Source organism: Streptomyces sp. NPDC056628 (assembly GCF_042792555.1).
Classification (GTDB): Bacteria; Actinomycetota; Actinomycetes; order Streptomycetales; family Streptomycetaceae; genus Streptomyces.
Map to the genome: position 1 here is coordinate 1 of NZ_JBHTWG010000014.1, position 53473 is coordinate 53473.

The 53473-nt window shown below is 73.4% G+C and carries 55 protein-coding genes and 1 riboswitch (1 of these 56 cut by a window edge); of the genes, 28 read left to right on the forward strand and 27 right to left on the reverse strand.

Annotation, left to right across the window (positions count from 1 at the left end):
* Positions 1-90: 90 nt before the first annotated feature.
* The gene (locus ACFRAC_RS18775; RefSeq protein WP_382924984.1) at positions 91-1089 is read right to left on the reverse strand and encodes a hypothetical protein; all 999 of its coding nucleotides are present in this window, start codon (positions 1087-1089) and stop codon (positions 91-93) included.
* A gap of 179 nt (positions 1090-1268) precedes the next feature.
* On the opposite strand from ACFRAC_RS18775, the gene ACFRAC_RS18780 reads away from it, so the two are divergent.
* Together ACFRAC_RS18780 and ACFRAC_RS18785 are read left to right on the forward strand one after the other, a co-directional pair.
* Positions 1269-3830, forward strand: coding sequence for a helicase-associated domain-containing protein (locus ACFRAC_RS18780; protein ID WP_382924986.1), 2562 nt, complete (start codon positions 1269-1271; stop codon positions 3828-3830).
* Positions 3831-3897: 67 nt separating this feature from the next.
* Positions 3898-5559 carry a DNA repair helicase XPB gene (locus ACFRAC_RS18785; RefSeq protein ID WP_382924988.1) on the forward strand — a complete coding sequence of 554 codons (1662 nt, stop codon included), beginning with the start codon at positions 3898-3900 and terminating at the stop codon, positions 5557-5559.
* 73 nt (positions 5560-5632) lie between these two features.
* Here the strand turns inward: ACFRAC_RS18785 and ACFRAC_RS18790 are convergent, their stop codons facing one another.
* The gene (locus ACFRAC_RS18790; protein ID WP_382924990.1) at positions 5633-5812 is read right to left on the reverse strand and encodes a hypothetical protein; all 180 of its coding nucleotides are present in this window, start codon (positions 5810-5812) and stop codon (positions 5633-5635) included.
* A gap of 265 nt (positions 5813-6077) precedes the next feature.
* Here ACFRAC_RS18790 and ACFRAC_RS18795 point away from each other — a divergent pair, with 265 nt between their 5' ends.
* A complete protein-coding gene (locus ACFRAC_RS18795; RefSeq protein WP_382924992.1) occupies positions 6078-8126 on the forward strand; it encodes a HelD family protein in 2049 nt (682 codons plus the stop codon).
* A gap of 61 nt (positions 8127-8187) precedes the next feature.
* On the opposite strand, the gene ACFRAC_RS18800 is transcribed toward ACFRAC_RS18795, so the two are convergent.
* Complete coding sequence (locus ACFRAC_RS18800) at positions 8188-8889, reverse strand: copper homeostasis protein CutC (RefSeq protein ID WP_382924993.1); 702 nt, start codon at positions 8887-8889, stop codon at positions 8188-8190.
* 112 nt (positions 8890-9001) lie between these two features.
* Positions 9002-9676, reverse strand: coding sequence for a maleylpyruvate isomerase family mycothiol-dependent enzyme (locus ACFRAC_RS18805; RefSeq protein ID WP_382924994.1), 675 nt, complete (start codon positions 9674-9676; stop codon positions 9002-9004).
* 48 nt (positions 9677-9724) lie between these two features.
* Here ACFRAC_RS18805 and ACFRAC_RS18810 point away from each other — a divergent pair, with 48 nt between their 5' ends.
* Entirely contained in the window at positions 9725-10372 is a 648-nt protein-coding gene (locus tag ACFRAC_RS18810; protein ID WP_382924995.1) for a hypothetical protein, read from the forward strand.
* A 27-nt stretch (positions 10373-10399) separates the two neighbouring features.
* Entirely contained in the window at positions 10400-11524 is a 1125-nt protein-coding gene (locus ACFRAC_RS18815; protein ID WP_382924997.1) for a GNAT family N-acetyltransferase, read from the forward strand.
* On the opposite strand, the gene ACFRAC_RS18820 is transcribed toward ACFRAC_RS18815, so the two are convergent.
* The gene (locus tag ACFRAC_RS18820; RefSeq protein WP_108707483.1) at positions 11518-11787 is read right to left on the reverse strand and encodes a DUF4031 domain-containing protein; all 270 of its coding nucleotides are present in this window, start codon (positions 11785-11787) and stop codon (positions 11518-11520) included. The genes ACFRAC_RS18815 and ACFRAC_RS18820 overlap by 7 nt on opposite strands.
* Entirely contained in the window at positions 11784-12167 is a 384-nt protein-coding gene (locus ACFRAC_RS18825) for a hypothetical protein (protein ID WP_382924998.1), read from the reverse strand. Before ACFRAC_RS18825 ends, ACFRAC_RS18820 begins: the two co-directional genes overlap by 4 nt.
* A 55-nt stretch (positions 12168-12222) precedes the next feature.
* Between ACFRAC_RS18825 and ACFRAC_RS18830 the strand changes: the two genes are divergently transcribed.
* On the forward strand, positions 12223-13125 hold the full coding sequence (locus ACFRAC_RS18830; RefSeq protein WP_062669031.1) for a MurR/RpiR family transcriptional regulator: 903 nt from the start codon (positions 12223-12225) through the stop codon (positions 13123-13125).
* A gap of 102 nt (positions 13126-13227) precedes the next feature.
* Entirely contained in the window at positions 13228-14163 is a 936-nt protein-coding gene (murQ, locus tag ACFRAC_RS18835) for an N-acetylmuramic acid 6-phosphate etherase (RefSeq protein WP_382925000.1), read from the forward strand.
* Here murQ and ACFRAC_RS18840 read toward each other — a convergent pair.
* Positions 14111-14353 carry a hypothetical protein gene (locus ACFRAC_RS18840; RefSeq protein ID WP_382925002.1) on the reverse strand — a complete coding sequence of 81 codons (243 nt, stop codon included), beginning with the start codon at positions 14351-14353 and terminating at the stop codon, positions 14111-14113. The genes murQ and ACFRAC_RS18840 overlap by 53 nt on opposite strands.
* Positions 14354-14468: 115 nt before the next feature.
* On the opposite strand from ACFRAC_RS18840, the gene ACFRAC_RS18845 reads away from it, so the two are divergent.
* Genes ACFRAC_RS18845 through ACFRAC_RS18860 form a run of 4 tightly spaced genes read left to right on the forward strand, consistent with a single transcriptional unit; the run spans position 14469 to position 16668 of the window.
* On the forward strand, positions 14469-15308 hold the full coding sequence (locus ACFRAC_RS18845) for a Scr1 family TA system antitoxin-like transcriptional regulator (RefSeq protein WP_382925004.1): 840 nt from the start codon (positions 14469-14471) through the stop codon (positions 15306-15308).
* Positions 15292-15495, forward strand: coding sequence for a DUF397 domain-containing protein (locus ACFRAC_RS18850; RefSeq protein WP_382925006.1), 204 nt, complete (start codon positions 15292-15294; stop codon positions 15493-15495). Before ACFRAC_RS18845 ends, ACFRAC_RS18850 begins: the two co-directional genes overlap by 17 nt.
* Before the next feature lie 25 nt (positions 15496-15520).
* Positions 15521-16054: a DinB family protein gene (locus ACFRAC_RS18855; RefSeq protein ID WP_382925008.1), complete on the forward strand. Its 534-nt coding sequence runs from the start codon at positions 15521-15523 to the stop codon at positions 16052-16054.
* 44 nt (positions 16055-16098) lie between these two features.
* A complete protein-coding gene (locus ACFRAC_RS18860; RefSeq protein WP_382925010.1) occupies positions 16099-16668 on the forward strand; it encodes a hypothetical protein in 570 nt (189 codons plus the stop codon).
* A gap of 34 nt (positions 16669-16702) precedes the next feature.
* On the opposite strand, the gene ACFRAC_RS18865 is transcribed toward ACFRAC_RS18860, so the two are convergent.
* From ACFRAC_RS18865 to thrC, 5 genes are all read right to left on the reverse strand, one after another.
* Positions 16703-17830: an NADH:flavin oxidoreductase gene (locus ACFRAC_RS18865; RefSeq protein ID WP_382925012.1), complete on the reverse strand. Its 1128-nt coding sequence runs from the start codon at positions 17828-17830 to the stop codon at positions 16703-16705.
* A 219-nt stretch (positions 17831-18049) separates the two neighbouring features.
* On the reverse strand, positions 18050-19672 hold the full coding sequence (gene groL / locus ACFRAC_RS18870) for a chaperonin GroEL (protein ID WP_361350286.1): 1623 nt from the start codon (positions 19670-19672) through the stop codon (positions 18050-18052).
* 308 nt (positions 19673-19980) lie between these two features.
* Positions 19981-20187, reverse strand: coding sequence for a cold-shock protein (locus ACFRAC_RS18875; protein ID WP_007493268.1), 207 nt, complete (start codon positions 20185-20187; stop codon positions 19981-19983).
* Positions 20188-20630: 443 nt separating this feature from the next.
* Positions 20631-20906 carry a MoaD/ThiS family protein gene (locus tag ACFRAC_RS18880; protein WP_382925014.1) on the reverse strand — a complete coding sequence of 92 codons (276 nt, stop codon included), beginning with the start codon at positions 20904-20906 and terminating at the stop codon, positions 20631-20633.
* Positions 20903-22186, reverse strand: coding sequence for a threonine synthase (thrC, locus tag ACFRAC_RS18885; RefSeq protein WP_382925016.1), 1284 nt, complete (start codon positions 22184-22186; stop codon positions 20903-20905). The genes ACFRAC_RS18880 and thrC overlap by 4 nt, the downstream gene beginning before the upstream one ends.
* Positions 22187-22204: 18 nt before the next feature.
* Positions 22205-22374, reverse strand: a riboswitch (SAM riboswitch).
* A gap of 160 nt (positions 22375-22534) precedes the next feature.
* Between thrC and ACFRAC_RS18890 the strand changes: the two genes are divergently transcribed.
* The gene (locus ACFRAC_RS18890; protein ID WP_382925017.1) at positions 22535-23479 is read left to right on the forward strand and encodes a glucosyl-3-phosphoglycerate synthase; all 945 of its coding nucleotides are present in this window, start codon (positions 22535-22537) and stop codon (positions 23477-23479) included.
* A 95-nt stretch (positions 23480-23574) separates the two neighbouring features.
* A complete protein-coding gene (locus tag ACFRAC_RS18895) occupies positions 23575-24987 on the forward strand; it encodes a trehalose-6-phosphate synthase (RefSeq protein WP_382925019.1) in 1413 nt (470 codons plus the stop codon).
* 391 nt (positions 24988-25378) lie between these two features.
* Here ACFRAC_RS18895 and otsB read toward each other — a convergent pair whose 3' ends face one another.
* Genes otsB through ACFRAC_RS18910 form a run of 3 tightly spaced genes read right to left on the reverse strand, consistent with a single transcriptional unit; the run spans position 25379 to position 27818 of the window.
* Positions 25379-26269, reverse strand: a complete 891-nt coding sequence (otsB, locus tag ACFRAC_RS18900) for a trehalose-phosphatase (protein WP_382925021.1) — start codon at positions 26267-26269, stop codon at positions 25379-25381.
* 40 nt (positions 26270-26309) lie between these two features.
* Positions 26310-26561, reverse strand: coding sequence for a DUF3263 domain-containing protein (locus ACFRAC_RS18905; protein ID WP_361350276.1), 252 nt, complete (start codon positions 26559-26561; stop codon positions 26310-26312).
* A gap of 36 nt (positions 26562-26597) precedes the next feature.
* The gene (locus ACFRAC_RS18910; RefSeq protein WP_382925221.1) at positions 26598-27818 is read right to left on the reverse strand and encodes an extracellular solute-binding protein; all 1221 of its coding nucleotides are present in this window, start codon (positions 27816-27818) and stop codon (positions 26598-26600) included.
* Between the two features lie 173 nt (positions 27819-27991).
* On the opposite strand from ACFRAC_RS18910, the gene ACFRAC_RS18915 reads away from it, so the two are divergent.
* From ACFRAC_RS18915 to ACFRAC_RS18925, 3 genes are all read left to right on the forward strand, one after another.
* Complete coding sequence (locus ACFRAC_RS18915; protein WP_382925024.1) at positions 27992-28936, forward strand: ROK family protein; 945 nt, start codon at positions 27992-27994, stop codon at positions 28934-28936.
* On the forward strand, positions 28936-30138 hold the full coding sequence (gene nagA, locus ACFRAC_RS18920; RefSeq protein ID WP_382925026.1) for an N-acetylglucosamine-6-phosphate deacetylase: 1203 nt from the start codon (positions 28936-28938) through the stop codon (positions 30136-30138). The genes ACFRAC_RS18915 and nagA overlap by 1 nt, the downstream gene beginning before the upstream one ends.
* Positions 30139-30281: 143 nt before the next feature.
* A complete protein-coding gene (locus tag ACFRAC_RS18925; RefSeq protein WP_382925028.1) occupies positions 30282-31211 on the forward strand; it encodes a 1-phosphofructokinase family hexose kinase in 930 nt (309 codons plus the stop codon).
* A gap of 25 nt (positions 31212-31236) precedes the next feature.
* Here the strand turns inward: ACFRAC_RS18925 and ACFRAC_RS18930 are convergent, their stop codons facing one another.
* Together ACFRAC_RS18930 and cdgB are read right to left on the reverse strand one after the other, a co-directional pair.
* Complete coding sequence (locus ACFRAC_RS18930; protein ID WP_382925030.1) at positions 31237-32187, reverse strand: CBM35 domain-containing protein; 951 nt, start codon at positions 32185-32187, stop codon at positions 31237-31239.
* A 117-nt stretch (positions 32188-32304) separates the two neighbouring features.
* A complete protein-coding gene (gene cdgB / locus ACFRAC_RS18935) occupies positions 32305-33960 on the reverse strand; it encodes a diguanylate cyclase CdgB (RefSeq protein ID WP_382925032.1) in 1656 nt (551 codons plus the stop codon).
* Between the two features lie 392 nt (positions 33961-34352).
* Here cdgB and ACFRAC_RS18940 point away from each other — a divergent pair, with 392 nt between their 5' ends.
* Entirely contained in the window at positions 34353-34886 is a 534-nt protein-coding gene (locus ACFRAC_RS18940) for a flavin reductase family protein (RefSeq protein ID WP_382925223.1), read from the forward strand.
* Between the two features lie 75 nt (positions 34887-34961).
* The gene (locus ACFRAC_RS18945; protein ID WP_382925033.1) at positions 34962-35456 is read left to right on the forward strand and encodes a GNAT family N-acetyltransferase; all 495 of its coding nucleotides are present in this window, start codon (positions 34962-34964) and stop codon (positions 35454-35456) included.
* On the opposite strand, the gene arfB is transcribed toward ACFRAC_RS18945, so the two are convergent.
* Positions 35453-35890, reverse strand: coding sequence for an alternative ribosome rescue aminoacyl-tRNA hydrolase ArfB (gene arfB / locus ACFRAC_RS18950; protein WP_382925035.1), 438 nt, complete (start codon positions 35888-35890; stop codon positions 35453-35455). The genes ACFRAC_RS18945 and arfB overlap by 4 nt on opposite strands.
* 171 nt (positions 35891-36061) lie before the next feature.
* On the opposite strand from arfB, the gene ACFRAC_RS18955 reads away from it, so the two are divergent.
* The gene (locus ACFRAC_RS18955; protein ID WP_382925037.1) at positions 36062-36637 is read left to right on the forward strand and encodes a TerD family protein; all 576 of its coding nucleotides are present in this window, start codon (positions 36062-36064) and stop codon (positions 36635-36637) included.
* A gap of 87 nt (positions 36638-36724) precedes the next feature.
* Positions 36725-37684, forward strand: a complete 960-nt coding sequence (locus ACFRAC_RS18960; protein ID WP_382925039.1) for a GNAT family N-acetyltransferase — start codon at positions 36725-36727, stop codon at positions 37682-37684.
* A 146-nt stretch (positions 37685-37830) separates the two neighbouring features.
* Here the strand turns inward: ACFRAC_RS18960 and ACFRAC_RS18965 are convergent, their stop codons facing one another.
* Positions 37831-39240, reverse strand: coding sequence for a M1 family metallopeptidase (locus ACFRAC_RS18965; protein ID WP_382925041.1), 1410 nt, complete (start codon positions 39238-39240; stop codon positions 37831-37833).
* A 42-nt stretch (positions 39241-39282) separates the two neighbouring features.
* Here ACFRAC_RS18965 and ACFRAC_RS18970 point away from each other — a divergent pair, with 42 nt between their 5' ends.
* Complete coding sequence (locus tag ACFRAC_RS18970) at positions 39283-39783, forward strand: hypothetical protein (protein ID WP_382925225.1); 501 nt, start codon at positions 39283-39285, stop codon at positions 39781-39783.
* 19 nt (positions 39784-39802) lie between these two features.
* On the opposite strand, the gene ACFRAC_RS18975 is transcribed toward ACFRAC_RS18970, so the two are convergent.
* The gene (locus tag ACFRAC_RS18975; protein WP_382925043.1) at positions 39803-40504 is read right to left on the reverse strand and encodes a pentapeptide repeat-containing protein; all 702 of its coding nucleotides are present in this window, start codon (positions 40502-40504) and stop codon (positions 39803-39805) included.
* A gap of 212 nt (positions 40505-40716) precedes the next feature.
* Here ACFRAC_RS18975 and ACFRAC_RS18980 point away from each other — a divergent pair, with 212 nt between their 5' ends.
* Both ACFRAC_RS18980 and ACFRAC_RS18985 read left to right on the forward strand, forming a co-directional pair.
* A complete protein-coding gene (locus tag ACFRAC_RS18980; RefSeq protein ID WP_382925045.1) occupies positions 40717-41697 on the forward strand; it encodes a zinc-binding dehydrogenase in 981 nt (326 codons plus the stop codon).
* A gap of 68 nt (positions 41698-41765) precedes the next feature.
* The gene (locus ACFRAC_RS18985) at positions 41766-43247 is read left to right on the forward strand and encodes an MFS transporter (protein ID WP_382925047.1); all 1482 of its coding nucleotides are present in this window, start codon (positions 41766-41768) and stop codon (positions 43245-43247) included.
* A gap of 54 nt (positions 43248-43301) precedes the next feature.
* On the opposite strand, the gene ACFRAC_RS18990 is transcribed toward ACFRAC_RS18985, so the two are convergent.
* Complete coding sequence (locus ACFRAC_RS18990; protein ID WP_382925049.1) at positions 43302-44708, reverse strand: NAD(P)/FAD-dependent oxidoreductase; 1407 nt, start codon at positions 44706-44708, stop codon at positions 43302-43304.
* 54 nt (positions 44709-44762) lie between these two features.
* Here ACFRAC_RS18990 and ACFRAC_RS18995 point away from each other — a divergent pair, with 54 nt between their 5' ends.
* Both ACFRAC_RS18995 and ACFRAC_RS19000 read left to right on the forward strand, forming a co-directional pair.
* Positions 44763-45647: an aminoglycoside phosphotransferase family protein gene (locus tag ACFRAC_RS18995; protein ID WP_382925051.1), complete on the forward strand. Its 885-nt coding sequence runs from the start codon at positions 44763-44765 to the stop codon at positions 45645-45647.
* Between the two features lie 9 nt (positions 45648-45656).
* A complete protein-coding gene (locus tag ACFRAC_RS19000; protein WP_382925053.1) occupies positions 45657-46142 on the forward strand; it encodes a GNAT family N-acetyltransferase in 486 nt (161 codons plus the stop codon).
* Position 46143: 1 nt separating this feature from the next.
* On the opposite strand, the gene ACFRAC_RS19005 is transcribed toward ACFRAC_RS19000, so the two are convergent.
* The 6 genes from ACFRAC_RS19005 to ACFRAC_RS19030 all read right to left on the reverse strand — a co-directional run bounded on the left by ACFRAC_RS19005 (position 46144) and on the right by ACFRAC_RS19030 (position 51599).
* Entirely contained in the window at positions 46144-47430 is a 1287-nt protein-coding gene (locus ACFRAC_RS19005) for a wax ester/triacylglycerol synthase domain-containing protein (RefSeq protein WP_382925055.1), read from the reverse strand.
* Positions 47431-47481: 51 nt separating this feature from the next.
* Positions 47482-48690 (reverse strand): beta-ketoacyl-[acyl-carrier-protein] synthase family protein, encoded by a 1209-nt coding sequence (locus ACFRAC_RS19010; RefSeq protein WP_382925056.1) that lies wholly within the window; start codon positions 48688-48690, stop codon positions 47482-47484.
* Positions 48687-48968: an acyl carrier protein gene (locus ACFRAC_RS19015; protein WP_382925058.1), complete on the reverse strand. Its 282-nt coding sequence runs from the start codon at positions 48966-48968 to the stop codon at positions 48687-48689. The genes ACFRAC_RS19010 and ACFRAC_RS19015 overlap by 4 nt, the downstream gene beginning before the upstream one ends.
* A gap of 26 nt (positions 48969-48994) precedes the next feature.
* Entirely contained in the window at positions 48995-50272 is a 1278-nt protein-coding gene (locus ACFRAC_RS19020; protein ID WP_382925059.1) for a wax ester/triacylglycerol synthase domain-containing protein, read from the reverse strand.
* A 154-nt stretch (positions 50273-50426) separates the two neighbouring features.
* On the reverse strand, positions 50427-50708 hold the full coding sequence (locus ACFRAC_RS19025) for a hypothetical protein (protein ID WP_062669066.1): 282 nt from the start codon (positions 50706-50708) through the stop codon (positions 50427-50429).
* A 54-nt stretch (positions 50709-50762) separates the two neighbouring features.
* Positions 50763-51599, reverse strand: a complete 837-nt coding sequence (locus ACFRAC_RS19030; RefSeq protein WP_382925061.1) for a hypothetical protein — start codon at positions 51597-51599, stop codon at positions 50763-50765.
* Positions 51600-51962: 363 nt separating this feature from the next.
* On the opposite strand from ACFRAC_RS19030, the gene ACFRAC_RS19035 reads away from it, so the two are divergent.
* From ACFRAC_RS19035 to ACFRAC_RS19045, 3 genes are all read left to right on the forward strand, one after another.
* Entirely contained in the window at positions 51963-52460 is a 498-nt protein-coding gene (locus ACFRAC_RS19035) for a hypothetical protein (RefSeq protein ID WP_361350232.1), read from the forward strand.
* 247 nt (positions 52461-52707) lie between these two features.
* Positions 52708-53001 (forward strand): hypothetical protein, encoded by a 294-nt coding sequence (locus tag ACFRAC_RS19040; RefSeq protein ID WP_361350230.1) that lies wholly within the window; start codon positions 52708-52710, stop codon positions 52999-53001.
* 255 nt (positions 53002-53256) lie between these two features.
* Positions 53257-53473 carry the 5' portion of a hypothetical protein gene (locus tag ACFRAC_RS19045; RefSeq protein ID WP_382925063.1) on the forward strand. It continues 80 nt past the right edge of the window, so only the first 217 of its 297 coding nucleotides appear in the window; the start codon lies at positions 53257-53259; the stop codon falls past the right edge of the window.

Sequence of the window (53473 nt, forward strand, 5' to 3'; positions counted from 1 at the left end):
CCGCGTACTGGGCGTACGCGGACGATCCCGACAACGCGGCGAGGCGCCGTGCCAGGCGTCGCGGACCAGACGGGACTTTCGAAACACGCCCTAGGTGCGTCGCTGGGAGCGCCAGACGATGAACAGGGCCGACGCCACGGCCGCACCGCGCACCACCCAGGGCCAGGTCTCGACGACCGCCGCGTTGGTCTCGCCCGGCAGGAGCGCCTCGCCCCAGCGGCCGCTGGCGCGGCCCCAGAGCCAGACGACCCCGGCGGTGAGCGAGAGGCCGGGCAGGATCACGACCGCCCACTTCGTCTCGGTGTCGCTCAGGCGCCGGGAGCCCCAGGCGATGAGCCAGCCCACGAGCAGGACGAGGACGTTGCCGAGGACCGCTCCGGCGACGAGCAGGGCGGCGGAGGCCAGCAGCAGCGGGTTGTTCCAGCGGCTCTCGGGGAGGGCCGGGCGGCGCAGCAGGCGGCGGCGCCGGGGCGCGCCGTCCACCACGCTGTCCTCGGCCCGCTCCACGGCGGCCGGTTCGGGGTCCTCCGTCCCGGGCGCCGCCTTCGCGGGCGGGCGGCGGAGCATCTCGGGGATCTCGACGCCGCCGACGAACCCCGGGATGTCCTCGCCCGGCCCGAGCGGGGTGCTGTCCACCTGCCACCAGTCGGGCCGCAGCGCGCTGCCGCCCAGGTCGGCCGCGGTCGCCAGGTGGGGCGGCGGGGGCACGTCGGAACGCGGGACGGCGGGCTCGGCGGGACGCGGGCGCGGCACCATCCGGCGCAGGCCCTTCGGACGCCGGGTGGACGCGGTGTCGTCGCCGGACGGCTGGGCGGGCACGGCGGTGACGGGGCCCTGCGGGGGTGCGGAGGCCCTGCCGGGGGCGCCCCCGGCGGCCGTGACGACGTCGTCGGGGCTGCCGAGGCGGTCGATGATGCGCCGGACGGCGGCGGGGCTGTCGACGGGTGCCTTGGCGCGGCGCCGGTCGATCTCGCCGCGCAGCTCGTTCACCAGGCGCATCCGGGTGGCCGACGGCAACTGCCGCTGCTGGGCCACGTCCCCGACGCGGCTCAGATACTCGTAGACGACCTGGTCGCTCTCGATCCCCACGAAGTCCCCTCCGGGGTGGACGCGTTGTGATACCCCGTGGGACGACGTTAGCGCAGGGTGCGCGTGGCGCACGGGACGCGGGGGCGGTGCCGCCGGTGCCGCCGGCCCCGGTCGCCGCGCGCGATCCGGGGGTTCGCCGCCTCCCCTGCCCCGGCCGCGCACCCGCTAGATTGGGTCGGATGAGCGAACCGGCTACACCGCCCCGTTCCCTCGCGGAGGCGCTCCGCGCGCGGGACGACGCCTCGCTGGCCGTGCTCCTGCGCAGCCGGCCCGACCTCATCACGCCCGTTCCCACCGATCTGACGCAGCTCGCGACCCGGGCCGGCACCCGGGCGTCGGTGGTGCGCGCCCTGGAGCGGCTGGACCGGTTCGCGCTGCAGACGGCGGAGGCGCTGGCCGTGGCGCCGGACCCGGCGGCGTACGCGGAACTGCTCGCGCTGATGGCCGGCGACGACGGCGACCCGGCGGTCGCGGGCGCGCTGCCGCAGGCGCTGGGGACGCTGCGCGACCAGGCGCTGGTGTGGGGCGGCGACGACCGGCTGCGGCTCGTCCGCACGGCCCGCGAGCTGCTGGCCCCCTCGCCGCAGCATCCGTCGCCGACCGGGCTGGGACCGACCGTGCGGGAGGCCGCGGCCGGGATGTCGCCGGGCCGGATCCAGGAGATCGTGACGGCGGCGGGGCTTCCGTCCACGCACGACGCGGTGTCCGCGCTGGACGCGCTCACCGCGCTGTTCAGCGACCGGCGGCGCATGGCGGCGCTGCTCGACCAGGCTCCGGCGGACGCCCTGGAGGTGCTGTCCCGGCTGGTGTGGGGGCCGCCGTACGGGCAGGTCACCGCGGATCCGGCGCCCCGGCTGCGCTGGCTGATGGACCGCGGTCTGCTGCTGCCGACCGCGCCCGGCACGGTCGTGCTCCCCCGCGAGGCGGCGCTGCATCTGCGCGGCGGGCGCGCGCACCGCGCCACCGAGCCGCTGCCGCCGTCGGTGGAGCCGGCCGCCACGCACCCCTCGCAGGTCGTGGACGCGACGGCGGCCGGGCAGGCGTACACCGCGCTCGCCACCGTCGAGGAACTGCTGAAGGACTGGCACGAGGGCGGGCCCCCGGTGCTGCGGGCGGGCGGCCTGAGCGTGCGCGACCTGAAGCGGACCGCCGTCGCCCTGGACGTGCCGGAGCCGGTCGCCGCGTTCTGGGTGGAGCTCGCCTACGCCGCCGGACTCGTGGCCTCCGACGGCGAGGCCGACGAGCGGTACGCGGCGACCCCCGCCTACGACGAGTGGCTGGAGCAGCCGGCCGCCGACCGCTGGGCCACGCTCGCCCGCGCCTGGCTGACGGCGACCCGGACGGCGGGCGTGGTCGGCGGACGGGACGCGAAGGACCGTACGTTGTCGGCGCTGGGCCCGGGGCTGGACCGCTCCGCGGCGCCGGAGGTACGGCACCGGGTGCTGACGCTGCTCGCCGCGCTCCCGGAGGGGTCGGCCCCGTCAGCCGACTCGGTGCTGTCCCGGCTGCGCTGGGAGCGGCCCCTGCGCGGACCGCGGCGCGACGACGACCTGCGCGGCCGGCTGGCCCGGTGGACCCTGGACGAGGCCGAGCGGCTGGGCGTGACGGGGCGCGGCGCCCTGTCCTCGCACGGCCGGACCCTGCTGGGCGCGCCCCCGGCTCCGCCCGCCGGGGCCCCGCACGGCGCCCCGGCCGGCGAGCCCACCGGACCCGGCGACAAGCTGCCCGTGCACCACGGGCACCGGCGCCTCGCCGCGCCCCCCGATCCGCTCCCGCCGGCCGAGCAGGCCGCCGCCGCGACCGCCGCCGCCCGGCTCCTCGCGCCCCTGCTGCCGGAGCCCCTGGACCACGTCCTGCTCCAGGCCGACCTGACGGCCGTGGCGCCCGGCCCGCTGCGGCGGCCGCTCGCGGACATGCTGGACGTGCTCGCGGACGTCGAGTCCAAGGGCGGCGCGACCGTGTACCGGTTCACGCCGGGGTCGGTGCGCCGGGCCCTGGACGCCGGGCGCAGCGCCTCGGACCTGCACGCCTTCCTGGCCGAGCACTCCCGCACCCCGGTACCGCAGCCGCTGGCGTATCTGATCGACGACGTGGCCCGGCGGCACGGGCAGCTGCGGGTGGGCGCGGCGTCGGCGTACGTCCGCTGCGACGACGACGCCATGCTGAACGAGATCCTCGCCGACAAGCGCTCCGCCGGGCTGCGGCTGCGCCGTCTCGCGCCGACCGTGCTCGCCGCGCAGAGCGACCCGGCGACGCTGCTGGAGGGGCTGCGCGCGATGGGGTTCGCGCCGGCCGCCGAATCGGCCGAGGGCGACGTCCTGATCACCCGGGCCGACGCCCACCGCACCCCGCCGCGCACGGCCCCCGAGCCGGTGCCGGACGGCCCGCCCGCGCCGGACGCCACGCTGCTGGCCGCCGCGATCCGCGCCATCCGCGCGGGCGACCTGGCCTCGACGGCGCCGCGCAGGCCGAGCGGTACCGGCCCCGCCGTGAGCGGGGGCGAGCTGCCCCGCACGACCTCCGCCGAGACGCTGGCCACCATGCAGGCGGCCGTGCTGACCGGCGAGACGCTGTGGATCGGGTACGTCAACGCCGAGGGCGCCGCCAGCCAGCGGGTGATCGCGCCGGTCCGGGTCGAGGGCGGGTTCGTGACGGCGTACGACCACACCGCGGACGAGGTGCGGACGTATCCGCTGCACCGGATCACCGGGGTCGCCGAGCTGGCCGACGACCAGATCTGAGAGCGGCCGGGAAGCGATCAGGCACACTGGACGTTTGGCCTAGTGGTGAGCGGAAGGACGGACCCACGTGAACGGACCACTGATCGTCCAGTCGGACAAGACCCTGCTCCTCGAAGTGGATCACGAGCAGGCCGACGCGTGCCGTCGGGCGATCGCGGCCTTCGCGGAGCTGGAGCGGGCGCCCGAGCACATCCACACCTACCGGGTGACGCCGCTCGGCCTGTGGAACGCGCGCGCGGCCGGGCACGACGCCGAGCAGGTCGTGGACGCGCTGGTGACGTACAGCCGCTATCCCGTGCCGCACGCCCTGCTGGTCGACATCGCCGAGACGATGGACCGCTACGGCCGGCTGACGCTGTCCAAGCACCCCACGCACGGCCTCGTCCTGACCACCACGGACCGGCCCGTCCTGGAGGAGGTGCTGCGCTCCAAGCGCGTCGCGCCGCTGGTGGGCGACCGCATCGACCCGGACACGGTCGCCGTGCACCCCTCCGAGCGCGGGCAGATCAAGCAGACGCTGCTGAAGCTGGGCTGGCCCGCCGAGGACCTCGCCGGGTACGTGGACGGCGAGGCCCACCCGATCGAGCTGCACGAGGACGGCTGGGCGCTGCGGCCGTACCAGCGGCAGGCCGTGGAGAACTTCTGGCACGGCGGCAGCGGTGTCGTGGTGCTCCCGTGCGGCGCCGGGAAGACCCTGGTCGGCGCCGGGTCCATGGCGCAGGCGAAGTCGACCACGCTGATCCTCGTCACGAACACCGTCTCGGCCCGGCAGTGGAAGCACGAGCTGGTGAAGCGGACCTCGCTGACCGAGGAGGAGATCGGCGAGTACAGCGGGACGCGCAAGGAGATCCGCCCGGTCACCATCGCCACGTACCAGGTGCTCACGACCCGGCGGAAGGGCGTCTACCCGCACCTGGAGCTGTTCGACTCCCGGGACTGGGGCCTGATCGTCTACGACGAGGTACACCTGCTGCCCGCGCCGGTCTTCAAGTTCACCGCCGACCTCCAGGCGCGGCGGCGGCTCGGGCTGACCGCGACCCTCGTCCGTGAGGACGGCCGGGAGTCCGACGTGTTCTCCCTGATCGGCCCGAAGCGGTTCGACGCGCCGTGGAAGGAGATCGAGGCGCAGGGCTACATCGCGCCCGCGGACTGCGTGGAGGTCCGGGTGAACCTCACGGACTCCGAGCGGCTCGCGTACGCCACCGCCGAGCAGGAGGAGAAGTACCGCTTCTGCGCGACGACCGACACCAAGCGGAAGGTCACCGAGGCCCTGGTGCGCCGGTTCGCCGGGCAGCAGATCCTCGTGATCGGCCAGTACATCGACCAGCTCGACGAGCTGGGCGAGCATCTGGACGCGCCGGTGATCAAGGGCGAGACGTCCAACGCGCAGCGGGAGAAGCTGTTCGAGGCGTTCCGGCAGGGCGAGATCAACGTGCTGGTGGTGTCCAAGGTCGCGAACTTCTCCATCGACCTGCCGGAGGCGACGGTCGCCATCCAGGTGTCGGGGACGTTCGGCTCGCGCCAGGAGGAGGCCCAGCGGCTCGGCCGGGTGCTGCGGCCCAAGGCGGACGGGCACCAGGCGCACTTCTACTCGGTGGTCGCCCGGGACACGATCGACCAGGACTTCGCCGCCCACCGCCAGCGCTTCCTGGCGGAGCAGGGCTACGCGTACCGGATCATGGACGCCGACGAGATCCTGGCGGAGGGCGCCGAGGGCGCCGAGAGCTGAGGACGCGGGAGGGGCGGGCGGTTCCGCACGGTCACGGTCGCTGACGGTACGTCACCGAGGCGGTGGGGGACCGTCACTTGTGGCGGATGCCCGCCTCCTCCCGGTACTCGCCGAGGACGATCACGCTGAAGGCGGCGCCCACGAACACCTTGACGGCACGCACGGCTTCAGCGAGTCGATGACGGTGGCTCCCCTGGAGCGCGGTCGCTCCGCGGGGGGCCGCGGGGGCCGGGTGGATGGTTGCTGCGCTCATGTCTCCATGATGCGTTCGGGTCCGTGAAGAACGCATCGGCCTGCGGGCCGAAGCCGGGTGCCGGCCGCGTCCATCTCGGGGCGGACGGGCCGCCCCGAAGGAGGACGGCGCCCCCTAGGGGGCGCGGATATCGGTTGGCGCCCATGGAGGGCGCTCCCCTAAAATCTCCGCTCTTGCCTGCCTCCCCTCGCGGAGTGCCGCCGCCCGGACGGAAACTGGCCGGCTCTCTCGTCCACCCGCTCATAGGTCACCCGGAGGCACCCCCTTGTCCAGGCCCGTCGACGACCGCCTCGACCCGCTCCAGCGAGAGCGCTCCCATCTGGCCTTCTCCCGTGCCGCGCTGCGCGCCATGCGCGAGGACGTCGAGGCCCTCGACATCCGCGACGTCACCGCGAACTGGGTCAACGCGGAGGTCCTGACCCGTCAGATCGACGAACGCATCAAGGCGCTGGCCGACCTCAGCGACACCCCGCTGTTCTTCGGCCGCCTCGACTATCTGCACGCGCCCGGCGCCGAGGGGGCGGAGGGCGCCGAGGGCGAGCGCTTCTACATCGGGCGCCGGCATGTGCACGACGCGGACGGCGACCCCATGGTCATCGACTGGCGTGCGCCGGTGTCCCAGCCGTTCTACCGGGCCTCCAAGAAGGACCCGATGGACATCGCGCTGCGCCGCCGCTTCGGCTACACCGGCGGTGACCTGACCGCGTACGAGGACGAGCACCTCTCCGACCCGTCGGAGGCGGCGCGGACCAGCAGGCTCCTCCAGCAGGAGATCGAACGGCCGCGCGTCGGCCCGATGCGGGACATCGTGGCGACGATCCAGCCCGAGCAGGACGAGATCGTGCGGTCCGGGCTCGGCGGGACCGTGTGCGTGCAGGGCGGCCCGGGCACCGGGAAGACGGCCGTCGGCCTGCACCGGGTGGCCTATCTGCTGTACGCGCACCGGGAGCGGCTGGCCCGCACCGGCACGCTGGTGATCGGACCAAACCGGTCCTTCCTGCACTACATCGAGCAGGTGCTGCCCGCGCTCGGCGAGCTGACGGTCCGCCAGGCCACGGTCGACGACCTCGTGGCCCGGGTCGAGGTGCGCGGCACCGACGACGCCACGGCCGCGGTGATCAAGGGTGACGCGCGGATGGCCGAGGTGCTGCGGCGCGCGGTGTATGCGCATGTGACCATGCCGGCCGAGGCGGTGGTCGTGGTGCGCGGATCACGGCGGTGGCGCGTCCCGGCGTACGAGGTCGAGGAGATGGTCCGGGAGCTGCTGGACCGCGGTATCCGGTACGGCGCCGCCCGCGAGGCCCTGCCGCAGCGGATCGCGCACGCGGTCCTGGTGCAGATGGAGCGGTCGGGCGAGGCGCCGGACGACCGGGTGCAGGACGCGGTGGCCCGCAACGCCGCCGTGAAGGCGGCCGTCAAGGAGATCTGGCCGCCGGTGGACCCGGCGAAGCTGGTGCTGCGGCTGCTGTCGGACGCGGACTTCCTGGCCGCGCACGCGGACGGCGTCCTCGACGAGGCCGAGCAGCGGGCGATCCGGTGGGCCAAGCCGGCGCGGTCGGTGAAGTCGGCGAAGTGGTCGGCGGCGGACGCGGTGCTGATCGACGAGGCGCACGACCTCGTGACGCGGACGCCGTCGCTCGGGCACGTCGTGCTGGACGAGGCGCAGGACCTGTCGCCGATGCAGTACCGGGCGGTGGGGCGGCGCTGCACGACCGGTTCGGCGACGGTCCTCGGCGACCTGGCGCAGGGCACGACGCCGTGGGCGACCCGCAGCTGGGAGGAGGCGCTGGCGCACCTCGGCAAGCCGGACGGGGTGATCGAGGAGCTGACGGCCGGTTTCCGTGTCCCGACGGACGTCATCACGTACGCGTCGCGGCTGCTGCCGTCGATCGCGCCGGGGCTGACGCCGGTGGCGTCGATCCGTGACAACCCCGGGTTCTTCGAGATCCGGACGGTCGCGGAGGCGGCGGAGGTGGCGGCGGCGTGCGCGCAGTCGCTGCGGCACGAGGGGTCGGTCGGGCTCATCGCCGCGGACGCGCGGGTGCCGGTGCTGGCGGAGGCGCTGAAGGCGGCGGGCCTCGAGTACCTGGCGCCCGGCGAGGAGACGACCCGGCAGAGCCGGCTGACGCTGGTGCCGGCGTCGCTGGCGAAGGGTCTGGAGTACGACTACGTGGTCCTGGACGAACCGGCGGCCGTGGTGGACGGGGAGCCGGACGAGCGGACGGGGTTGCGGCGGCTGTACGTGGCGCTGACGCGGGCGGTGTCGGGGTTGACCGTGACCCATACGGAGGCGCTGCCCGCGCGGTTGGGGTGAGGGGGGCGGGGGGTTCGGCGTTGTGTGCCGGGTGCGGGTGCGGTGGGGCCGGTCGCGCTCCTCAGAACCGCGCCGGGGTGTCCAGCGCCGTGCGCCATTCGGATACCGCCGCCGCGGAGACCGGGCCCGCCCAGCCCTCGGGGCGGGCCGCGCCGCCGATGTGGAAGGCGTCGATGCCCGCTGCCAGGAGGTCCGGGACGTGGTCCAGGCGCAGGCCGCCGCCGACCAGGACGCGCTGTTCGTAGCCGGGCTCGCCGTCCCGTGCCGCTTCCGCGAGCAGGGTGGGCAGGCCGTCGTCCACGCCGCCGGCCGCCCCCGCCGTGAGGTACGTGTCCAGGCCCGGCATCCCGTCGAGCTGCTTGCGCAGGGCGTCCCGGTCGGCGGCGCGGTCGATCGCCCGGTGGAACGTCCACCGGCACCCGTCCAGCTCCGCCACCACCCGCTCCATGGCGGCGAGGTCCACGGAGCCGTCGGTCTCGAGGAAGCCGAGCACGAACTCCTCGGCCCCGGCCGCCCGCAGCTCGCGCGCCGCCCGCACGACCCGCTCGACGTCCCCGACCGCGAACCCGTCGGCCAGCCGCAGCATCACGCGCAGGTCGATGTCGACGGCGGCGCGGATCCCGGTGAACGTCCCGACCGGCGGAGTGAGCCCGTCCGCCGCCATGTCGGTGACCAGTTCGAGCCGGTCCGCACCCCCGGCCTGGGCGGCGACCGCGTCCTCGACGCCGAGGGCGATCACCTCCAGGACTGCACGCTCGCTCATGGGACCCCATTCCTCGGCATCGACGGCGGCTACGGGCGACTACAGGTCTAGTCCAATCAAAGCCTACGCCTGCCCATCCGGGGTCCCGCTCAACCCAGGGCCGGGAACGGGGTCACGTGAAGATGTTCAGCTCCCCCGCGTCCGCGCCCGCCAGCTCGTACGACGCCCCGGCCGCCGGGCGCCCCGAGTAGAGCCGTACGAGGGTGGTGGCGTCGCCGATGAAGCGCGCCGGGGGCCGGGGAGCCGCGGGGTCGCCCAGCCGCAGGGGCTCGTCGACGTCGTCCAGGTCGGCGTGGAGCGGTACGTGCCGGCGCTCGCGGGTGAGCCACGCCAGCAGCGCCAGTGCGTCGGGCAGCCCGGCCCCGGCGTACGCCCCCGGCTCGCCCAGTGCCTCGCGCACGTCACCGGCGTGCACCCACTCGCCGAGCCCGACGCCGTCCAGGGCCCCGCCCGCCCGGGCGATCACCGGCCCCGCCTCGGTCATCGCGCGCTCCAGTTCGTCGACGATCCGGGCGTTGCTCCATCCGGCCCGCTCGGCGATGTCGCGGTCGTTGGACGCGGGCGAGAACACGCCCTCCTCCAGCCGGTCGTCCACGACCCGCGTCAGCGCGGCCGAGCAGTGTGCCAGCACGTCCCGCACCGACCACCGCGGACACCCGGCCGCCGGTCGCGCGAAGTCCTCGTCGGGCCGCGTGCGCAGCAGCGGGACCAGCGTGTCCCGCTCGACGGCCAGCAGCCGCCCCGGCCGCTCCGGGTCCCGTACGTCGTACACGTCAGCAGAAGTCATGCCGACCACGCTAGGTGTCCTGGGCCCTCCTCGGCGGAGAATGACGTCATGGCCGACCTCGATGACCTCCGCGACCGCTGGCTGCGCACGCTGCTCGCCGCGCGCGGCGACGACACCCCCGCCCCCGCACCCGAGCGCTACGGGGAGGCGCTGCTGGAGCGCTGGTCCGAGCCGCAGCGGCGCTATCACACGGTGGACCACCTCGCGGCGGTGCTCGACCACGTCGACGTGCTGGCGGAGTACGCGCGGGACGTCGAGGCCGTACGGCTCGCCGCCTGGTTCCACGACGCCGTGTACCTGCCCGACCGGTCCGAGAACGAGGAGCGGTCCGCCCGGCTCGCCGAGCGGGCGCTCCCCGAGGCCGGGGTGCCCGCGGAGCGGACCGCCGAGGTGGCCCGGCTGGTCCGGCTCACCGTCACACACGATCCGGCGCCCGACGACCCGGACGGCGAGGTGCTGTGCGACGCCGACCTCGCGATCCTCGCCGCGGCGCCGTCGGCGTACGCCGCCTACACGGCCGCCGTCCGCGAGGAGTACCACTTCGTCCCGAACGACGCCTTCCGCTCCGGCCGCGCCGACGTGCTGCGCCAACTCCTCGCCCTGCCCAGCCTGTTCCGCACTCCGTACGGCCGGGAGAAGTGGGAGGCGACCGCCCGCTACAACCTCTCCTCGGAGCTGGAAATGCTGTCGCTCTGAGCCGTGGGGCCCCGTAGCCTGCACGGCATGCGACACAGGGGCGGGGAACACGTGACCGAGGCCGTGGCCGATGCCGTGGCGCTGCTGCGCACGGTGGCGGACCGTGACTGGGACGGGGTGAAGGCCGGGCGGCTGGACTGGAGTTGCCGCGCCACGGCCGAGCACGTCGCCGGTGACCTCATCGCCTACGCGGCACAGCTCGCGGGGCGGGCGCGGGGCGCGTACGTCCCCTTCGAGATCACCCTCGACGAGGGCACCGGCAACGACGGGCTGCTCGACGTCATCGAGACGACCGGCGTCCTGCTCACGGCGGCCGTCCGCACCACCCCGCCCGAGGTGCGCGCCTTCCACCCGTACCCGTTCCGCAGTGCGAACCGCGAGGGGTTCGCCGCGATGGGCGTCGCCGAGGTGCTGCTGCACACCCACGACATCGCCACCGGGCTGGGGCTGACCTACGAACCCCCGGCCGCGCTCCCCCGATTCGTGCTGACGACGATCTTCCCGGAGGTCCGCCCGGACCCGGACCCCTGGCGCACCCTGCTGTGGGCCACCGGCCGAGGCGACCTGCCCGGCCGCGCCCCGGTCGACGCCTGGCGCTGGAAGAACGACCTCGTCCTCACCTCGGACCGGCTCACCCTCCAGGGGCTCACCCCGGCCACCGCCGCCGATCTCGCCCAGGGCGGCGACGGCGGGTTCGACTGGGTCGTCGGCGGCCCCTACGAGGGGACGCGGGAAGCCGCCGGGATACTGACGCAGGCGTACGAGGCGGGCCTGCACCGCCCCGAGTTCGGCGTGTTCGTCCTCGTGCGGCGGGAGGACGGCCTCGCGGTCGGCGGGATCGGCTTCCACGGCGCCCCGGACGAGGGGGGCCGCGCGGAGATCGGCTACGACCTGGTGGAGGGCGCCCGCGGCCGCGGCTACGCGTCGGAGGCACTGGACGCCCTGTCCCGGTGGGCGCTGGCCCGCGACGACGTCCACAGCCTGTGCGCGACGGTCGAGGAGGACAACGTCCCCTCGCAGCGCGTCGCCCGGCGCGCCGGATACGTCCGCGCCGGCGCCGAGGAGGAGCGCGCGGTCCAGGACCGGCACGAGTCGGAGGGCGCGCTCCTGCTGTACGTCCGCCAGGATGCGGGCACACCGTCCGGTCAGTGACGCATGTCCTTCTTGCGCCTGCGCAGCCCGGCGCCGTACAGCAGCCGCACCACCTCGCGGCTGCTGACCTCCACCGCGCCGGCACGGACCGCGTCGGCGTACCGGTGCGCGGGGAGGTCGTAGTGGTCCCGTTCGAACGCCCGGCGCGGGACGCCGATGCCGTCGGCGAACCGGTGCAGTTCGTCGTAGGAGACGTCGCTGACGACGTGGGACCAGAGGCGGCCGTGGCCCGGCCAGGTGGGCGGGTCGATGTAGATCGTCACGCGGGCGGCTGCCCCCCGAGCGCGGGCCCGAGCAAGCCGACCGGCGCGACCTTCACCCCCGCCTTGTGGCACACCCAGTGCGGGTCCGGTCCCAGTTCGGGCTCGACGTCCAGCGCGTGGGGCTCGCCGACGGCGCACACCGGGCACAGCGGCCAGCGGCCGTGCCGGTCCAGCAGCGCGTCCTGCACGTCCTGGGCGACCAGCCCCGCCACGTACGCCGCGCCGTCCGGCCACTGCTCCACCCACCAGCGCCGCTCGACGACGGACTCCTCCACCAGGGAGACGACGTCCGCCTCGGCGACCTCGCCGGCGGCCAGGTCGGCGATCACCAGGGCGCGGGCCGTGTGCAAGGCCTGTTCGATCGGGGTGACGGGGTCCATGCGTCTATTGTGCGCACTCTTGACCACGACCCGGCATTGAAAATACGTTTCATTTGTGACCAATGACGTGAAGGAAACTTTCGGCCGCGCGCCCGCGCCCGCCGCCCTCGCGGCCAAGGTGCGCACGCTCGCCCCGTCGATGACCCGCTCCATGCAGCGCGTCGCCGAAGCGGTGGCGAACGACCCTGCGGGCTGTGCGGCCCTCACGGTCACCGGACTCGCCGAGCTCACCGGCACCAGCGAGGCCACCGTCGTGCGCACCGCCCGCCTCCTCGGCTACCCCGGCTACCGCGACCTGCGGCTCGCCCTGGCCGGCCTGGCCGCCCAGCAGGAGTCGGGCCGCGCCCCCGCGATCACCACGGACATCGCCGTGGACGACCCGATCGCCGACGTCGTCGCCAAGCTGGCCTACGACGAGCAGCAGACCCTCGCCGACACGGCGGCCGGCCTCGACACCGTCCAGCTGGGGGCGGCGGTCACCGCCGCCGCGGCGGCCCGCCGGATCGACGTGTACGGCATCGGGGCGAGCGGCCTGGTCGCCCAGGACCTCACCCAGAAGCTGCTGCGAATAGGGCTGATAGCGCACGCGCACAGCGATCCGCACCTCGCCGTGACGAACGCCGTCCAGCTGCGCGCCGGGGACGTGGCCATCGCGATCACGCACTCCGGCTCCACCGGGGACGTGATCGAGCCGCTCCGGGTCGCCTTCGAGCACGGGGCCACCACGGTCGCGATCACCGGCCGGCCCGACGGCGCGGTCACCCAGTACGCCGACCACGTCCTCACCACGTCGACGGCGCGCGAGAGCGAGCTGCGCCCCGCCGCGATGTCGTCCCGGACGAGTCAACTCCTCGTCGTGGACTGCCTGTTCGTCGGGGTGGCACAGCGGACGTACGACACCGCGGCACCGGCGCTGGCCGCCTCCTACGAGGCACTGGCCCACCGGCACCGCCGCTAGGGGGTGTCTCGTCGATCATGCCGGGCTCCCGGCGTGATCGACAAGACAGCCCCTGGCGGCTTCGCAGCACCATCGTCGAGAAACGAAGAGAGCCGCCCGCGCATGACCTCCGCTTCCACTCCTCGTGACCTCCGCGCCGAGCTGGAGACCCTGACCACCGAGGCGTTCCGGCCCGAGCTGGCCGAGATCGACCGGCTGCCGACCCTGGACATCGCCCGGCTCATGAACGGCGAGGACGGCTCGGTACCCGCCGCCGTCGCCAGGCGCCTGCCGGAGATCGCCGCCGCCGTGGACGCCGTGGCGGAGCGGATGGCCCGCGGCGGGCGCCTCGTCTACGCGGGCGCGGGCACGGCGGGCCGGCTCGGGGTGCTCGACGCCTCCGAGTGCCCGCCCACCTTCAACACCGAGCCGGGGCAGGTCGTCGGCGTCATCGCGGGTGGCCCGCAGGCGGTGGTCAGCTCCGTCGAGGGGGCCGAGGACTCCGCCGAGCTGGCCGGCGCCGACCTCGACGCCCTCGCGCTCACCCCCGACGACACGGTGGTCGGTGTCTCGGCCTCCGGACGCACCCCGTACGCCGTCGGCGCCGTCGAACACGCCCGGCGGCTGGGCGCGCTGACGATCGGCCTGTCCTGCAACGCCGACAGCGCGCTGGCGGCCGCCGCCGAGCACGGCATCGAGGTCGTCGTCGGCCCGGAGCTGCTGACCGGCTCGACCCGGCTGAAGGCGGGCACCGCCCAGAAGCTGGTCCTCAACATGCTGTCGACGATCACGATGATCCGGCTCGGCAAGACGTACGGGAACCTGATGGTCGACGTCCGCGCCTCCAACGAGAAGCTGCGGGCCCGCTCCCGCCGGATCGTCGCCCTCGCCACGGGCGCGGACGACGCCGCCGTGGAACACGCCCTGACGGAGGCGGACGGCGAGGTGAAGACAGCGATCCTGGTCCTGCTGGCGGACGTCGACGGCCCCACGGCCACGGGTCTGCTCAGCGCGGCGCAGGGGCATCTGCGGGTGGCGCTCCGAGAGGCGGGCGCCTGACCTCCGCCGCCTCCCTGAGCACCGCCACCAGCCGCTCGGCGGTCCGCACGTTGCAGCGCCCCAGCTGCACGAGCGCGAACGGCTCCCTCCCGGCCCCGGTGACGGGGTCCACACACAGGGAGGGCAGGACGACACCGACGGCCCCGAGCGCTTCACGCAGGGCCGCGACGATCTCTTCGGACGACCTCATGACGGGTCACCTCTCTACGCAGAGTTGCCGATTCGGTACACAGAGTGTCGGGTGGGTCCCTAGGCTGGCCAGAGGGAGTGTCCCCACACCTTTGGCTGTCCGACCGGGAGGTGCCATGCCGGGGCCCAAGGACCTGGATCCGTCGTCGTCACCCCGCGCGCTGCTCGGCGCCGAGCTGCGGCACGCACGCGAGAAGGCCGGCCTCAGCCAGGACAAGCTGGGTCGACTGCTGTTCGTCAGCGGATCGTTCGTCGGCCAGCTGGAGGCGGGCACCCGCAGGCTCCAGACCGAGCAGGCCCGCGTGCTGGACGAGGTGCTGGGCACGGGTGACTTCTTCCGGCGCAACTGCCGGGTGACGGCCAGATCCCGGTATCCGGAGCACTTCGCGCAGGCGGCGGAGGCCGAGGCGACGGCCACGGAGATCCGCGAATACGCACCGCTCCTCGTCCCCGGCCTGCTGCAGACCCCCGCCTACGCCGAGGCCGTGTGCCGCGCCTACCAGCCGACCGCCCCGCAGGAGACGATCGACCGGCTGGTGAGCGCGAGGATGGAGCGGACGCGTCTGCTCAGCGATCCAACAGAGCCCTTGTTGTGGGTGGTTCTGGACGAGGCCGCGCTGCGGCGGCTCACCGGCGGGCGCGAGGTCATGGCGGAGGCCCTGCGGCACATCGCCGCACTGGTGCGCCGCAGCCGGGTCCTCGTCCAGGTGCTGCCCTTCGAGGCCGGGGCGCACGCCGCCATGCAGGGCGCCCTCAAGCTGATGGAGTTCGATGACGCTCCCCCGCTCGTCTACTTCGAGGGGATCGGCACCGGACGGCTGGAGGACGACCCCGCCACGGTCCGGCGTCGGCGGCACACCTACGACCTGCTCGCGGCCTGCGCGCTGTCCCCGCGCAAGTCCCTGGCCCTCATCGAGGCCATGGCGCAGGATTACGCGCATGAGGAGCATCCCTGAGCAGGACCTGAAGGCTGCCACCTGGCACAAGTCCCGGCACAGCGGCGGCGACGGCGGCAACTGCCTCGAAGTCACCCACGACTTCCCCGCCGTCGTCCCCGTCCGTGACTCCAAGACCCCGCACGGCCCGGCGCTCGTCTTCTCCGACACCGTCTGGGTGGCCTTCGTCGAAGCGGTCAGGATCTGACCTAGTCGGCTTCTACGGTGGGCTCATGACCGACACCCCGAACACCACCGCCACGGACGAGCGCGCCGACCTCCTGGAGACGCTCGCCAAGCACCGGCACTTCCTGCGCTTCACCACCCGTGATCTCACCGACGAGCAGGCGGGCACCCGGAGCACCGCCAGCGCGCTGTGTCTGGGCGGGCTGATCAAGCACGTCGCGTCGGTGGAGCGGAGCTGGGCCGCCTTCATCGTGGAGGGGCCGAAGGCGATGCCCGACTTCTCGGCGATGACCGAGGCGGACTTCGCGAAGCGGGCCGACGAGTTCACGATGCTGCCGGGCGAGACGCTGGCCGGTGTGCTGGCGGAGTACGAGGAGGTCGCCCGGAGCACCGACGAGCTGGTCGCGAAGCTCCCGGACCTGAACGCCTCCCACCCGTTGCCGCAGGCGCCGTGGTTCGACGCGGACACGCGGTGGTCGGCCCGCAGGGTGCTGCTGCACATCATCGCCGAGACCGCGCAGCACGCCGGTCACGCCGACATCATCCGGGAGTCCCTGGACGGTGCGAGGACGATGGGCTGAGAGAGGGCGCGAAGGGGTGGGGGCTGTGCCTCAGACTGGGGTCCATGAACCACGCCCAGATGACCGCCCTGGGCCGCGCTCTCCGTGTCCTCGGTGAGCACGGCGACGCCCTCACCGCGGACACGCCCGACGCCCGGCTGCACGAGGTGAAGGCGGATCTGCGCCGCGCGCTGGGGCTGCTGGACGAGAGCGTCACCGGCGCCGCGCCCGCGACGCGCTGCCCGGAGCATCCGAACGGACCGGTCGACGAGCACGCGCACGACCTGTGCCTGCTCTGCGAGACCCGGCGCCGGGCCGCGCGGCGCTCGGAGTTCAACGGCCCGGACGTGCCCCGCTCCCCCGAGCGCACGGCGCCCTCCCGGTACGGGGTGCGGGGCGACCGCCCACAGCCCCAGCAGCGCTGGCTGCCGGAGCTGTGGAACGGTCAGGAGTGGCAGTTGTGCGGCACCCCGCGCCGCGACCGCCGGGAGGCCGAGCTGTATCTCGCCGCCCAGCGGCGCGGGCCGCGTCCGGCGATGGCCTACCGGCTCGTGCACGAGTTCACCGACTACGAGGTGCTGCGGATCTGGGGCACCCCGGTGAAGGTCGACATCGAGCCGCTGGGCAATCTGTAGCCGCTGCCCAGCCGGGGGCCCCTGAGGGCCGGGGTCAGCTGAGGGTCTTCAGCGACGCGGCGTCGTACGGCTTCAGCTCGTCGAAGCGGCCTTCGAGGACCTTCGTCGCCCAGTGCGGGTCCTGCAGGAGGGCGCGGCCGATGGCCACCATGTCGTACTCCTCGCGCTCCAGCGCGTCCAGCAGGTCGTCGAAGCCCTTGAGGACGGAGCCCTCGCCGGCGAACGCCCTGATGAAGTCGCCGTCGAGGCCGACCGAGCCGACCGTGATGGTGGGCCTGCCGGTCAGCTTCTTCGTCCAGCCCGCGAGGTTCAGGTCGGAGCCGTCGAACTCCGGGATCCAGTAGCGGCGGGTGGAGGCGTGGAAGGCGTCGACACCGGCCGCGGCGAGTGGGGCGAGGATGGCCTCCAGCTCCTGCGGGGTCTCGGCGAGGCGGGCGTCGTACGCGTCCTGCTTCCACTGCGAGTAGCGGAAGACGACGGGGAAGGAGGCGGACACCCGCTCGCGCACGGCGGCCACGATCTCCGCCGCGAAGAGCGTGCGGGCGACCGTGTCGCCGCCGTAGGCGTCGGTGCGGCGGTTGGTGCCCGCCCAGAGGAACTGGTCGACGAGGTAGCCGTGGGCGCCGTGGATCTCCACGCCGTCGAAGCCGATGCGCTCGGCGGCCGCGGCGGCGTCGGCGAAGGCGCCGATCACGTCGTCCAGGTCCTGCCGGGTCATCGCCCGGCCGGTGGGCTCGTCGGCGCCGATGCGCAGCCCCGAGGGCCCGACGGCCGGGGCGTCCGCGAAGGGCGGCTGGCCCTGTTCGCGGACCATGCCGATGTGCCACAGCTGCGGCACGATCGTCCCGCCCGCCGCGTGCACCGCCTCGGCGACCTTCGCCCACCCGGCGAGCTGCTCCTCGCCGTGGAACCGGGGCACCCGGTCGCTCTGCCCGGCCGACGGATGCCCGACATAGGTACCCTCGGTGACGATCATGCCGACGCCGGCCGCGGCCCGGCGCGCGTAGTACGACAGGACGTCCTCACCGGGGACACCGCCGGGCGAGAACATCCGGGTCATCGGCGCCATCACGATGCGGTTCGGGACGGTGAGGCCGTTGATCACGGCCGGCCGGGACAGGATCTCGGCCGCTCGGGAGGCGGTGGGCTGGGCGAGGGTCATGGGGCGGGCTCCTCGGAAGGGGTTCCGGTCGACTGACCGGGCAGTATGTGCACGTGCATTGTTGAACCACCTTAAGCACTTCCCGGCGCCCGGCGCATCCCGCTCGCCGTCCCACCCGCTGTGACCCCGGACACGCCGGAGGGCGGCACCTCCTGCGAACAGGAAGTGCCGCCCTCCGGGTAGGACGTGGATCGACCGGAGCCGGAGCCCCGAGGACGATCAGAAGTCCATGTCACCGCCCGGCATGCCGCCGCCGGCCGGGGCCGAGGCCTTCTCCGGCTTGTCGGCGATGACGGCCTCGGTGGTGAGGAACAGCGCGGCGATCGACGCGGCGTTCTGCAGCGCGGAGCGCGTCACCTTGGCCGGGTCGATGATGCCTTCGGCGACCAGGTCGACGTACTCACCGGTCGCGGCGTTCAGGCCGTGGCCCGGGGTGAGGTTGCGGACCTTCTCCACCACGACGCCGCCCTCGAGACCGGCGTTGATGGCGATCTGCTTCAGCGGGGCCTCCAGCGCCAGCTTCACAGCGGCGGCACCGGTGGCCTCGTCGCCCTGCAGCTCCAGCTTCTCGAAGACCTGGGAGGCCTGCAGCAGGGCCACGCCACCACCGGCGACGATGCCCTCCTCGACGGCCGCCTTGGCGTTGCGCACGGCGTCCTCGATGCGGTGCTTGCGCTCCTTGAGCTCCACCTCGGTGGCGGCGCCGGCCTTGATGACCGCGACACCGCCGGCGAGCTTCGCCAGGCGCTCCTGCAGCTTCTCGCGGTCGTAGTCCGAGTCGCTGTTCTCGATCTCGGCGCGGATCTGGTTGACCCGGCCCTGGACCTGCTCGGAGGAGCCGGCACCGTCGACGATGGTGGTCTCGTCCTTGGTGACGACGACCTTGCGGGCCCGGCCCAGGAGGTCGAGCGTGGCGTTCTCCAGCTTGAGGCCGACCTCCTCGGAGATGACCTCGCCGCCCGTGAGGATGGCGATGTCGCCGAGCATGGCCTTGCGGCGGTCGCCGAAGCCCGGGGCCTTGACCGCGACGGACTTGAAGGTGCCGCGGATCTTGTTGACGACCAGGGTCGACAGGGCCTCGCCCTCGACGTCCTCGGCGATGATCAGCAGCGGCTTGCCCGACTGCATGACCTTCTCCAGGAGCGGGAGCAGGTCCTTGACCGAGGAGATCTTGGAGTTCGCGATCAGGATGTACGGGTCGTCGAGGACGGCCTCCATACGCTCCATGTCGGTGGCGAAGTACGCCGAGATGTAGCCCTTGTCGAAGCGCATACCCTCGGTGAGCTCCAGCTCCAGACCGAAGGTCTGGGACTCCTCGACGGTGATGACGCCTTCCTTGCCGACCTTGTCCATGGCCTCGGCGATGAGCTCGCCGATCTGGGTGTCGGCGGCGGAGATGGAGGCCGTGGAGGCGATCTGCTCCTTGGTCTCGACGTCCTTCGCCTGCTCCAGCAGGGCGGCGCTGACGGCCTCGACGGCACGCTCGATGCCGCGCTTGAGGGCCATCGGGTTGGCGCCGGCGGCCACGTTGCGCAGGCCCTCCTTGACCAGGGCCTGGGCGAGGACGGTCGCGGTGGTCGTACCGTCACCGGCGACGTCGTCCGTCTTCTTGGCGACTTCCTTGACCAGCTCGGCGCCGATCTTCTCGTACGGGTCCTCGAGCTCGATCTCCTTGGCGATGGAGACACCATCGTTGGTGATCGTGGGGGCGCCCCACTTCTTCTCGAGGACGACGTTGCGGCCCTTGGGGCCGAGCGTCACCTTGACGGCGTCCGCGAGCTGGTTCATGCCGCGCTCGAGGCCGCGCCGCGCCTCCTCGTCGAACGCGATGATCTTGGCCATGTGAAGTGGTCCCTCCAGGACTGGGGGTGATTCCTTCGGACCGCGCCCGCGCCCGCGACGGACGGCTCGCCGGCCGCGTGGTTCCTTGCCCCACCTGGCCTGCGGGCCTCACCGACCCGGTCCTCCTTTGTCACTCTCACCTTCAGAGTGCTAACGCCAATGATTAGCACTCGGGGTACGAGAGTGCAAGGCGCCCGGGCGTGCGTCTGCTCGCGCGCAGGGGCGCGCGGGCACGGCGAAGGGCCCGCGCCCCCAGGAGGCGCGGGCCCTTCGAAGAAGAACGTCGCTGCTGTTCGTCGACGCGTGCTTCAGCCGGTCGCCAGCCGGACCATGTCCGCCTGCGGCCCCTTCTGACCCTGCGAGATCTCGAAATCGACCCGCTGGCCCTCTTCCAGGGTGCGGTACCCGTCCATCTGGATCGCGCTGTAGTGGACGAAAACATCCGCACCACCGTCGACCGCGATGAAGCCGTACCCCTTCTCCGCGTTGAACCACTTGACGGTGCCCTGAGCCATGCCTAACTCCCCTATTACTGGCCCTTGCACAGATCCACACTTCGCGGATCCGGGTCAGACCTCACCCCCCAATCGGTCGGGGGCGTGCGCCGGAACGCGTCGACCGCGGCTGAATGTATCTGCCCAACTGCCGTCTGCAACAGGTCAATCGGACGAGAAATCCGGGCACGACCGGTCGGGAATGTGGCGACAATTCCGCTGACTTCAGGTCAAGTCGGGCCGGGCAAACGGAACAAAAGCCGCATAGGGCCCGCGGACTTTGGCTACTTCTTGTCGGGCCGGCGGCAGAAATCAAAGACGGCCGGTCCGTGGACCGGCGGTGCGTTCCCCAACTGTACCCCGCTCAATCACACAGAATTGCCTCCTCCGCTTCTCTCACGGAGGAGGCAATTCGTTGAACGCTCGGTAACCAGCGTTACCGGAGGTAATGTTCGGTCATCCGGTCAGCCGCCGGCGACGGCCGGAATGATGGAGACACCTGCGCCGTCCGGGGTGGCGGTCTCCAGACCCTGCTCGAAACGCACGTCGTCGTCATTGACGTACACGTTGACGAAGCGCCGCAGCTTGCCCTGGTCGTCCAGCACCCGGGCCGCGATCCCCGTGTGGTTCTTCTCGAGGTCGGAGATGACCTCGGCCAGGGTGGTGCCCTGGGCGGCGACCTCGGCCTGCCCGCCCGTGTAGGTGCGCAGGATGGTCGGGATACGAACGGTCACGCTCATGCGAGGCCAGCCTCTCGGAAGGAGTCAAGGTTGGGACGAATCGTCGCGGTGAGGCCCGTACCCGCCACCGCGTCCAGCGTCTTGAGGCCGTCGCCGGTGTTCAGGACGACCGTGGTCTTGGCGGGGTCGAGCGCCCCGCTCTCGATGAGCTTCCTCGTGACGCCCACCGTCACCCCGCCCGCGGTCTCGGCGAAGACGCCCTCGGTCCGCGCGAGCAGCCTGATCGCCTCGACGATCTCCGCGTCCGTCACGTCCTCCACGGCGCCGCCCGTGCGGCGGGCGATGTCCAGGACATAGGGGCCGTCGGCCGGGTTGCCGATCGCGAGCGACTTGGCGATGGTGTCCGGCTTCTGCGGACGGACCACGTCGTGACCTGCCTTGAAGGCGGTGGACACCGGCGAGCAGCCCTCGGCCTGGGCACCGAAGATCTTGTACGGCCGGTCCTCGACCAGACCGAGCTTGATCAGCTCCTGGAGGCCCTTGTCGATCTTGGTGAGCTGGGAGCCGGAGGCGATCGGCACGACGAGCTGGTCCGGCAGCCGCCAGCCGAGCTGCTCGCAGATCTCGTACGCGAGCGTCTTGGAGCCCTCGGCGTAGTACGGCCGCAGGTTGACGTTCACGAAGCCCCAGCCCTCGCCGGCGGGGTCGCCGATCAGCTCGGAGCAGAAACGGTTCACGTCGTCGTAGTTGCCCTCGATGCCGACGAGCTCGCCGCCGTAGATCGCGGCCATGACGACCTTGCCCTGCTCCAGGTCGTGCGGGATGAACACGCACGAGCGGAAGCCGGCGCGGGCCGCCGCGGCGCCCACCGCGCCGGCGAGGTTGCCCGTCGACGAGCAGGACAGGGTGGTGAAGCCGAAGGCGCGCGCCGCCTCCAGGGCCTGCGCGACCACGCGGTCCTTGAAGCTGTGCGTCGGGTTGCCGGAGTCGTCCTTGACGTACAGACCGCCGGTGACGCCCAGTTCCCGGGCGAGGTTGTCGGCCTTGACGAGCTTGGTCCAGCCGGGGTTGATGTTCGGCTTGTCCGCCACGTCGGCCGGGACGGGCAGCAGGGGCGCGTAGCGCCAGATGTTCGCGGGGCCCGCCTCGATGCGCTGACGGAGCTTCTCGGTGTCGTATCCCGAGAAGTCGTAGGCGATCTCCAGCGGGCCGAAACACTCCTCGCAGGCGAAGACCGGGCCGAGCGGTACCCGGTGGCCGCACTCGCGACAGGACAGCGCGGCGGCGGGGCCGAGGTCTACGGTGGAGTCGGTGCTGCTTGCAACAGTCTGCACAGCCATGTGAGGCGAGGCCCTTTCTCCTCATCTTCCTCACGACGCATCTCGCCGTGAGACGGATTTGGCACCTTCCCTAGCCGGGAGCCTCGCGGAGACGATCAACGGTGACGATCGACGCTGATCTACGAGAACCGACTGGAGGGTTGCCGGGGCTTCATCGGGCCGTGTCCCTCTGCCCCTCTGGATGAGCGGTATGCGGTTGTCATGCAGTTGTGAACGGCGGGCGACCCCTGACATGCGATGGTCACTCGCGCTGTTCAAGACTGTAACCGAAGGCCAGGACAGTTGAGGGAGCCGTCCGAACCGCGAGATGGAGCACCGACGTCTTTCGACAGTGAGGAGCCGCCGACCGTGCTGGAAGAAGTCGAGCGCTGGCTGATCAGCCGCTCCTGGTCCCTGGCCGACCGTCCGCTGCACCACGTGCTGGCCGCCAAGCAACGCTCGGGGCAGTCGGTCTCGGTCGTCCTGCCCGCTCTGAACGAGGAGGAGACGGTCGGCGACATCGTCGCGATCATCGCCCACGACCTCGTGCACCAGGTGCCGCTGGTCGACGAGATCGTCGTCGTCGACTCCGGGTCCACCGACCGCACCGCCGAGGTCGCGGCGGCGGCCGGCGCGCGGGTCGTCCACCGCGACGACATCCTGCCCCGTATCCCCGCCGTGCCCGGCAAGGGCGAGGTGCTGTGGCGCTCGCTGCTGGTGACGGGCGGGGACGTCGTCTGCTTCATCGACGCCGACCTGCGCGAGTTCTCCTCGGACTTCGTCGTCGGCATCGTCGGCCCGCTGCTCACCGACCCCGGCGTCGACCTGGTCAAGGCGATGTACGACCGCCCGCTCGGCGGCGCGTCCGGACAGGGCGGCCGGGTCACCGAGCTGATGGCCCGCCCACTGCTGAACATGCACTGGCCTCAGCTGGCCGGATTCGTGCAGCCGCTCGGCGGCGAGTACGCGGCCCGCCGCGGCCTGCTGGAACAGCTGCCCTTCCCCGTCGGTTACGGCGTCGAGCTGGGCATGCTGGTGGACGCCCTGCACCTGGTGGGTCTGGACGCCCTCGCGCAGGTGGACGTCGGTGTGCGCAAGCACCGGCACCAGGACGGGCAGGCGCTGGGGCGCATGTCCGCCGCGATCTACCGCACCGCTCAGCTGCGGCTGGCGCGCGGGCATCTGGTGCGCCCGTCGCTGACCCAGTTCGAGCGCGGCGCGGACGGTTTCGAGCCACGGACGTACTCGGTGGACACCGAGGAACGGCCGCCCATGGTGGAGATCGCGGAGTACGCGGCGCGCAGGGTCGCGTGAACGCCGCACCACGGCCGTATACAGCGCGTACGTGAGCCCCCCACTGAGCCGAACCGCACGTTTGAGCGTTTCCGGGCCGGGCTAGGTTGAGGCGTATGGCTTCCCCGCAGACTGCTGCCAAGGTACTGGTCGCCTCGAACCGCGGCCCGGTCTCGTACGAGGTGCGCGACGACGGTTCGCTGCACAGCAAGAGGGGAGGTGGCGGAGTCGTCTCCGGGCTGTCGGCGATCGGCCCGGACGCGGGCGCCCTGTGGGTGTGCTCGGCGCTCTCCGACGGCGACCGGGAGGCGGTGCGCCGCGGCGTCGGCGAGGACGGCGTGCTGATGCTGGACATCCCGGCCGACGTGCACGCGGACGCCTACAACGGCATCGCGAACTCGGTCCTGTGGTTCGTCCACCACATGCTCTACCAGACGCCGCTGGAGCCGGTCTTCGACGCGGAGTTCCGGCGGCAGTGGGCCTCGTACGAGACCTACAACCGCGCCTTCGCGGAGGCCCTGGCCGAGCGGGCGGCCCCCGGGGCGGCCGTGCTGGTGCAGGACTACCACCTGACGCTGGTGCCCGGGATGCTGCGCGAGCTGCGTCCGGACCTGCGGATCGGGCACTTCTCGCACACGCCGTGGGCGCCGCCGGAGTACTTCGCGATGCTGCCCGACGACATCGCCCGTCAGGTGCTGGGCGGGATGCTCGGCGCGGACCGCCTCGGCTTCCTCACCCGGCGCTGGGCGGACGCCTTCGAGGCGTGCTGCGAGCGGTTCGCCGGCGGGCTCGGCGGCACCCGGACCGGGGTGCACGGCCTGGGCGCGGACGCGGACTTCCTGCGGGCGCGGTCGCACGAGGCCGACGTGACCGAACGGATGACCGCACTGCGGGACGAGATCGGCACCGCCCCGGACGGCTCGGCCCGCCGGACCGTCGTGCGGGTCGACCGCACCGAGCTGTCGAAGAACATCGTGCGCGGCCTGCTGGCGTACCGGCAGCTGCTCGACGACCACCCCGAGTGGCGCGAACGGGTGGTGCACGTCGCCTTCGCCTACCCCTCGCGGCAGGACCTCGCCGTCTACCGCGCGTACACGGCCGAGGTGCAGCGGGTCGCCCAGGAGATCAACGAGCGGTACGGGACACCCGGCTGGACGCCGGTCGTGCTGCACGTCAAGGACGACTTCGCGCGCTCCCTGGCCGCCTACCGGCTGGCGGACGTGGCGCTGGTCAACCCGATCCGGGACGGCATGAACCTGGTCGCGAAGGAGGTGCCGCTCGTCTCCGACGAGGGCTGCGTCCTGGTCCTGTCCCGCGAGGCCGGCGCCTTCGAGGAACTCGGCGAGGACGCCGTCCCGGTCAACCCGTACGACGTGGTCGACACGGCCCGCGCCCTGCACGAGGCGCTGTCCGTCCCCCCGGCGGAACGAGCGGAACGCTCCAAGCGCCTGGCCGCGGCCGCGACGGCCCTGCCCCCGTCCCAGTGGTTCCTGGACCAGCTGAACGCCTTGAGGGACGACCGGGCCTGACGCCCGAGCCTCGAGCGGGCCGTCGACGTCGCAGTGCGGGCAAGCCGCCGCAGGTGCCGGGAATCCCGCCGGGGCCCCGGACGGGCGCGAGCGGGGACGCCCCCGGCCGACGACTGTCAGCCCGTGCCCGGCCGGTCCCCCACGTTCCCACCCCTGCCCCACACACCACCGGGCCGGGCGGCGCGGGCCGGCAGCACGTCGCGGGTGACCGGCGGCTCCGCCGCGAGCGGGGACGCCCCGGCGGGGCGGGCGGTCAGCCGGTGCTCCGGGGGCCGTCGTGATCCTCCCGCCGCCGCGCACCGGCAGACCCGAGGGCCCTGGACGCCGGGGCGCGCGGAGGCAGGCCGCCCGCAGCCCCGGCAGAGCGGGGACGCCCCGGCCCGGCGAGCGGTCAGTCCCTGTCCGGGTGGGCCGATCTGATCCGATCGGCCAGGGCGCGGAGCAGGGTGACGACGCCCTCGGGGCCGGTCACCACCACGTCCGCGCGTTCCGAGAGCGCCGTCACCTCCTCGCTGCCGCTGCACACCAGGAGGCCGGGGGTGCCGGCCGCGCGGAGGGTGTCGACGGCGGCGTAGGCGGGCAGGTCGCCGAGGTCGTCCCCGGCGTACAGGACCGCCTCGGCGTCCAGGTCGCGGGCGAGGTCACGCAGCGCCTTGCCCTTGTCCATGCCGGGCGGGCGCAGTTCGAGGACCATCCGGCCCGGCTCGACGATCAGGCCGTTGCGCCCGGCGAGGTCGGTGAGCGGGCCGCGCAGGGCGTCGAAGGTGCCCTGCGGGTCGGCCGCGCGGCGGGTGTGCACGGCGACCGCGTGCCCCTTGTCCTCGACCCAGGTGCCATCCTCGTGGTCCGCCAGCAGGGCGGGCAGGGCGGCGCGGACGGCGGCGACCCCGGGATGCGGGTCGGGCGCGGACACCTCACCGCTGACGGCGTCCCAGCGCTCGGCACCGTAGTGCCCGAGCACCACCAGGTGCTCCAGCCCCGCGACCCCGGCGAAGCCGCCGTGGTGCACGGCCACCTCGGCGGGCCGGCCGGTGATCACGGCCACGGCGGCGACCTCGGGCGCGAGCGCGGCCAGCGCCGGCACCGCCTCGGGATGGGCCCGCGCCTTCTCGGGGTCGGGCACGATCGGCGCGAGGGTACCGTCGAAGTCCAGCGCGATCAGGGCGCGGGCGGGCCGGGCGAGCAGCGCGGCGAGCCCGTCCCGGCCGGGTCCGGTGGCCGGCTCCGGAAGGGCCGCGCCGGCGGACGGGGGCGGGTCGGTCAGGTCGTTGTGACGGGCCATAACGGGACCCTATCCAGCGGCGGCGGACCTATCCCTGCCGTCAGCGCTCCGCCCGGCGCGCCTCGCGCACCCGGCGCAGCCGGTTCACCGTCAGCGGGTCGTGGGCCAGGGCCCGCGGGTCGTCCAGCAGGGCGTTGAGCAGCTGGTAGTAGCGCACCGGGGCCAGGCCCAGCTCCTCGCGTATGGCCCGCTCCTTGGCGCCGGGGCCGGAGAAGCCCCGGCGCTCAAGAGCGAGCACGGCCCGCTCGCGGTCGGCGAGGGCGGCGTCGGGCCGGTCCTGGTGCTGGTCCATGCCTGGCACCGTAACCCCCGCCGCCGACAGCGGCTCCTACTCGGCCCCGTCCAGCTTGGTCGCCGTCGCCTGGAGCCGGGCCAGGACCGCCGACGGGCTGCCGCCGGAGGCGACCGCCGAGCCGATGGTCTTCTTGACGTCCGCGCTGACCGCGGCCCAGGAGGTCCGGCCGACCGGGTAGAGCTCGGAGGACGGCAACTGCTCCAGGAAGGGCTTGAGGTCGGCGTCCTCCTCGGCGCCGGCCATCACCTCGGACGCGGCGGTGGTGACGGGGAGCAGGTCGTAGCGCCGGGAGAAGTCCAGCACGTTCCGCTTGTCGTAGACGAAGTCGAGGAACGTGCCGATCTGCTCGGCGTGGTCGTTCTGCTTGAACGCCATCATCCAGTCGGCCACGCCCATGGACAGCTTGGTGGGGCCGTCGACGCCGGGCATGGGCACCATGCCGACCTTCACGCCCTTCTTCTGGGCGGCCTGCATCAGCGAGGGGTGGCCGTTGAGCATGCCGACGTCACCGCTCGCGAAGGCGGCGAAGGCGTCGGCGCGGTTGAGCTCGCCGGGCGCGACGGGGCCGGTGAGGCCCTTGCCGACCAGGTCGTCCCTCAGCCAGGTGAAGGTGGTGACGTTCTCCGGGGAGTCGATGCTGTAGGTGCCGAGCTGGGGGTCGGTGTAGCCGCCCCCGCCGCTGAGCAGCCACTGCATGGTCTCGGCCTGCGCCTCCTCGGACCCGAGCGGCAGCGCGTACGGGTACTTCACGCCCTGCGCCTTGAGCGCGGCGGCGTCGGCCGCCAGCTCCTTCCAGGTCCGCGGCGCGGTCAGGCCGGCCTTCTCGAAGAGGGACTTGTTGTAGAAGAGCAGCCGCGCGGAGGACGCGAACGGGATGCCGTACTGCACGCCGTCCACCTGCCCCGCCTCGGCGAGCTGCGGGACCAGGTCGGCCTGCACGGGGATGGAGAGCAGGTCGTCGGCCTCGTGGAGCAGGTCCTTCGCGGCGTAGTCGGCGTAGGCGCCGATCTGCGCGAGGTCGGGCGCCTCGCCCGCGGCGACCATCTCCTTGACCTTGGCGTCGACCTCGTTCCAGGAGTACACCTCGACGTCGACGGTCACCCCGGGGTGCTCCGCCTCGTAGGCCTCGGTGAGCGTGTCCCAGTACTTCCGCGAGCTGGTCGCCTTGCTGTCGCCGTAGTCGGCGGCCACCAGCTTGAGCGTGACGTCGTCCGAGCCGCCGGTCACCCCGCAGCCGCCCAGCACCGCCGTCATGCCCAGTGCGGACACCACCGCCGCCGCTCCCGTACGCCTCCGACCACGCCGCTGCACGCGCACCCGCCCCACGCCTCTGTTCGATCTTCGAATCTTCATACATATTGCACGCATAGGTCTACACCACGTAGTGGACTAGACCTCTCGCGGGTCCGCAAGCCACACTGTCCCCCGTGAGACATGTCATCGCCCTCGACGTGGGCGGCACCGGAATGAAGGCCGCCCTGGCCGGGGCGGGCGGTGAGCTGCTCCACCAGGCACGCCGGCCGACCGGCCGCGCCCGCGGCCCGGAGGCGGTCGTCGAGGGCATCCTGGACTTCGCCGCCGAGCTGCGCGCCTACGGCGAAGAGCACTTCGGCGAGCCGGCGGCCGCCGCCGGCGTCGCGATCCCCGGGATCGTCGACGCCGCACGCGGCATCGCCGTGTACGCCGCCAACCTGGGCTGGCGGGACCTCCCGCTGCGCGACCTGCTCACCGAACGGCTCGGCGGCATCCCCGTCGCCCTCGGCCACGACGTACGCACCGGCGGCCTCGCCGAGGGGCGCGTCGGCGCGGGCCGGGGAGCCGACCGCTTCCTGTTCGTGCCCCTCGGCACCGGGATCGCCGGCGCCATCGGCATCGACGGGCGCGTCGAGGCGGGCGCGCACGGCTTCGCCGGCGAGATCGGCCATGTCGTCGTCCGGCCCGGCGGCGCCCCCTGCCCGTGCGGGCAGCACGGCTGCCTGGAGCGGTACGCCTCGGCGGCCGCGGTCAGCGAGGCGTGGACCGCCGCCTGCGGCGACCCGGACGCGGACGCGGCGGACTGCGCCAAGGCCGTCGTGTCCGGCGACCCGAACGCCGTCCGCGTCTGGCAGGCGGCCGTGGACGCGCTCGCCGACGGGCTGGTCACGGCCCTCACCCTGCTGGACCCGCGCACCCTGATCATCGGTGGCGGCCTGGCCGAAGCGGGGGAAACCTTGTTCACACCCCTGCGGGACGCGGTCCGGCGGCGGGTCACCTTCCAGAAGCTGCCGGAGATCGTCCCCGCGGCACTCGGAGACACGGCCGGCTGCCTCGGTGCCGGTCTCCTGGCCTGGGATCTCCTCACATCCACCGACCGCACGGAGGAATCGGCCTGATGGCAATCCCCCCAGGGGCGCGGGACAGCGCCACGACGCACCCGCGGCCCGCGACGGGCACGGTGCCCCTCGTCCTGTCCGGCGCCCGCGTGGTCCTGCCGACGGGGACGCTCGACGAGGGCCACGTGGTCGTCGACGGCACCCGGATCGCCGGCACCGCACCGGAGAACGCCCGCCGCGTCGACCTCACCGGGCACTGGATCGTGCCCGGCTTCGTGGACATCCACAACCACGGTGGCGGCGGGGCCTCCTTCACCTCGGGCACTCCCGAGGACGTCCTGCGGGGCATCCACACCCACCGGCTGCACGGCACCACCACCCTGGTCGCCTCCACCGTCACCGGTGACATGGACTTCCTGACCCACCGGGCCGGGCTGCTCGCCGAGCTCGCCGAGCAGGGCGACATCGCGGGCATCCACTTCGAGGGGCCGTTCATCTCGCCGTGCCGCAAGGGCGCGCACTCCGAGGAGCTGCTGCGCGACCCGAACCCGGCGGACGTCCGCAAGCTGGTCGACGCGGCCCGGGGCCACGCGGCGATGGTCACCCTCGCCACCGAACTGCCGGGCGGCATCGACTCCGTCCGGCTGCTGGCCGAGCACGGCGTGATCGCCGCGATCGGGCACACGGACGCCAGCTACGAGCAGACCCTGGAGGCGATCGACGCGGGGGCCACGGTCGCCACCCACCTGTTCAACGCGATGCCCCCGCTCGGCCACCGCGAGCCCGGCCCGATCGTGGCCCTGCTGGAGGACGAGCGGGTGACGGTCGAGCTGATCAACGACGGAACGCATCTGCACCCGGCCTCCCTGGAGCTGGCGTTCCGTCACGCGGGCGCGGACCGTGTCGCGTTCATCACGGACGCGATGGACGCCGCCGGCTTCGGCGACGGCCGCTACATGCTCGGCCCGCTGGAGGTGGAGGTCGCCGACGGCGTGGCGCGCCTGGTGGAGGGCGGCTCGATCGCGGGCTCGACCCTCACCCTGGACCGCGCCTTCAAGCGCGCGGTGACGATCGACCGGCTGCCGGTCGGGGACGCGGTGGCGGCCCTGTCGGCCAACCCGGCGAAGCTCCTCGGCCGCTACGACCGCGTCGGCTCCCTGGAGCCCGGCAAGGACGCCGACCTGGTGGTCCTGGACGCCGGCTTCGACCTCAAGGGCGTGATGCGCCGGGGCGAATGGGTGATTGAGCCCCAACTGGGGTGATGTGTGCAGCTGTTGAGGGCGGCGGTTGTCCTGGGAGACTGTGACGGCCGCCGCCCTTTTGGCATGATCGGGAGGCCCGCGCGGGACATCCCGCGGGAAAGCGGCACACGCATCGAGATTTTCTTCGGGGGAGGTCGGCCCAGGTGATCCTGACGGTCACGCTGAACACCGCTCTCGACATCACCTACCGGGTCGGGGCGCTGCGTCCCCACGCCTCCCACCGGGTCTCCGAGGTGACCGAACGCGCCGGCGGCAAGGGCCTGAACGTGGCCCGCGTCCTGGCGGCCCTCGGGCACGAGGTGACGGTCACGGGCTTCGCGGGCGGTGCGACCGGCCGGGAGGTGCGGGAGCGGCTCACCGCCGCCCCCGGCGTGATCGACGCCCTGGTGCCGGTGACGGGCCCGACCCGGCGGACCGTCGCCGTGGTCGACGACCGCACCGGTGACACGACCCAGCTGAACGAGCCCGGCCCGACCGTCTCGCCCGCCGAATGGTCCGCCTTCCAGGAGACGTACGACACCCTCCTCGCCGCGGCCTCCGCGGTGGCCCTGTGCGGGAGCCTGCCGCCGGGGGTGCCGGTGGGGGCCTACGCCGGACTGGTCCGCTACGCGCGGGCGGCCGGTGTCCCCGTCCTCCTCGACACCAGCGGGGAGGCGCTGCGCCGGGGCGTCGCCGCCCGGCCGGACGTCCTGAAGCCGAACGCCGGGGAACTGGCCGAGCTCACCGGCTCGCACGAGCCGTCACGGGCGACGCAGGACGCGCGACGGCGGGGTGCCCGCGCGGTGGTGGCCTCCCTCGGGGAGGGCGGACTGCTCGCCGTCACCCCGGAGGGCCGCTGGCGCGCCGCACCGCCCGCCGGGCTGCGCGGCAATCCGACGGGCGCCGGTGACGCGGTGGTCGCGGGCCTGCTGTCGGGCCTCGTCGAGGGGCTGGCCTGGCCGGACCGCCTGGCCCGGGCGACGGCGCTGGGCGCGGCGAGCGTGGTGGCCCCGGTGGCCGGCGAGTTCGACCGCGGCACCTACGAGAACCTGCGAGGACGGGTGGCGGTGACCGGCGAGGCCACCGCCGCGTGACGGCCGCGTGACGGCCGGACAGAACCTAGGACTTGACCCAGCCCTTGACGAGCCACATCTGGTCGATGAGGGCGTCGCACTGGTTGCCCTCCTCGCACGACACCTTGATCGTGTTCGTGCCCTTGTTGAGCTGGATCCAGTTGTAGGTCTTGGTCCAGCCCTTCTCGTAGTCGCCCTCGGCGGCGTGCGCGTAGTTCTTGAGGCTGACCGGCGCGGTGGAGGGCGTGCCGTTGACCGTCAGGGTGGCGTTGCCGTCCTTGCCCGGGACGCTGTAGCCGACGTAGACGCTGTACTTGCCGCCCTTCGGGATGCCGTTCACCGTCCAGGTGACCGACGCGCCGGCCTGGTTGAAGCCGGTGACGTACACGCCGCCGTCCGCCTGGGCGCCCTTGACGTCGGACGCGGCGGCCGCGGTGCCGCCGAGGGCCAGCGTCTTCGCGTCGCTCTTCGGCAGTTCGACCTCGTCCCCGGGGTCGGCCGTCCCCGACGGCTTGGACCCCTCGGACTGGGACTGGGTCGGGGTCGCCGGGGTGTCGTCGCCCTTGGCGTCCTTGTCGTCGTCGCCGCCCAGCATGGCCACGCCGATGCCGATGACGACCGCCGCGACGACGGCGATGGCGCCGATCAGCAGGCCCTTCGTGTTGGGCCCGCGGCCGCGGCCGCCGCCGGATCCGGTGCCGGTGCTGTAGGACGTCTGAGTGGTCGGCGCTCCGCCGGGCAGGGTCTCCGGGGCCGCGTAGTGCGCGTTCGGCTGGCCGTAGGCGCCCTGCTGCTGCGGTATCTGGCCGTACCCGGCGCCCGGCTGCTGGCCGTACTGGCGCTGGCCGACCGTACGCACCCGGTTGACGGCGTTCGGATAGCCGTAGCCACCGGCACCGGAGGGGGGCTGGGCGCCGTTGGCCTGCCCGTCGGCGTAGAGGTAGCCGAACGGGTCGTCGTCCTCGGGCGTAGCGGCGCCGTTGTTGCCGGACGTCATCCCTTGGTACTCCTCACCAGGTGCGGGCTGTGATGCATGGGGTCAGAATGGCGAGCCTACCCGCTCCTGTGTGCCCAAACGGGTGACTCACGCCGCACCAGCTCGCCGACCTGGACTTCATCCCGCCCGTCTGTGCTGTTTGGGACGAGATCGTTTCTCTACGTACATCCGCTCGTCAGCGGACTTCAACACTTCGTCCGCGGTCATTCCGCAGTGTGCCCATCCGATGCCGAAACTGGCGCCGACGCGCACGGCCCGTCCCTCGGCCCGGATGGGCTGGATGATCTCGTTGCGCAGCCGGACGGCGAGGTCCTGGGCGTCGGCCCGGCCCAGCCCGTCGGCGAGGATCACGAACTCGTCGCCGCCGAGCCGGGCGACCGTGTCGCCGTCGCGTACGCCGCGCGTCAGCCGCCGGGCCACCTCGATGAGGACCGCGTCACCCGCGTTGTGCCCGAACCGGTCGTTGATCGACTTGAAGCCGTCGAGGTCGCAGAAGAGCACCGCGAGGCCCTTGGTGCCGTCGTCGCGCTCGGACTCCTCCGGCGCGACGGTGTGCACATGGTGGTCGTAGGCGTCCAGCGCCGCCGAGCCGGGGAAGTCGAAGCCGTGCCCGTTGGCGTCGAAGACGGCCGGGTGCCCGTAGGCGGCGTCCGTGGACTCCAGGGCACCGGCGTGCGCCGGGCGCTTGCACAGCCGGGCGGACAGGCGCGAGCGCAGCTCGGCGGAGTTCGGCAGGCCGGTGAGCGAGTCGTGGGACGCGCGGTGGGCGAGCTGGAGCTCGCGGCGCTTGCGCTCCTCGATGTCCTCGACGTGGGTGAGCAGGAAGCGCGGGCCGTCGGCGGCGTCCGCGACGACGCTGTTGCGCAGGGAGACCCAGACGTAGGTGCCGTCGCGGCGCGCGAGCCGCAGCTCGGCCCGCCCGCCCTCGGCGGAGGTGCGCAGCAGGGTGCCGATGTCCTCGGGGTGGACCAGGTCGGAGAAGGAGTAGCGGCGCATCGCGGAGGCCGGGCGGCCGAGCAGCCGGCACAGGGCGTCGTTGGTGCGCAGGACGCGTCCGTGCTGGTCGCCGCCCATCTCGGCGATGGCCATGCCGGAGGGCGCGTACTCGAAGGCCTGCCGGAAGCTCTCCTCGCTGGCCCGCAGCGCCTGCTGGTCGCGCTCCAGGCGGACGAGGGCCCGCTGCATATTCGCGCGTAGACGTGCGTTGCTGATGGCGATGGCGGCCTGGAACGCGTACATCTGGAGCGCCTCGCGCCCCCAGGCGCCGGGCAGCCGGCCGTTGCGCGGGCGGTCCACGGAGAGGACGCCGATCAGCTCGCCGCACGCGCCGCCGTGCACGCCGGGCGTGTACATCGGGGCGAAGAGGCGGTCAGCGGGGTGCCACTCGTCCTCGAAGCGGGGCGCGGGGCCCTCCGTGTACCACTGCGGGACGTCGTCGTCGTCGAGCACCCAGCCCTCGGTGTGCGGGATGAAGACCAGGTCGCCCCAGTGCTCGCCCATGTTCAGGCGGCGGTCCCAGGAGTCGCGGGAGCCGACGCGGCCGGTGATGAGGGCCTCGGCGGCCGGGTTGCCGGCGAAGGCGGCGACCACGAGATCGCCGTCGGGGCGCACCAGGTTGACGCAGGCGAGTTCGTAGCCGAGGCCGTTGACGACGCCGTCGGCGACGGTCTGGAGGGTGTCGGCCAGGCTGCGAGCCGTATTCATGTCAGCCATGACCTGATGCAGTTGCCGCAGGGTGGCAAGACGGACGTACGGTTCCGACTCGGTCTCCATGCTCACCCTCCCCCCGAGACCTCGCAGCGCTTCAAGGGTGCTCTTCGGCATATCGTCCTTGCTGGGTTCACCGCCACTGAATCACAGCGCGCTGCCCACTCGGTACACAGGGTCAACAAATAATGCCTCTTGTGACTCAAGTCACAGAGAAACGTGAGCAATTGAGCGGCGTTTCAGCGTTTTTCCTGGGCGTTTACAGAACGCAAACCTGGGGCGTGTGTGGAGGTGCCGCGAATCACCCCGGAAGACGGTACGCCGCGAGTCCTAGGTCCGTTCTCGTCCGCAGGCCCGATGTGCCCGCGTCCGGCCGACATTAGCGTTTCCCCGTGCCGAACTTCACCACTCCCGCGCCGCCCGTGACCGCCGTCCTCCCCGCCTCCCGCAGCCCCCACATGCATGCTGAGGGAGTGAGCAACGACGAGTTCCGTGCCGCCATGTCGCGGCTGGCCGCGGGGGTGGTGCTGGTGACCGCGCTGGAGCCGCCCCTGGACCCCGACGACCCGCACGCGCCGGCCGGCGAGGACGTCGGGATGACGGCCACCGCGTTCCTGTCCGTGTCGCTGGACCCGCCGTTGGTGCTGGTCAGCCTGCGGGAGGGCTCCCGCATGGACGACCTGCTCGACGAGCAGCCGCTGTGGGCGGTCTCCGTCCTCGCCGAGAGCCAGCGGCACATCGCGGGCCGCTTCGCCATGAAGGGCCGGGTCAGCGACCGGCTGCTCTTCGCCGACATCCCGTACACCCGCGGCATCGAGTCGGGCGCCCCGCTGGTGGGCGGCGCGCTCGCCACGCTGGAGTGCCGCACCGAGCAGCGTGTGACGGCCGGCGACCACACGCTGGTCATCGGCCGGGTCCTGACGGCCTCGCTGCCGAGTCCGGACGGCGGCCCGCTGACGTATTTCCGAGGCCGTTACCGGCAGTTGAGGTGATCTCATCCCGCGATGAGCGGCCGCGGCAGAAGAAATTCCCGTGCCCCCGAAGATCGCCCGGCTTACCCTCCCGGGATGACACCGCCGACTTCCTCGCCGCGACTCGAAAAGATCACACCTGGAAATCTCGAGTCCGCGACGGGCATACGGGTCCGCCCCGACCAGGAACACGCGGTCACCCCCGTCGTGGAGTCGCTCGCCGAGGCGTACGTCCACCCCGCGGGCGTGGCCTGGCCGCGGCTGATCATGGACGGGGAGCGCCCGGTCGGCTTCCTGATGGCCTTCCTCCACATCGACTGGCGCGGCGACGGCGGCAGCGTGCGCCGCTCGGGGCTGTGGCGGCTGAACATCGACGCGCGCGAGCAGGGCCGGGGCTACGGCCGGTTCGCGGTCGCGAGCGTGGCCGCCGAGATCCGCCGCCGCGGCGGCCGCGAGCTGTACGTCACCTGGCACCCCGGACCGGACGGCCCGGAGGGCTTCTACCTCGGCCTGGGCTTCCGCACGACCGGGGAGACCTCCGGCGACCAGACGGTGGGCGTGCTGGACCTGACCACGGCCCCCTCCCGCTAGGTCCAGTCCCGCCCGGACCGCCCCCGCTTGGTCTGCGCCCGCTGCTTCTTCTCCCGCAGGCGCCGCTCGTTGATCCCGCGCGGGACGCGGGTCGGCCGGCGCGGCTTGGGCGGCGGGGCCGTCGCCTCGGCGAGGAGCGAGGCCATCCGTACGGCGGCGGTCTCGCGGTTGCGCCACTGGGAGCGGTGTTCGGAGGCCCGTACGGTCAGGACGCCGTCGACCAGCCGGCCGGCCAGCCGCTCCAGCGCCCGGCGCTTCCACACCTCGGGCAGCGCCTCGGTCGCCGCGAGGTCGAACCGCAGCTCGACCTGCGAGTCACTGGTGTTGACGTGCTGGCCCCCGGGGCCGCTCGACCGCGAGAAACGCCACATGAGCTCGGCCTCCGGGAGGGAGACGGAGCCGCGGATGACATGGGGACCGGACATGCCGTCCATGGTCCCGCGCCTGTCCCGTCCACGTCACGCGAATATCGGCGGCGGATGCCCCCTCCGGGCGCTCTTTGGCAAAGAAAGTAAAGACACCTGGAACTGCGGTACCGCCCCCGGCGTTCATAGGGGTAGCTGTAGCTTCTAGCCGTACCGCAACGAGGGAAGGGACTCCCAACAATGGCTGTAAGCCTGTCCAAGGGTGGCAACGTCTCGCTCACCAAGGAGGCTCCGGGCCTGACCGCCGTCACCGTGGGTCTCGGCTGGGACGTCCGCACCACCACCGGCACGGACTTCGACCTCGACGCCTCGGCGATCGCGGTCAACCCCCAGGGCAAGGTCTACTCGGACGCCCACTTCGTCTTCTTCAACAACAAGCAGACCCCGGACAGCACGATTGTGCACACCGGTGACAACCGCACGGGCGAGGGCGAGGGCGACGACGAGGCGATCAACGTCAACCTGGCCGGTCTGCCCGCCGACATCGACAAGATCGTGTTCCCGGTCTCCATCTACGACGCGGAGAACCGCTCGCAGAACTTCGGCCAGGTGCGCAACGCCTACATCCGCATCGTCAACCAGGCCGGCGGCGCCGAGATCGCCCGCTACGACCTGTCGGAGGACGCCGCGACCGAGACCGCCATGGTCTTCGGCGAGCTGTACCGCAACGGCGCGGAGTGGAAGTTCCGTGCCGTCGGCCAGGGTTACGCCTCGGGCCTCGTCGGCATCGCGCAGGACTTCGGCGTCAACGTCTGACGGTCCCCCGCACCGGCCCGGCCCCCCGGCCCCGCCGGGGGGCCGCGGTACCGGGAGGCCTGACGGCCTCTCCGATAGGTTGCCCCCGTGATCCTCGCCCCCCTCCGGCTGACCCCCGACCACGACATCCCGGGTCTGCTCCTGACCGAGCTGACCGCGCTGTACGCCTCCAACCGCGCGTTCCAGGCACTCAGCGGCGACTTCCCCGACCCGGACGACATCCGGCCGGAGCAGGTCGCGGCGGCCCTGGCCGACGAGCTGGCGGTGCCGGGGGCGGAGGTCCTGCTCGCCCGCAGCGCCGGACGGCTGGTCGGCGTCGTGATCACCCTGGCCCGGCACCCCGACCCCAAGGACCCCGACCCCTGGATCGGGCTGCTGATGGTGGACGCCTCGGCCCAGCGTCAGGGCCATGGCACCCGGCTCGCCACCCTCGTGGAGGAGCGCCTGCGCGCCGAGGGCCGCACCGGCGTCCGCCTCGCGGTCCTCGACGGCAACGCCGCCGCCCTCGCCTTCTGGACGTCCCTCGGCTACGAGGCGATCGGCCACGGCAGGGACCGCGAGCACGGCCGGCCCTGCACGGTCCTGCGCAAGTCTCTGCCCGGTCCTCCACGGGCCGTGCTCGACGGCGCCCGCGTGGCCGTGCTCGACCCCACCGGCGCGGTGTTCCTGTTCCGCTACGCCGACGACGAGGCCGGCCCGCACTGGGCCCTCCCCGGCGGCGCCCCGGCCGGCGGGGAGAGCCCCCGCGAGGCCGCCGTGCGCGAACTGCGCGCGGAGACCGGCTGGACGGACCTGGAGCCGGGCCCGCTGCTGGCCACCTGGGACCACGATTTCACCCACCAGGGCATCGCCATCCGCCGCCGGGAGCACATCTATCTGGCGCTGAGCCCGCGCCGTGAGCCGACGGGCCCGCACCTCGACCCGGCCGGCGACATCCTCGGCTGGCGCTGGTGGACCGCCGCCGAACTCGTCGCGCCCCCCGAGCCGCTGTGGCCGCCGGACCTGGCCCGGCTGCTGGCCGCGTACGGCGAGGGCGGGGACACCTGACCCGCCATGGACGGGACGCCCCAGGGGTGTCTCCCGCGGGACACCGGTCGGCGCCGGCTCGACTCGTCCCGCCGACCGCGTCGGCCGCGATCCGGTGGGACCTGGAGCGGACGGGCTGACGGCACCGGGGTCCGGCCCGCGGGCTGTCAGGGACGCTCGGGTTTGCCGTCCCCGTACAGCCAGTCCCGCCAGACCGGCGTGAAGTCCTTGTCGGGCGCCGTCCGTTCCACATAGGACGTGAAGTCGTCGGTGTCCGCGTTGCCATGGCGGTGCTTCGCCGCCCAGCCTCGTACGAGGTCCCGGAAGTCGTCGTCGCCGACGGTCTGCCGGATCTTGTGGAGCACCATCGCGCCGCGCGAGTAGACGGGCTCGTCGGAGATGTGGGCGGCGCCGGGCGGCTCGGCGGGCGGGAAGGACCACAGGTCCTCGTACTCGTCCTCGCCGTGGTCGTAGAGCGCGTCGAAGGTCTGCTGCGCGCTGTCGCCGCCGTGCTCCTCCTCCCACAGCCACTCCGCGTACGTCGCGAAGCCCTCGTTCAGCCACATGTCCCGCCAGCTCTCGGGCGTCACCGAGTCGCCGAACCACTGGTGGGCCAGCTCGTGCACCAGCAGCTCGGTGCCGGGGGCGCCGGGGAAGACGGGCCGGTTCTGCGTCTCCAGGGCGTACCCGGCGTCCCCCTCGCCGGCGACGATCACCCCGGTGGAGGAGAAGGGGTAGGGGCCGAAGGTGTCCTCGCCCCACCGCACGATCTCCGGCAGCCGCGCCAGCGCCTTGCGGGCGGGCCCGGCCTGCTCGGGGACGACGGCGGACAGGACGGGCAGGTCACGCCCCGCCGCCGTGCGCACGGTGGACCGGTGGACGGTGTAGTCGCCGATGGCGAGGGTGGCCAGATACGTGGCCATGGGTTCCGCCGTACGCCAGTGGAAGGTTGTACGGCCGCCGGTGGCGCGCCGTCCGGCGAGCTCCCCGTTGGACACCACCTCGGTCCCCTCCGGCACGCTCACCCTGATGTCGTAGGCCGCCTTGTCGGAGGGGTGGTGGTTGCCGGGGAACCACGCCATGGACCCGGTCGGCTCGCCCAGCGCGAGCGCCCCGCCCCCGGCGGGGCGCAGCCAGCCCTCCTCGGAGCCGTCGGGGTCGGTCACGGTCCGGGGGCTGCCGGAATAGCGGACGACGGTCCGGAAGGTCTCGCCGGCGTCGAGTTCGTCGTGCGGCCGCACGATCAGTTCCTGGCCGTTGCGGCTGAAGCGGGCGGGGCGGCCCTCCACCTCGACCCGTTCGACGTCCAGACCGGTCAGGTCCAGGTCGAAGGCGGACAGGTCCTGGCCGGCGCGCGCGGTGATCTCGGCGGTGCCGGCGAGGTGCCGCGCGGCGGGGTCGTAGGAGAGGTCGAGGGCGTAGTGCCTCACGTCGTAGCCGCCGTTGCCGGCCTTGGGGAAGTAGGGGTCGCGCACGCCCGGGCCGCCGGGGGTGCCGTCGACCCCGCCGCACGCCGTGAGGGTGACGGCGAGCAGGGCGCTCAGGACGGCCGGGACGGCGGGTGCGGTACGGGACACGTCGGTGATCCTACGAGCGGGAGCCGTGACACCATGCCCAGCGTGCTCGACATCGGCTACGCCCTCTCCAACCGCTTCCCCGACCCGCCGCAGACGGACTACCGCCGCGCGGACGTCCGCGCCCTGCGCCACGACCTGTTCTGCGGTGACGTCTACCTCGCCGACACCGAGACGGACCGGGAGCTGTCCACAGCCTGGGGATGGGTGCCGGTGCTCGACTTCGCGTGGGCGCTGTGCGACATCGTCGAGCGGCTGGGCCGGGACCCGGCCGGCTCCCGCGCCTCCCGCCCGCTCCACGCCGAGCTGGACTTCACCGAGTCCACGGACCGGATGCTCTTCGAGCGGCGGTTCGGCTGGGTGGACGTCGAGGCGGACTGGATGCCGGCGGAGGAGCCTCCGCTGACCTTCTCGTACGCCGACCTGCGCCGCGAGGCCCGGGACTTCCTGCACGACCTGCTCGCCGACCTGATCGACCTGCACGAGGGCCTGGGCGAGAACCCGGCGATCTGGACGCTCCAGGCCCGCTTCCCCCGGCTGCCGTGAGACGCGGGCCGCGCGCCCGTCACCCCTCCACGCGGATGCCCAGCTGCGCGGCCAGCGCCGGCGCCAGGTCGAGCAGCTGACCCGTGCTGATCACGGCCCCGGACAGCCGGTCCAGGCCGCACGCGATGTCCAGCTCGCCCGCCCCGCGCAGATCCACGTCGGTCAGGGTCGCCCCGGTGAGGTCGGCCCCGCGCAGCGCGCAGTCCACGAACTCCACCCGCTCCAGGCGGGCACCGCCGAAGTCCGGCTCGACCAGGACGCAGCCCTCGAAGACGACGTCCCTGAGCTTCGCCTTGCGCAGATTCAGGTAGTCGATCTTTCCGCCCCTGACCACCACCCGCTCCAGCACGGCCCCGTGCGCCTGCGCCCCGCCCAGCCGGGCGTCCAGCACCTCGACGTCCCGCAGCGTCGCCTCGGCGAGGTCCGTGCCGACCCCGCGCGGCGCGGAGAGCACCGAGTCGAGGATCCGGGCGTACCGCAGCCGCGTCCCGTCCAGCACACAGCCGCGCAGCGCGCAGTCCATGAACCGGGCGCCCCCGCCGTCCTGTTCGGAGAGGTCCGCCTCCGGGAACTCCAGCCCGTCGTAGTCGCCGTCCGGCTCCAGCCCGCCGCCCCCGTACGGCTCCAGCGGCGGCAGCCGCAGCTCCGGCCGCCGCGCGCCCGGCACACCCCCGCGGCCCGGACCGCCCGCCGCTCCCGCGCCCCTCGCTCGTCTCGCCATGCGCACCATGCTGCACCCCGCCACTGACAACGCCCGTCACCCGCGGCGATCCCCGGGGTGTCCTTCACCAGCGCGCGCACGGCGGTGTCCCTGGCGCTCGGACGGCACGCGCTTGACCTCAAGCAAGCTTGAGGTCACAGCATCGTCGCAGCGTCCCGCCCGCCCGGACGGGACGCCCGACCGACCCGCACCTACAGCGATGGGGGACCGCGATGCACGCCATCCGCCTGCACACCTTCGGCCCGGCCGAGCACCTCTCCTACGAGGAGGTGGACGACCCGCGCCCGGCTCCCGGCCAGGTCCGGATCGCCGTCCGGGCCGCCGGCGTCCACCTCCTCGACACGGCCCTGCGGGAGGGCTTCCAGGGCCCGTCGCCTCAGCCCACGCGGCTGCCCACCATCCCCGGCCGTGAGGTCGCCGGCGTGGTGGAGTCGCTCGGCGAGGGCGTCGCCGCGCTCTGGCTCGGCAAGCGGGTCGTCGCCCACCTCGGCTTCGCGCCGGGCGGCTACGCCGAACTCGCCGTCACGGACGTCGAACGGCTCCACGAGATCCCCGGGAACCTGGACTTCGCGCAGGCCGTCGCCATGATCGGGACGGGCCGTACGGCGCTGGGGATCGTCCAGTTCGCCGAGTTCGGGCCGGACGCGGTGGCCGTGATCCCGGCCGCGGCCGGCGGCGTCGGCACCCTCCTCGTGCAGTACGCGAAGAACGCCGGGGCGGTCGTCGTCGGTCTGGCCGGCGGACCGGAGAAGACCGCGCGGGTCCGGGACAACGGCGCCGACCTCGCCGTCGACTACACGGACACCGGCTGGCCGGAGAAGGTGCGCGCCTTCCTCGGCGGACGGCCCGCCACCGTCGTCCTCGACGGCGTCGGCGGCGAGGTGGCCCGCGCGAGCGTGGCCCTGCTCGGGCCGGGCGGCCGCCACCTGGTGTTCGGCTGGTCCGGCGAGGGCCTGCGCGGCGGCGGCCCCCACCTTGTCGAAGGCGTGTCCGAGCAGGTCCTGGGCCCGGTGATGATGCGCCGGGCCGGCGGCCCCGACCCGATGCGGACCCTGGAGCTGCGCGCCCTCACCGAGGCCGCCGCGGGCCGTCTCGTCCCGGCCGTGCGGCGCTTCCCGCTGGCCGAGGCGGCGGCCGCCCACCGCGCCCTGGAGACCCGGGCGACCACCGGAAAGGTGGTGCTGGAGCCGTGACCGCTCCCCGGCCGCGAAGGCCGTCCGCCCCGGATGCGGCACCTACCGAACCATGGTCTTCTGGCCAGATGACAGTCACCCGAACGGGTGAAACAGCCCGCGAAGCGGACCCCCGTCGCTGGTGGGGTCTGGTGACCATCGCGCTCGCGCAGCTCATGGTGGTCCTCGACGCGACCATCGTGAACATCGCGCTCCCCTCCGCCCAGGAGGACCTCGGCATCTCCGACGGCAACCGGCAGTGGGTCATCACGGCCTACACGCTGGCGTTCGGGGGGCTCCTGCTGCTCGGCGGGCGCATAGCCGACCTCGCGGGCCGCAAACGCACCTTCGTCATCGGCCTGATCGGCTTCGCCGCCGCGTCCGCGCTGGGCGGCGCCGCCACCTCCTCCGGGATGCTGTTCGGCGCCCGCGCCCTCCAGGGCGTCTTCGCCGCCGTGCTGGCCCCGTCCGCCCTGTCCTTGCTGACCACGACCTTCACCGACCCCAGGGAGCGCGGGAAGGCGTTCGGCATCTACGGCGCCCTGGCCGGCAGCGGCAGCGCCATCGGGTTCATCGTCGGCGGTGTGCTCACCGAGTACCTGGACTGGCGCTGGTGCCTGTACGTCAACGTGCCGATCGCCGTGATCGCCGTGATCGGCGCCTTCGCGCTGCTCCACGACAGCCCCGTCCACCAGGACGCCCGGCTCGACGTGCCCGGCGTGGTGCTGGGCTGCGGCGGGCTCGTCGCGATCGTCTACGGCTTCGCCGAGGCCGAGCCGCGCGGCTGGACCGACCCGCTCGTGCTGACCCTGTTCGCGGCGGGCGTCGTCCTGCTCGTGGCGTTCGTCGCCTGGCAGACCCGCGCCCCGGTCCCGCTGCTGCCGCTGCACATCGTCAGGGACCGCAACCGGGCCGGCTGCTTCCTCACCATGGTCCTTGCGGTGATCGGGCTGTTCGGCCTGTTCCTGTTCATGACGTACTACCTCCAGGTCATCCTCGGCTACTCGCCGGTGACGACCGGGCTCGCCTTCCTGCCCCTGACGGCCGCCATCATCGTCGGCTCCACCCAGATCGCCGCCCGTCTCCTGGACCATGTGGCGCCCCGCCTGCTGATGGCCCCGGGCGCCCTGCTCGCCGCGATCGGCATGGTGCTGCTGACGCAGCTCACCGTCGACTCCTCGTACGCGGCCCACGTCCTGCCCGCCCTGATCCTCATGGGGCTCGGCATGGGCCTGGTCTTCATGCCGGTGTTCGCCACGGCGACGGCGGGCGTGGCACCGCAGGACTCCGGGGTGACGTCGGCGACGGTCAACACCTCACAGCAGGTGGGCGGTTCGATCGGCACGGCCCTGCTGAACACCATCGCCACCACCAGCTCGACCGCCTACATCACCGCCCACCTCACGGACCCCGCCCGCCGCCAACTGGTCATCCAGCAGGGCATCGTGCACGGCTACACCGTCGCCATCTGGTGGGCCGCCGCCATCATGCTCCTGGCCGGCGTCGTCGCCGCGGTCATGGTCACAGCCGAACCCCCGGGCCGGGGCGCCCCGCGGCCGGCCGGGGCCTGAGTCCTCCCGGGGGCCACCGAGGCCCCCCTGCCCCGCCCGGGAACCGCCAGGGGATCAGTGCCGCCCCGCCACCCGGTCCGCCACCCGTGCCAGCCGGGACGACTCGGCGCCGCTCGTGCCGCGCTCCCGGCGGTCCGCCGCGCGGTAGGCGGCGTACAGGCCGTGGACGCCCAGCCAGCGCAGCGGCTCCGGCTCCCACTTGCGCACCTTGTGCCCGGCCCAGGGCAGTTCGGTGAGGTCCGTCCTGCCGCCCTGGCCCGAGTCCTGCCGGACGAGGTCGCGCAGGGTGCGGGCCGCCAGGTTCGCCGTGGCCACGCCCGAGCCGACGTACCCGCCCGCCCAGCCGAGCCCGGTCGACCGGTCCAGCGTCACCGTCGCGCACCAGTCGCGCGGCACGCCCAGCACCCCCGACCAGGCGTGCGCGACACGCACCCCGGCCAGCGACGGGAAGAACCCGACCAGCACGTCCCGCAGCGCCTCGACGGTCTCCGGCCGGGTGCGCCCGTCGTTGTCCGTCCGCGACCCGAAGCGGTACGGCACGCCCCGCCCGCCCAGCGCGATCCGCCCGTCGGCCGTGCGCTGCGCGTACATGTAGGCGTGCGCCATGTCCCCGAGCGTCTCGCGCCCCTCCCAGCCCACCGACGCCCACTGCTCGTCGGTCAGCGGCTCGGTGGCGATCATCGAGGAGTTCATCGGCAGCCAGGTGCGCCGCTGGCCCTTCAGGCTCGCCGTGAACCCCTCGGTGCAGCGCAGCACATAGGGCGCGCGCACGGTGCCGTACGGGGTGACGGCGTGCTTCGGCCGGATCTCCGTGACCGGCGTCAGCTCGTGGACGGTCACGCCCAGCGCCTCGACGGCCGCCGCGAGCGCCTTGACCAGTTTCACGGGGTGCACGCGGGCGCCGTGCGGCGTCCACGTCGAACCGACCGCGTCGGCCACCCGGATCCGCTCGGCCGTCTCCCGGGCCCCGTACAGCTCCCGGTCCTTCTCGCCGTACGACAGCTCGTGCTCGTGGAACGCCTTCAGCCGCGCCCACTGCGCGGGCGTGCGGGCGACCTCCAGGACGCCGCCCTTGTGGATGCCCGCGTCGAAGCCCTCCTCCCCGGCGACCCGGACGACCTCGTCGACGGTGTCGTTCATGGCCCGCTGGAGCCGTACGGCCGCCTCGTGCCCGTGCAGCTTCGCGTACCGGTCGCGGCCCGCGACGCCGTTGTACAGCCAGCCGCCGTTGCGCCCGGACGCGCCGTACCCGCAGAAGCGCTGCTCCAGGACGGTGATCCGCAGGAAGGGGACCGCCTTCTTCAGGTAGTACGCGGTCCACAGCCCCGTGTAGCCGCCGCCCACGATCACCACGTCCGCCGAGGCGTCCCCGGCCAGCGGCTCACGCACCGCGGGCAGGCCGTCGTCGGCGTACCAGAAGGAGATGCCGCCGTTCACCGCACCACTGTCCGATCTGCTCATGCGAGGACGGTAATTCGCGGGAGCCGATTCCGGGAGCCCGGTAGGGTCCTCAAAATGATCGAGGTCCCCGCCGGGCTCGCCGCGTCGCAGCAGGAGTACAACGGGGAGGCGGGCCGCGCCTTCGTCGCCGCTCTCCCCCGGCTCACGGCCGCGTTCCTCGACCGCTGGGAGCTCACGGCCGACGGACGGCCGATGCACGGGGTCGCCGCGCTGGTCGTCCCGGTGACCCGGCGGGACGGCACCCCCGCCGCGCTGAAGCTGCAACTCCTCGACGACGAGACGGCGGGCGAACCGGTCGCCCTGCGCCACTGGGACGGCGACGGCGCGGTCCGCCTCCTCGACCACGACGCGGCCACCGGCACGATGCTCCTCGAACGCCTCGACGCCACCCGCTCCCTCGCGGCCCTGGACGTCCACCGGTCCGTGCCGGCCATCGCCGGTCTGCTGGCCCATCTGACGTCGTTCACCGCTCCCCCGGGGCTGCGCCGCCTCGGCGACATCGCGCGAGGCATGCTGGAGCGCGCCCCGCGTGCCCTGGAGCAGCTCACGGACCCGCACGCCCGCCGCCTGCTCACCGACTGCGCCGCCGCCGTACGGGAGGTCGCCGACGAGCCCGGCGACCGCCTGCTCCACTGGGACCTGCACGAGGAGAACGTCCTCGCCTCCGCACGCGCCCCCTGGCTGGCGATCGACCCCAAGCCCCTCGCCGGCGACCCCGGCTTCGAGCTGTGGCCCGCCCTGGACAACCGCTTCGACGCCGACGACGTCGTCTGGCGTTTCGACGCCATGACCGACATCCTCGGCCTGGACCGGGCCCGCGCGCGGGCCTGGACATACGGCCGCCTGCTGCAGAACTGCCTGTGGGACATCGAGGACGGCCGCCCGCTCGACGAGCGCCAGTTCGAGATCGCCGGGCGGCTGCGCGCGGCGGCCGGTTAGCCTCCGACCATGATTCGCCCCGCCACCCCCGCCGACGTCCCCGCCCTGCACACCCTGATCCGGGAGCTCGCCGCGTACGAGAAGGCGCCGCACGAGGCCAGGGCGACACCGGAGCAGTTGCACGAGGCCCTCTTCGGCGACCGGCCCGCCGTGTACGCGCACATCGCGGCCGACGACGGCACCGGCGAGACCGTCGGCTGCGCGCTGTGGTTCCTGAACTTCTCCACCTGGCGCGGGGTGCACGGCATCCACCTGGAGGATCTCTACGTCCGCCCCGCCGCCCGGGGCGCCGGCCACGGCAAGGCGCTGCTCACCGAGCTGGCCCGGCTGTGCGTGGAGCGCGGCTACCAGCGCCTGGAGTGGTCGGTCCTCGACTGGAACGCCCCGTCGATCGCCTTCTACGAGTCCCTGGGCGCCCGCCCGCAGGACGGGTGGACGGGGTACCGGCTGACGGACGACGCGCTGGCCGCGCTGGGCGGCGCCGGGCCGTCCTGACTCACCGCGCCCGCACTTCCCGCGCCGCACGTGCGGCCGGTGCCTCGCACGCCGCGACCGCCGCGAGTTCCCGGGCCACGGCGCCGCCGATCAGCCCGGCGTCCCCGTCCCGCAGATGGCTGACGACGGTGAGGGTGTAGGTGTCCGCGCAGTGCACCAGGCACAGGTTCGCGGTGCCCGGCGTCGCGAGCTGCGGCAGGGGCACGACCCGGGCCAGGGTGCGCCCGTGCAGCCGGCTCGGGTTGTCCCTCCACTTGAACGCCGTGCACAGGCTGGTCGTCAGCTCGGGGCGGGCCAGGCGCCGGGCCATCACCTCGGCCAGCCACGGCATGGCCCGCGCGGTGGCGAGCAGCGGCGGCAGGATCGCCCGGTGCGCGTCGCAGCGGTGGTCGAACGCCGCGACCTCCTCCTGGCAGACGCGCAGCCGCGCCACCGGCGAGTCGAGGTCCACGGGCAGCGGGATGCGCAGCGCGGTGACGCCGTTGCCGAGCCGCTGGGCGTCGTGCCGGCCCCGCAGGTCGACGGGGACGGTGCCGAAGAACGGGACCGGTCCCGCGGGCCAGGCGCGCAACGGGCCGTAACGGGCGCGCAGGGCGCCGGCGAAGCTGCTGAGCAGCAGTTCGTTGAGGGTGGCGCCCCGGCCGGCCTCGGGCTGGCGGCGGGCCGCGCGCATCACGGGCGCGTCGAGCCGTACCACGGCCACCGACGGCGCGTACTCCCCCGCCGGGGAGGCGGGCAGGGCGCGGCCCCGGGCGCCGATGACCCGCAGTTCCCGGCCCACGGTGGCGGGGCGGACGGGCCGCCGGCGGGGCTCGGCACCCGGCGCGGCGGGCGGGCGGGGCGGCGCGGCGTCGTCCATCAGCAGCCGGAACAGCGTCTCCAGCGACCGCCCGTCGAGCAGGGCGTGGTGCGCGAGCAGGACGACGGCGCGCTCACCGCGTTCGGTGGCCCGCTCCGTCACCAGCAGCCGCCACAGCGGCCGGTCCTCGGGCAGCGGCCGGCTCACCGCGTCGGTCAGCAGCGTGCGCAGGTCCCGGTCGTCCGTGGCGATGTGCGCGGCGGGGTCGAACGGCCGGGCCGCCCAGCGGTGCCCGGAGAACGCGGCCGGGCCGGCGGGCGGCCGCAGGGCGAGGCTCATCCGCTCCAGGCCGCCCCATCGCTCCCGGACCCGGGCCCGCAGCCACGCCAGGTCGAACGGCGGATCGTCCGCGGGGAACAGCCCCACGATCCCGATGGTCCCGGGCATCCCGTTGCGCAGGTGCCCTTCCTCGATGGCCGTCAGCCTCATGCCCCGCCACCTCCCTTCCGCGATTCCCCCTGTCATGCCCGCCGCCGGTGCTCAGGGAGCAGGCGAGTCGAGGACGACACAGGCGTTGTGGCCCCCGAAGGCGAAGCTGTTGCTGATCACCGGGCCGTCCGGGATCTTGCGCGGTTCACCGACGACCACGTCCAGCTCGCAGCGCGGGTCCAGCCTGGTCAGATGGGCTGTGGGCGGAGCGATCCCCTCGCGCACGGACAGCGCCGTGACCACGGCCTCCAGCGCCCCCGCCAGCCCCAGTCCGTGCCCGGTCACCGCCTTCGGAGCGGTCACCGGCACCCGCCGCGGCCCGAACAGGCCGCTGATGGCCCGCGCCTCCGCCAGGTCGTTCAACTCGGTTCCCGTGCCGTGCGCGTTGACATGGGTGACGGCGTCGGCGGTGGTCCCCGCGTCGGCCAGCGCCTGCTCCATGCAGGCGCGCGCGCCCGTCCCGTCCGGCTGGGGCGCCGTAAGGTGGTAGGCGTCGGAGGTGCGTCCGTACCCGGTGAGCGTCGCGTACACGCGCGCACCGCGCGCCCGGGCCAGGTCGAGCCGCTCCAGCACCAGGAAGGCGGCGCCCTCGGCGAGCACGAAGCCCTGCCGTGCGGCGTCGAACGGCCGTGACGCGGACGCCGGTTCGGCACAGGAGGTGACCATCGCGCCGGCCCGCCCGAAGGCCAGCGCGGTCGTCGGCGTCAGAGGGCTGTCGTGTCCCCCGGCGACCACGACGTCCGCGCATCCCGACCGGATCATCTGCAGCGCCTCGCCCACGGCGTGCGTACCGGAGGAGCAGGCGGTGGACACCGTCAGGCTGGGCCCGGTGACGTCGAGCTTGGCGGTGATCCAGTACGCGCCCGCGTTGTTCATCAGCCGGGGCGCGTAGAGCACGTCGGGCTGCCCGATGCCGTTCTCCTGGCTGATCACCCCGCCGTAGCCGGTGCCGGTGACCACCGCGCGCCGCGCGGGCGGCACGTGCAGCCCTCCGGCGTCGGTCACGGCGTCCAGGGCCGCGCACACCGCCAATTGCACCGACCGGTCGGTGCGCCGCACCTCCTTGGGAGCGAGGTACCCGGCCGCGTCGAAGCCGCGCATCGCCGACGCCGGATGCACGACGGTGCCGTCGGCGTCGAAGGAGTGCAGCGAGACCGCCGAACGGCCGTGCAGCAGGCTGTCCCACAGCTCGTCCGGACTCGAGCCGGCCGCGCAGCGGACCCCGAGGCCGGTGACGGCGACGGCGGGGCGGCCGGTCATCGGCCCACGGGGCTGTGGAGGCCGGGGACCCCGGCACGCAGCCGCACGATCAGATCGGCGACGTCACCCACGGTGGACACCCCGGTCTTGTCGGTGCCCCGCAGGGACACCCCGAACATCTCCTCGGACGCCACCTCGAGTTCGGTGATGTCCAGGCTGTCGGCGCCCAGGTCGGCGACCAGCCGGGCGTGCGGCACCACCGCCTCCGCCGGCACGGACATCACCCGCGCGCACAGCGGGCGCAGCGCTTCCCATACGTGGCCGTGTTCCGCTTCCATCCAACTGCCTCCCTCTCGTGGTGCCGTCAGGGCACTGACGGCGTCGTCGTCCGCGCCCAGGTCCCGAACTCCGCGACGACCGCGTCGGCGAGCCGTCCGGCGTCGTCCGGGCGCAGGTGGGACACGACGGTGAGCGTGAACGCGTCCCCCACCTGGGCCACGGCGAAGCTGGCGGTGCCCGGTCGCTGCAGGGGCGGGAGCCCCACCGTGCGCACGAGGCGGCGCCCTTCGAACGTGCCGGCCGCGCCGGGCCACTTCAGGGCCGTGGTGGCGGTCGCGGCGAAACAGGTGTGCCGGCCCCGGCCGGTCAGCAGCCGGGTCACCCAGGGCCCCGTGCGGCGAACCGCTTCTGCAGCGGGGAAGAGCACGCCGGCGTGGACGGCCGCCCGGTCGGGGACCGTGGCCAGCGCGGCCTGGCAGGCTCGCAGCCGGGCCACGGGGCCGTCCACGTCGACGGGCAACGGCACCCGGACGACCGTGACGGTGTTGCCGAGTTCCGTGGTGTTCGTCCGGGTGCGCAGATCGCAGGGCACCGCCGTGTACACGGGTTCGTCCCGAGCGCGCCAGTCCCGGACGGGGCCGTAGCGTGCGCGCAGCGCCCCGGCGACGGCGGCCACCAGCAGTTCGCTGAGTGTGGCGCCCCGGCCGTCGGCGGGCTGGCGGCGGGCCGACCGCACGGTCTGCGCGGCCAGTTCACGCACCGCGACCGATGAGCGGGCCTCACCCGGCGGCCGCAACGGGACGGACTGTCCGACGGCCGTCATGGTCCTGAGTTCCCGGCCCGCCGCACGCAGCCCGGGCCGGACCGGCGCGGGCCGGGCCGCACCGCGCGCCGCGGCGGGCTCGTCCACCAGGGCCCGCATCAGCGTCGCGAGGGACCGCCCGTCGAGCAGGGTGTGCTGAGCGACCAGAGCGAGCGCGAAGTCACCGCCGTACGCCGCGCCGGGGACGACGTACAGCCGCCAGGGCGGGAGGCCGCCGGGCAGCGGCCGGTCCACGCTCGTGGACCACAGGCCGTCCAACCCGGCCGGTGCGACGGCGACATGGGCGCCGGGGTCGAAGGGCCCCGGTACGGTCCAGCGCGCGCCGCCCGCTCCGCCCGCGGGGCGGTCCAGCACCTGGTGCATCCGCTCCAGGCCGGACCACCGCTCGGCGACGCGGGCCCGCACCCGGTCCGGTGCGGGCGGCTCACCGGAGAAGACGGCGGCCAGGCCGATGACTCCGGGGCAGCCGTTGATCAGCAGCATCTCGTCGGCGTAGGACAGTCGCGTGCGAGGGATCTTCAGCAAGGTCGACTTGCCCAAGGGACCACTCCTCGCCGTCCGTTCCGTCGGGCCTCGTGAGCCGACGCGACCAACCATACACGTAGAGTCACACACGTTCACACAGCGTTGCCGGCGGCGGCAGTCCAACGCCCGCCCCGTGACGGAGCGGGCGTGAACCGGGCGCTTACCGCGACTACTTGAGGGCGGCGCTGTTGCAGCCCATGTCGGAGCCGAGGTGGCTGGGCTGGGCGCCCGGGGAGCCCTCGCCGTTGAGGGCGTTGGCCAGCGCGCCGTTCAGGGCGCCGAGGTTGCCCAGGACGTCGATGTTCATGTCGTGCGAGCGGCACTCGATGCCCTGCGTGATGTCCACGTCGTGGGCCCTGCCCTCACCGTGGGCCAGGGCGGTGCCGGCGCCGAACGAGCCGACGCTGCCGAGGACGGCGCCCACGAGGGCCACCTTGTGGAGCTTGCGCATGTTCTCTCCGTTGGTCTTGCGATTGAGGGGGTGTGCGGCGGATCGGTGCGGTGATCAGCCGAGGCGGGGCAGACCCAGCTGGCCCACCGGAGGCGCGGCGACCTGGCCCAGGCCGAGACCGGGCACCTGCGGCGCGCTGGCCGGCGAGATCAGCGGGTTGATCAGCGGGTTCACCTCAGGGTTGACCTGCGGGTTCACCTGCGGCGCGACATGCGGCGCCGGCTCCGGGCTGAAGACCTGCGGAGCGGAGACGTGCGGGGCGACCTGCGGCATGACCTGCGGAGCGGCCTGCGGCGTCACCTGCGGCACGACCTGCGGCGCCGCCTGCTGCGGAGCGGCGAGCTGCGGAGCGGCAGCGGGGGTCGCGGCCTGCGCGAAGCCGCCCGAGGTGGCGGTGGCGCTGGCGTAGCCGGTGGGCTCCTGCGGGGCGGCCACCGGAGCGGGAGCCGGTGCCGGTGCGGGGGCCGGGGCCGCGTACTGCGGCGCCGGCTGCGGACGGCTGACGGCCGCCGTGCCCTCCGAACGGGACGTCGCCGCCGCGGCCACCGGCGCGCTCTGCGGCGGCGCCTGGTACTGCGGAGCGGGAGCCGGGACGTACTGCGGCGGCGCCTGGTACTGCGGAGCGGGAGCCGGGGCCGCGTACTGCGGCGGCGCCTGGTACTGCGGGGCGGGAGCGGGAGCGGGAGCCGCGTACTGCGGCGGCGCCTGGTACTGCGGAGCGGGAGCCGGTGCCGGGGCCGCGTACTGCGGCGCCGGGTATCCGGGAGCGGGAGCCGGGGCGGCACCGCTGTACCCGACGGGATAGTCGGCGGCCTCGCTCACGCCGGCACCGATGGCGGTGAGACCGCCTGCAGCCGCTACGACGAGCGCGGCCTTGTGAAGCTTGCGCATGGAAACCCTCGGCCCTTCATTACCTGTGCAGGGAAATCCGTATTAATTCAGTGGGATGTCGCGTGCGCTCAGTCTGATATTCGTACTGCGCCCTTACAGGGGTAATGCCTGAGCTGTCATGTGGACTTCACGCCTTCCTGCTGGGGAACGACTATGAGAGCGACCAGGTCACGGCACTCCGAATTCCGTCACTCAAATGCCACCGGTCATATCAAAGGACTCAGCGGCAAACGGGTGACCGCGCATTCCGGAACGTGACCGCACAAGCCGCCGTGTCGTTCCCCGCACAGGGTCGGAGCGACGTGGTCCGTCGCAGTCGCATTTCCGTACGTCCATGCACAGGTCAATGAAGGGCCGAGTTCCATGCGCAAGCTTCACCAGGTCGCGCTCGTCGTAGCAGCAGCCAGTGGTCTGTCGGCGATCGGCGCGGGCCCCAGCCTCGCCGGGGGGACGCCCGCCGGTTACGGCGGCGGCGCCCCCGCCGCGCCGCAGCAGGACGCCCAGGCCGGTTCGTGGACCAACTCCCAGGCCAGCGTGCAGTCCTCCAACCTGCCGGCCGCCCAGCGCCAGGCGGCCGCCCCGGCCGCGGCCCCGCAGCGCGGCGCGGAGGTCAGCCCGCAGGTCAGCCCCCAGCTGAGCCCGAAGATCAGCCCCCAGGTCAACCCGCAGCCCGCCGCCGCGCCGTCCGGTCCGGTCCAGCAGGCCAACCTCTTCCGCCCGTACCAGGAGTGCAGCCCGCAGAGCCTGCTCAACGCGGCCGTCCCGGTCGCGGTGCTCGCCGCCGCCGAGACCCGGGGCATCGACTGCGACCAGGCCAACAGCCAGGCCAACTCCCTCGCCCACGCCCACGCCTCACGCTGACCCACGGCAACGCCGCCGCCAACGAGTTCGAACGGCACGGCGGTTCGGACGGTGCCCCGGCATCCGGCGTGAACCGGGCGCCGGGGCACCGTCTTGCGCGATGCGACTTTCCGGGTGCTTCCGGAGCGACATCGCCCAACTCGGCGTGCCGTTTCGGACATATCGGATTGTCCCTATTAATCTCCGGTGACTGTAAGAAGTCGATCTCTCACGGATCGCATCCCACCTCACTCCACCGGAGATGAACATGCACAAGCTTCGCAAGGCCGCCGTCGTGGTCGCCGCCCTCGGCACCGTCGGGTTCCTGGGCGCCGGCACGGCCACCGCGCACGGCGACGAGGGTCACGGCAAGAGCGGCGGCGACAAGTACAGCGTCCTGCAGAGCTCCAACTGCAAGTCGCACGACCTGAACCTGGACATCCTCGGCGAGGTCGGCATCCTCAACGGCCTGCTGGGCAGCGCGCTCAACGGCGAGGGCGACCCGGGCGCGCAGGAGACCCACCTCGGCTCGACGATGGGCTGCAACAACAGCGCCTTCTGAGCCACCCCGGGCCGCACCGCCGGCCCGAGTCAGGGCCATGTCCCGGCGTCGGACCGCGAGTCCGGCGCCGGGACTGCTTTTTGCCGCCAATTCATGGGCGCACGCGCGAATTCACATGCCATCGGCCAACGCGGTGAGAGTTTCCCGAATTCGGCGCGCCGCCCATTGCTTTGAAATACTTCTTATTAGTCTCCGTAACTGTACGAACGCGGTCCATGACGGGCCGCAACCCCCTCCACTCCACCGGAGATGAACATGCACAAGCTCCACAAGGCCGCCGTCGTGGTCGCCGCGCTCGGCACCGTCGGGCTCCTGGGCGCCGGAACCGCCCAGGCCGACCAAGGCGGCTGGGGCCAGAAGACGGGCAGCAGCGTCAGCGTTCTGCAGAGCAGCAACTGCCGTTCGCACGACGCCAACGTCGACGTCCTGGGCCAGGTCGGCATCGCCAACGGCCTGGGCGGCAACCTGCTGA

Excerpts from the sequence above, each read along its gene's own strand:
- ACFRAC_RS18780 (WP_382924986.1), top strand. The coding sequence starts at position 1,269 with ATGAGCGAACCGGCTACACCGCCCCGTTCCCTCGCGGAGGCGCTCCGC.
- ACFRAC_RS18790 (WP_382924990.1), bottom strand. The coding sequence starts at position 5,812 with ATGAGCGCAGCAACCATCCACCCGGCCCCCGCGGCCCCCCGCGGAGCG.
- ACFRAC_RS18800 (WP_382924993.1), bottom strand. The coding sequence starts at position 8,889 with ATGAGCGAGCGTGCAGTCCTGGAGGTGATCGCCCTCGGCGTCGAGGAC.
- ACFRAC_RS18805 (WP_382924994.1), bottom strand. The coding sequence starts at position 9,676 with ATGACTTCTGCTGACGTGTACGACGTACGGGACCCGGAGCGGCCGGGG.
- ACFRAC_RS18810 (WP_382924995.1), top strand. The coding sequence starts at position 9,725 with ATGGCCGACCTCGATGACCTCCGCGACCGCTGGCTGCGCACGCTGCTC.
- ACFRAC_RS18815 (WP_382924997.1), top strand. The coding sequence starts at position 10,400 with ATGCGACACAGGGGCGGGGAACACGTGACCGAGGCCGTGGCCGATGCC.
- ACFRAC_RS18825 (WP_382924998.1), bottom strand. The coding sequence starts at position 12,167 with ATGGACCCCGTCACCCCGATCGAACAGGCCTTGCACACGGCCCGCGCC.
- murQ (WP_382925000.1), top strand. The coding sequence starts at position 13,228 with ATGACCTCCGCTTCCACTCCTCGTGACCTCCGCGCCGAGCTGGAGACC.
- ACFRAC_RS18840 (WP_382925002.1), bottom strand. The coding sequence starts at position 14,353 with ATGAGGTCGTCCGAAGAGATCGTCGCGGCCCTGCGTGAAGCGCTCGGG.
- ACFRAC_RS18845 (WP_382925004.1), top strand. The coding sequence starts at position 14,469 with ATGCCGGGGCCCAAGGACCTGGATCCGTCGTCGTCACCCCGCGCGCTG.
- ACFRAC_RS18850 (WP_382925006.1), top strand. The coding sequence starts at position 15,292 with ATGAGGAGCATCCCTGAGCAGGACCTGAAGGCTGCCACCTGGCACAAG.
- ACFRAC_RS18855 (WP_382925008.1), top strand. The coding sequence starts at position 15,521 with ATGACCGACACCCCGAACACCACCGCCACGGACGAGCGCGCCGACCTC.
- ACFRAC_RS18860 (WP_382925010.1), top strand. The coding sequence starts at position 16,099 with ATGAACCACGCCCAGATGACCGCCCTGGGCCGCGCTCTCCGTGTCCTC.
- ACFRAC_RS18865 (WP_382925012.1), bottom strand. The coding sequence starts at position 17,830 with ATGACCCTCGCCCAGCCCACCGCCTCCCGAGCGGCCGAGATCCTGTCC.
- groL (WP_361350286.1), bottom strand. The coding sequence starts at position 19,672 with ATGGCCAAGATCATCGCGTTCGACGAGGAGGCGCGGCGCGGCCTCGAG.
- ACFRAC_RS18875 (WP_007493268.1), bottom strand. The coding sequence starts at position 20,187 with ATGGCTCAGGGCACCGTCAAGTGGTTCAACGCGGAGAAGGGGTACGGC.
- ACFRAC_RS18880 (WP_382925014.1), bottom strand. The coding sequence starts at position 20,906 with ATGAGCGTGACCGTTCGTATCCCGACCATCCTGCGCACCTACACGGGC.
- thrC (WP_382925016.1), bottom strand. The coding sequence starts at position 22,186 with ATGGCTGTGCAGACTGTTGCAAGCAGCACCGACTCCACCGTAGACCTC.
- ACFRAC_RS18895 (WP_382925019.1), top strand. The coding sequence starts at position 23,575 with ATGGCTTCCCCGCAGACTGCTGCCAAGGTACTGGTCGCCTCGAACCGC.
- otsB (WP_382925021.1), bottom strand. The coding sequence starts at position 26,269 with ATGGCCCGTCACAACGACCTGACCGACCCGCCCCCGTCCGCCGGCGCG.
- ACFRAC_RS18905 (WP_361350276.1), bottom strand. The coding sequence starts at position 26,561 with ATGGACCAGCACCAGGACCGGCCCGACGCCGCCCTCGCCGACCGCGAG.
- ACFRAC_RS18910 (WP_382925221.1), bottom strand. The coding sequence starts at position 27,818 with ATGACGGCGGTGCTGGGCGGCTGCGGGGTGACCGGCGGCTCGGACGAC.
- nagA (WP_382925026.1), top strand. The coding sequence starts at position 28,936 with ATGGCAATCCCCCCAGGGGCGCGGGACAGCGCCACGACGCACCCGCGG.
- ACFRAC_RS18930 (WP_382925030.1), bottom strand. The coding sequence starts at position 32,187 with ATGACGTCCGGCAACAACGGCGCCGCTACGCCCGAGGACGACGACCCG.
- cdgB (WP_382925032.1), bottom strand. The coding sequence starts at position 33,960 with ATGGAGACCGAGTCGGAACCGTACGTCCGTCTTGCCACCCTGCGGCAA.
- ACFRAC_RS18940 (WP_382925223.1), top strand. The coding sequence starts at position 34,353 with ATGCATGCTGAGGGAGTGAGCAACGACGAGTTCCGTGCCGCCATGTCG.
- ACFRAC_RS18945 (WP_382925033.1), top strand. The coding sequence starts at position 34,962 with ATGACACCGCCGACTTCCTCGCCGCGACTCGAAAAGATCACACCTGGA.
- arfB (WP_382925035.1), bottom strand. The coding sequence starts at position 35,890 with ATGGACGGCATGTCCGGTCCCCATGTCATCCGCGGCTCCGTCTCCCTC.
- ACFRAC_RS18955 (WP_382925037.1), top strand. The coding sequence starts at position 36,062 with ATGGCTGTAAGCCTGTCCAAGGGTGGCAACGTCTCGCTCACCAAGGAG.
- ACFRAC_RS18975 (WP_382925043.1), bottom strand. The coding sequence starts at position 40,504 with ATGGCGAGACGAGCGAGGGGCGCGGGAGCGGCGGGCGGTCCGGGCCGC.
- ACFRAC_RS18980 (WP_382925045.1), top strand. The coding sequence starts at position 40,717 with ATGCACGCCATCCGCCTGCACACCTTCGGCCCGGCCGAGCACCTCTCC.
- ACFRAC_RS18985 (WP_382925047.1), top strand. The coding sequence starts at position 41,766 with ATGACAGTCACCCGAACGGGTGAAACAGCCCGCGAAGCGGACCCCCGT.
- ACFRAC_RS18990 (WP_382925049.1), bottom strand. The coding sequence starts at position 44,708 with ATGAGCAGATCGGACAGTGGTGCGGTGAACGGCGGCATCTCCTTCTGG.
- ACFRAC_RS18995 (WP_382925051.1), top strand. The coding sequence starts at position 44,763 with ATGATCGAGGTCCCCGCCGGGCTCGCCGCGTCGCAGCAGGAGTACAAC.
- ACFRAC_RS19000 (WP_382925053.1), top strand. The coding sequence starts at position 45,657 with ATGATTCGCCCCGCCACCCCCGCCGACGTCCCCGCCCTGCACACCCTG.
- ACFRAC_RS19005 (WP_382925055.1), bottom strand. The coding sequence starts at position 47,430 with ATGAGGCTGACGGCCATCGAGGAAGGGCACCTGCGCAACGGGATGCCC.
- ACFRAC_RS19010 (WP_382925056.1), bottom strand. The coding sequence starts at position 48,690 with ATGACCGGCCGCCCCGCCGTCGCCGTCACCGGCCTCGGGGTCCGCTGC.
- ACFRAC_RS19015 (WP_382925058.1), bottom strand. The coding sequence starts at position 48,968 with ATGGAAGCGGAACACGGCCACGTATGGGAAGCGCTGCGCCCGCTGTGC.
- ACFRAC_RS19025 (WP_062669066.1), bottom strand. The coding sequence starts at position 50,708 with ATGCGCAAGCTCCACAAGGTGGCCCTCGTGGGCGCCGTCCTCGGCAGC.
- ACFRAC_RS19030 (WP_382925061.1), bottom strand. The coding sequence starts at position 51,599 with ATGCGCAAGCTTCACAAGGCCGCGCTCGTCGTAGCGGCTGCAGGCGGT.
- ACFRAC_RS19035 (WP_361350232.1), top strand. The coding sequence starts at position 51,963 with ATGCGCAAGCTTCACCAGGTCGCGCTCGTCGTAGCAGCAGCCAGTGGT.
- ACFRAC_RS19040 (WP_361350230.1), top strand. The coding sequence starts at position 52,708 with ATGCACAAGCTTCGCAAGGCCGCCGTCGTGGTCGCCGCCCTCGGCACC.